The organism is Sinomicrobium sp. (genome assembly GCA_029266035.1).
GTDB lineage: Bacteria > Bacteroidota > Bacteroidia > Flavobacteriales > Flavobacteriaceae > Sinomicrobium.
Window position 1 is genome coordinate 1 of sequence record JAJUFH010000016.1, and the last position, 57,671, is coordinate 57,671.

Annotated in this window: 48 protein-coding genes and 1 pseudogene (1 of these 49 running past the window's edge); 19 read left to right on the forward strand and 30 right to left on the reverse strand. The window is 42.8% G+C overall.

The genetic code is table 11. The features are described 5' to 3' along the window. Positions 1–131, forward strand: a pseudogene (locus ACYZZR_RS08695) (IS1595 family transposase); the annotation flags it as partial. Positions 132–140: 9 nt separating this feature from the next. Here the strand turns inward: ACYZZR_RS08695 and ACYZZR_RS08700 are convergent. Together ACYZZR_RS08700 and ACYZZR_RS08705 are read right to left on the reverse strand one after the other, a co-directional pair. Continuing rightward, the gene (locus tag ACYZZR_RS08700) at positions 141–446 is read right to left on the reverse strand and encodes an MFS transporter (protein WP_461533616.1); all 306 of its coding nucleotides are present in this window, start codon (positions 444–446) and stop codon (positions 141–143) included. 345 nt (positions 447–791) lie between these two features. After that, positions 792–968 (reverse strand): hypothetical protein, encoded by a 177-nt coding sequence (locus ACYZZR_RS08705; RefSeq protein WP_461533617.1) that lies wholly within the window; start codon positions 966–968, stop codon positions 792–794. A 157-nt stretch (positions 969–1,125) separates the two neighbouring features. Between ACYZZR_RS08705 and fumC the strand changes: the two genes are divergently transcribed. Continuing rightward, positions 1,126–2,523: a class II fumarate hydratase gene (gene fumC, locus ACYZZR_RS08710; RefSeq protein ID WP_461533618.1), complete on the forward strand. Its 1,398-nt coding sequence runs from the start codon at positions 1,126–1,128 to the stop codon at positions 2,521–2,523. A gap of 7 nt (positions 2,524–2,530) precedes the next feature. Then, entirely contained in the window at positions 2,531–3,778 is a 1,248-nt protein-coding gene (gene hutI, locus ACYZZR_RS08715; RefSeq protein ID WP_461533619.1) for an imidazolonepropionase, read from the forward strand. A gap of 93 nt (positions 3,779–3,871) precedes the next feature. On the opposite strand, the gene ACYZZR_RS08720 is transcribed toward hutI, so the two are convergent. Further along, the gene (locus tag ACYZZR_RS08720) at positions 3,872–4,873 is read right to left on the reverse strand and encodes a hypothetical protein (RefSeq protein ID WP_461533620.1); all 1,002 of its coding nucleotides are present in this window, start codon (positions 4,871–4,873) and stop codon (positions 3,872–3,874) included. Positions 4,874–5,002: 129 nt separating this feature from the next. On the opposite strand from ACYZZR_RS08720, the gene ACYZZR_RS08725 reads away from it, so the two are divergent. Next, positions 5,003–6,022, forward strand: coding sequence for a formimidoylglutamase (locus ACYZZR_RS08725; RefSeq protein ID WP_461533621.1), 1,020 nt, complete (start codon positions 5,003–5,005; stop codon positions 6,020–6,022). A gap of 59 nt (positions 6,023–6,081) precedes the next feature. Here ACYZZR_RS08725 and carB read toward each other — a convergent pair whose 3' ends face one another. Next, the gene (gene carB, locus ACYZZR_RS08730; RefSeq protein ID WP_461533622.1) at positions 6,082–8,934 is read right to left on the reverse strand and encodes a carbamoyl-phosphate synthase large subunit; all 2,853 of its coding nucleotides are present in this window, start codon (positions 8,932–8,934) and stop codon (positions 6,082–6,084) included. A 102-nt stretch (positions 8,935–9,036) separates the two neighbouring features. After that, on the reverse strand, positions 9,037–9,195 hold the full coding sequence (gene rpmH, locus ACYZZR_RS08735) for a 50S ribosomal protein L34 (RefSeq protein ID WP_088342410.1): 159 nt from the start codon (positions 9,193–9,195) through the stop codon (positions 9,037–9,039). A 225-nt stretch (positions 9,196–9,420) separates the two neighbouring features. Between rpmH and ACYZZR_RS08740 the strand changes: the two genes are divergently transcribed. After that, positions 9,421–9,936 carry a DUF2892 domain-containing protein gene (locus tag ACYZZR_RS08740; protein WP_461533623.1) on the forward strand — a complete coding sequence of 172 codons (516 nt, stop codon included), beginning with the start codon at positions 9,421–9,423 and terminating at the stop codon, positions 9,934–9,936. A gap of 27 nt (positions 9,937–9,963) precedes the next feature. Here the strand turns inward: ACYZZR_RS08740 and ACYZZR_RS08745 are convergent, their stop codons facing one another. Both ACYZZR_RS08745 and ACYZZR_RS08750 read right to left on the reverse strand, forming a co-directional pair. Beyond that, complete coding sequence (locus ACYZZR_RS08745) at positions 9,964–10,908, reverse strand: lytic transglycosylase domain-containing protein (RefSeq protein WP_461533624.1); 945 nt, start codon at positions 10,906–10,908, stop codon at positions 9,964–9,966. Positions 10,909–11,051: 143 nt separating this feature from the next. Beyond that, on the reverse strand, positions 11,052–11,714 hold the full coding sequence (locus tag ACYZZR_RS08750) for an alpha/beta hydrolase (protein ID WP_461533625.1): 663 nt from the start codon (positions 11,712–11,714) through the stop codon (positions 11,052–11,054). A gap of 328 nt (positions 11,715–12,042) precedes the next feature. Here ACYZZR_RS08750 and ACYZZR_RS08755 point away from each other — a divergent pair, with 328 nt between their 5' ends. Then, the gene (locus ACYZZR_RS08755; RefSeq protein ID WP_461533626.1) at positions 12,043–12,336 is read left to right on the forward strand and encodes a GNAT family N-acetyltransferase; all 294 of its coding nucleotides are present in this window, start codon (positions 12,043–12,045) and stop codon (positions 12,334–12,336) included. Between the two features lies 1 nt (position 12,337). Here ACYZZR_RS08755 and mtaB read toward each other — a convergent pair whose 3' ends face one another. The 3 genes from mtaB to ACYZZR_RS08770 form a co-directional block, all read right to left on the reverse strand. Beyond that, positions 12,338–13,675 carry a tRNA (N(6)-L-threonylcarbamoyladenosine(37)-C(2))-methylthiotransferase MtaB gene (gene mtaB, locus ACYZZR_RS08760; RefSeq protein WP_461533627.1) on the reverse strand — a complete coding sequence of 446 codons (1,338 nt, stop codon included), beginning with the start codon at positions 13,673–13,675 and terminating at the stop codon, positions 12,338–12,340. A gap of 125 nt (positions 13,676–13,800) precedes the next feature. Continuing rightward, a complete protein-coding gene (locus ACYZZR_RS08765) occupies positions 13,801–14,973 on the reverse strand; it encodes a GlmU family protein (RefSeq protein ID WP_461533628.1) in 1,173 nt (390 codons plus the stop codon). 80 nt (positions 14,974–15,053) lie between these two features. Further along, positions 15,054–15,305 (reverse strand): type B 50S ribosomal protein L31, encoded by a 252-nt coding sequence (locus ACYZZR_RS08770; protein WP_461533629.1) that lies wholly within the window; start codon positions 15,303–15,305, stop codon positions 15,054–15,056. A 176-nt stretch (positions 15,306–15,481) separates the two neighbouring features. Here ACYZZR_RS08770 and ACYZZR_RS08775 point away from each other — a divergent pair, with 176 nt between their 5' ends. The 7 genes from ACYZZR_RS08775 to ACYZZR_RS08805 all read left to right on the forward strand — a co-directional run bounded on the left by ACYZZR_RS08775 (position 15,482) and on the right by ACYZZR_RS08805 (position 22,584). Further along, positions 15,482–16,006 (forward strand): DUF4199 domain-containing protein, encoded by a 525-nt coding sequence (locus ACYZZR_RS08775; RefSeq protein ID WP_461533630.1) that lies wholly within the window; start codon positions 15,482–15,484, stop codon positions 16,004–16,006. 88 nt (positions 16,007–16,094) lie between these two features. Further along, positions 16,095–17,102, forward strand: a complete 1,008-nt coding sequence (locus ACYZZR_RS08780; RefSeq protein WP_461533631.1) for a glycosyltransferase family 2 protein — start codon at positions 16,095–16,097, stop codon at positions 17,100–17,102. A 29-nt stretch (positions 17,103–17,131) separates the two neighbouring features. After that, positions 17,132–18,856 (forward strand): phospho-sugar mutase, encoded by a 1,725-nt coding sequence (locus tag ACYZZR_RS08785; RefSeq protein WP_461533632.1) that lies wholly within the window; start codon positions 17,132–17,134, stop codon positions 18,854–18,856. Between the two features lie 71 nt (positions 18,857–18,927). Next, positions 18,928–20,754 carry an ABC transporter ATP-binding protein gene (locus tag ACYZZR_RS08790; RefSeq protein ID WP_461533633.1) on the forward strand — a complete coding sequence of 609 codons (1,827 nt, stop codon included), beginning with the start codon at positions 18,928–18,930 and terminating at the stop codon, positions 20,752–20,754. A 247-nt stretch (positions 20,755–21,001) separates the two neighbouring features. Beyond that, positions 21,002–21,541, forward strand: coding sequence for an RNA polymerase sigma factor (locus ACYZZR_RS08795; RefSeq protein ID WP_461533634.1), 540 nt, complete (start codon positions 21,002–21,004; stop codon positions 21,539–21,541). Positions 21,542–21,571: 30 nt separating this feature from the next. Then, entirely contained in the window at positions 21,572–22,090 is a 519-nt protein-coding gene (locus ACYZZR_RS08800; protein WP_461533635.1) for a hypothetical protein, read from the forward strand. Positions 22,091–22,134: 44 nt separating this feature from the next. Then, a complete protein-coding gene (locus tag ACYZZR_RS08805; RefSeq protein ID WP_461533636.1) occupies positions 22,135–22,584 on the forward strand; it encodes a hypothetical protein in 450 nt (149 codons plus the stop codon). A gap of 105 nt (positions 22,585–22,689) precedes the next feature. On the opposite strand, the gene ACYZZR_RS08810 is transcribed toward ACYZZR_RS08805, so the two are convergent. From ACYZZR_RS08810 to ACYZZR_RS08820, 3 genes are read right to left on the reverse strand one after another with little or no spacing between them, the layout of a single operon-like run. Next, positions 22,690–24,270: a PepSY-associated TM helix domain-containing protein gene (locus tag ACYZZR_RS08810; RefSeq protein ID WP_461533637.1), complete on the reverse strand. Its 1,581-nt coding sequence runs from the start codon at positions 24,268–24,270 to the stop codon at positions 22,690–22,692. Positions 24,271–24,316: 46 nt separating this feature from the next. After that, entirely contained in the window at positions 24,317–24,616 is a 300-nt protein-coding gene (locus ACYZZR_RS08815) for a hypothetical protein (RefSeq protein WP_461533638.1), read from the reverse strand. Then, positions 24,603–24,947 carry a hypothetical protein gene (locus tag ACYZZR_RS08820; protein ID WP_461533639.1) on the reverse strand — a complete coding sequence of 115 codons (345 nt, stop codon included), beginning with the start codon at positions 24,945–24,947 and terminating at the stop codon, positions 24,603–24,605. Before ACYZZR_RS08820 ends, ACYZZR_RS08815 begins: the two co-directional genes overlap by 14 nt. A gap of 158 nt (positions 24,948–25,105) precedes the next feature. On the opposite strand from ACYZZR_RS08820, the gene ACYZZR_RS08825 reads away from it, so the two are divergent. From ACYZZR_RS08825 to ACYZZR_RS08840, 4 genes are read left to right on the forward strand one after another with little or no spacing between them, the layout of a single operon-like run. Then, positions 25,106–25,669, forward strand: a complete 564-nt coding sequence (locus ACYZZR_RS08825; protein WP_461533640.1) for an RNA polymerase sigma factor — start codon at positions 25,106–25,108, stop codon at positions 25,667–25,669. Positions 25,670–25,679: 10 nt separating this feature from the next. After that, a complete protein-coding gene (locus ACYZZR_RS08830; protein WP_461533641.1) occupies positions 25,680–26,267 on the forward strand; it encodes a hypothetical protein in 588 nt (195 codons plus the stop codon). Then, complete coding sequence (locus ACYZZR_RS08835; RefSeq protein ID WP_461533642.1) at positions 26,248–27,333, forward strand: DUF4097 family beta strand repeat-containing protein; 1,086 nt, start codon at positions 26,248–26,250, stop codon at positions 27,331–27,333. The genes ACYZZR_RS08830 and ACYZZR_RS08835 overlap by 20 nt, the downstream gene beginning before the upstream one ends. Positions 27,334–27,364: 31 nt before the next feature. Then, positions 27,365–28,087 (forward strand): head GIN domain-containing protein, encoded by a 723-nt coding sequence (locus ACYZZR_RS08840; RefSeq protein ID WP_461533643.1) that lies wholly within the window; start codon positions 27,365–27,367, stop codon positions 28,085–28,087. Positions 28,088–28,090: 3 nt separating this feature from the next. Here ACYZZR_RS08840 and ACYZZR_RS08845 read toward each other — a convergent pair whose 3' ends face one another. From ACYZZR_RS08845 to ACYZZR_RS08910, 14 genes are all read right to left on the reverse strand, one after another. Then, positions 28,091–29,773, reverse strand: coding sequence for a sodium:solute symporter family protein (locus tag ACYZZR_RS08845; RefSeq protein ID WP_461533644.1), 1,683 nt, complete (start codon positions 29,771–29,773; stop codon positions 28,091–28,093). Positions 29,774–29,783: 10 nt separating this feature from the next. Then, complete coding sequence (locus tag ACYZZR_RS08850; RefSeq protein ID WP_461533645.1) at positions 29,784–32,186, reverse strand: FAD-dependent oxidoreductase; 2,403 nt, start codon at positions 32,184–32,186, stop codon at positions 29,784–29,786. 18 nt (positions 32,187–32,204) lie between these two features. Next, positions 32,205–33,767 (reverse strand): sulfatase family protein, encoded by a 1,563-nt coding sequence (locus ACYZZR_RS08855; RefSeq protein ID WP_461533646.1) that lies wholly within the window; start codon positions 33,765–33,767, stop codon positions 32,205–32,207. Between the two features lie 73 nt (positions 33,768–33,840). Beyond that, the gene (locus ACYZZR_RS08860) at positions 33,841–35,559 is read right to left on the reverse strand and encodes a right-handed parallel beta-helix repeat-containing protein (RefSeq protein WP_461533647.1); all 1,719 of its coding nucleotides are present in this window, start codon (positions 35,557–35,559) and stop codon (positions 33,841–33,843) included. Positions 35,560–35,622: 63 nt separating this feature from the next. Next, a complete protein-coding gene (locus tag ACYZZR_RS08865) occupies positions 35,623–37,566 on the reverse strand; it encodes a glycoside hydrolase family 97 protein (protein ID WP_461533648.1) in 1,944 nt (647 codons plus the stop codon). A gap of 12 nt (positions 37,567–37,578) precedes the next feature. Further along, a complete protein-coding gene (locus ACYZZR_RS08870) occupies positions 37,579–39,012 on the reverse strand; it encodes a sulfatase family protein (protein ID WP_461533649.1) in 1,434 nt (477 codons plus the stop codon). Positions 39,013–39,099: 87 nt separating this feature from the next. Further along, positions 39,100–39,447, reverse strand: coding sequence for a hypothetical protein (locus ACYZZR_RS08875; RefSeq protein WP_461533650.1), 348 nt, complete (start codon positions 39,445–39,447; stop codon positions 39,100–39,102). 176 nt (positions 39,448–39,623) lie between these two features. Further along, complete coding sequence (locus ACYZZR_RS08880) at positions 39,624–41,054, reverse strand: SGNH/GDSL hydrolase family protein (protein WP_461533651.1); 1,431 nt, start codon at positions 41,052–41,054, stop codon at positions 39,624–39,626. A 3-nt stretch (positions 41,055–41,057) separates the two neighbouring features. Further along, positions 41,058–42,482 carry a sulfatase-like hydrolase/transferase gene (locus tag ACYZZR_RS08885; RefSeq protein WP_461533652.1) on the reverse strand — a complete coding sequence of 475 codons (1,425 nt, stop codon included), beginning with the start codon at positions 42,480–42,482 and terminating at the stop codon, positions 41,058–41,060. A 26-nt stretch (positions 42,483–42,508) separates the two neighbouring features. After that, on the reverse strand, positions 42,509–45,085 hold the full coding sequence (locus ACYZZR_RS08890) for a glycoside hydrolase family 2 protein (protein ID WP_461533653.1): 2,577 nt from the start codon (positions 45,083–45,085) through the stop codon (positions 42,509–42,511). A gap of 18 nt (positions 45,086–45,103) precedes the next feature. Then, a complete protein-coding gene (locus ACYZZR_RS08895) occupies positions 45,104–46,627 on the reverse strand; it encodes a fibrobacter succinogenes major paralogous domain-containing protein (protein WP_461533654.1) in 1,524 nt (507 codons plus the stop codon). A 40-nt stretch (positions 46,628–46,667) separates the two neighbouring features. Beyond that, positions 46,668–48,293, reverse strand: a complete 1,626-nt coding sequence (locus tag ACYZZR_RS08900; protein ID WP_461533655.1) for a RagB/SusD family nutrient uptake outer membrane protein — start codon at positions 48,291–48,293, stop codon at positions 46,668–46,670. Between the two features lie 5 nt (positions 48,294–48,298). Continuing rightward, complete coding sequence (locus ACYZZR_RS08905; protein WP_461533656.1) at positions 48,299–51,376, reverse strand: SusC/RagA family TonB-linked outer membrane protein; 3,078 nt, start codon at positions 51,374–51,376, stop codon at positions 48,299–48,301. 66 nt (positions 51,377–51,442) lie between these two features. Further along, complete coding sequence (locus tag ACYZZR_RS08910; RefSeq protein WP_461533657.1) at positions 51,443–52,831, reverse strand: glycoside hydrolase family 16 protein; 1,389 nt, start codon at positions 52,829–52,831, stop codon at positions 51,443–51,445. A 233-nt stretch (positions 52,832–53,064) separates the two neighbouring features. Between ACYZZR_RS08910 and ACYZZR_RS08915 the strand changes: the two genes are divergently transcribed. Then, positions 53,065–54,090 carry a substrate-binding domain-containing protein gene (locus ACYZZR_RS08915; protein WP_461533658.1) on the forward strand — a complete coding sequence of 342 codons (1,026 nt, stop codon included), beginning with the start codon at positions 53,065–53,067 and terminating at the stop codon, positions 54,088–54,090. Between the two features lie 113 nt (positions 54,091–54,203). Then, positions 54,204–55,304 (forward strand): Fic family protein, encoded by a 1,101-nt coding sequence (locus ACYZZR_RS08920; RefSeq protein ID WP_461533659.1) that lies wholly within the window; start codon positions 54,204–54,206, stop codon positions 55,302–55,304. 47 nt (positions 55,305–55,351) lie between these two features. Here ACYZZR_RS08920 and ACYZZR_RS08925 read toward each other — a convergent pair whose 3' ends face one another. The 3 genes from ACYZZR_RS08925 to ACYZZR_RS08935 all read right to left on the reverse strand — a co-directional run. Continuing rightward, positions 55,352–56,128 carry an HAD-IIA family hydrolase gene (locus tag ACYZZR_RS08925; RefSeq protein WP_461533660.1) on the reverse strand — a complete coding sequence of 259 codons (777 nt, stop codon included), beginning with the start codon at positions 56,126–56,128 and terminating at the stop codon, positions 55,352–55,354. Between the two features lie 23 nt (positions 56,129–56,151). After that, complete coding sequence (locus ACYZZR_RS08930; RefSeq protein WP_461533661.1) at positions 56,152–57,468, reverse strand: MFS transporter; 1,317 nt, start codon at positions 57,466–57,468, stop codon at positions 56,152–56,154. A gap of 111 nt (positions 57,469–57,579) precedes the next feature. Then, positions 57,580–57,671: the 3' end of a M48 family metallopeptidase gene (locus tag ACYZZR_RS08935; RefSeq protein ID WP_461533662.1), read on the reverse strand. The gene runs 724 nt beyond the window's last position; 92 of the gene's 816 nt are visible here — the last part of the coding sequence; the start codon falls outside the window, past its right edge — the gene reads right to left on this strand; its stop codon occupies positions 57,580–57,582.

The window sequence follows — 57,671 nt, forward strand, 5'->3', positions numbered from 1 at the left end:
ACCTCAACGAGTTTGCTTTTAGGTTAAATCGTTCACAATCCAAACAGACCATTTTTCATAAAGCTATTGAAAGGATGGTAAAACATCAACCCATATATCAATATCAAATTACACAGAACTTAAATACATAACTCAAAATATCAAAAACAACAGCACTGCAAAAACAGTAAGAGAAAGCGTTGCCTTCCACATACCGACCAACAAGATAGCGGAGCCACTCCCATTACAAGAAGAATAGATGAAAATGCTTTGGCCACATCATCACCCGAAAAATAATCTCGAATAATAGCACTGTAGGCCACCATACCAACACACCCACCCAAGGCGAGTACGAGTCGCGTCCCTATAAGCCACCAGATATTGGGAGACCATGCGCAGCCTAAAGCCGCTCCGACATAAATGGCAAGTCCTACCAGTAATGGCTTCTTGCGGCCGTAGCGATCCAACAGGGGTCCGTAGATAAGTTGCCTAAATATATCCCTAGTGTAAGGGCTACGTGAGCATCATCGGTGTCGAGATCTTCTCTATTGCTGGAAAACCCGGGAGATACATATCTATAGAAAACGGTCCTATAGCGGCAATAAAGCCCAATATAACAATCAGAACGCGATGCTGTCGTTTTGTCATGCTTGTCGAAAAAATAAAGGTAAATAAAAAGAAAACGGCAAAAACAATGATAATCTCCAGCACGAGATAGTACAAAAATCGTTTTAACACGATTGCTACACAAATACAAAAAAAGGGGATTTATAAAAAAGAAAGAGGCCCCTTAAGGCCTCTCATGCGTTTTGTTACGCTGACGTCTGTTTAGCTTTTCTCGCCTCTCGCTTTTCTTTGATCATTTCCACAATAGCTCCGGTAACCCAATAAGGAATTGCAAAAGCAGTCAGGAAAACCATCAACCAGAATCCCATAAGAGCGATTCCCGCGAATGCTAAAAAGCCTAAATACTGGTCAAATTCAAACATAATTTCCGGAAATTTTCGAATTCAACACAAAAGTATCGTTTTTAATCGAAACGGCGAAAGTTTTTTTGCGAAACAATACATAATTCGGTAAAATAATTACCCGTTCCCCGGCAAAATATTAACTTTGTACACAGTGTAAAACATATAATTTATTTCCATGAACTACAGAATAGAAAAAGATACGATGGGCGAGGTAAAAGTACCTGCCGATAAATTGTGGGGTGCCCAAACTGAGCGCTCTAGAAACAACTTCAAAATAGGGCCTTCTGCCTCTATGCCACTGGAAATTATATACGGTTTTGCCTATCTTAAAAAGGCCGCAGCATACACCAACTGTGAGCTCGGGGTGCTTCCGGAAGAAAAAAGAGACCTCATAGCCCGCGTATGCGATGAGATTTTGGAAGGCAAACACGACGATCAATTCCCCTTGGTGATCTGGCAAACCGGCTCGGGAACTCAAAGCAATATGAATGTCAATGAAGTTGTCGCCAATCGCGCACACCAACTGGCTGGAAAAACTATAGGCGAAGGTGAAAAAACCCTGCAACCAAACGATGATGTAAACAAATCGCAGTCGTCTAACGACACCTTCCCTACCGGAATGCACATCGCTATTTACAAAAGGATAGTAGAAACAACCATTCCCGGAGTCACTCGCCTGAGAGATACCCTAAAACAAAAATCTGAAGCCTTTCGAAATGTGGTGAAGATTGGACGTACACACCTTATGGATGCCACCCCACTAACGCTTGGGCAGGAATTTTCCGGATATGTATCACAACTCGATCACGGACTTAAAGCACTAAACAACACACTCGACCACCTGTCTGAACTCGCTTTGGGGGGAACTGCAGTAGGTACGGGAATCAACACCCCACAAGGTTATGCCGAAAAGGTAGCCGCTTATATTGCAAAATTTACCGAACTCCCCTTTAAATCGGCTGATAATAAGTTTGAAGCTCTCGCAGCACACGATGCACTGGTAGAGACTCACGGCGCACTTAAACAACTGGCTGTATCTCTCAACAAAATAGCCAACGATATCCGACTTATGGCTTCCGGCCCCCGCTCGGGTATAGGAGAAATTATTATCCCTGCCAATGAACCGGGAAGCTCCATCATGCCTGGAAAGGTAAACCCTACTCAGTGCGAAGCGCTCACTATGGTATGTGCACAGGTAATTGGGAATGACGTTGCCATCGCTGTAGGAGGAACACAAGGGCATTACGAACTCAATGTCTTTAAACCAGTTATGGCGGCCAATCTGCTGCAATCGGCTCAACTCATAGGTGATGCCTGTGTGAGTTTTGAAGAGCACTGTGCCGTGGGTATAGAACCCAATCACAGCAGAATTACAGAATTGCTAAACAACTCTCTGATGCTGGTTACTGCCCTCAATACCAAAATAGGGTATTACAAGGCAGCCGAAATCGCCAATACCGCCCATAAAAACGGGACTACGCTCAAGGAAGAAGCTGTCAATCTCGGCTATCTCACCGCAGAGGAATTTGACGAATGGGTAAAACCAGAAGATATGGTGGGAGCTATGAAATAATGCACTCTTGAAAACGCTGATTACAAACATAAGGCAATTAGTACAGGTAAGAGACAAGCCTCCTTCCACCATCGCAGGGAAGGCTATGAAAATACTGCCTGTAATCGCCGATGCTTTTCTTCATATCGAAGATGATTACATCGCCGGTTACGGCAGTATGAGTGATCTTACTGACTATCGGGCAGACCGCCTTATCGATGCTTCGGGAAGGGTGGTGCTCCCGGCCTGGTGCGACAGCCATACACATATCGTATATGCCGGAAACAGAGAACAGGAGTTTGTCGACCGCATCAACGGACTCTCCTACGAAGAGATCGCCGCACGAGGAGGCGGAATATTGAATTCTGCTAAAAAATTGCAGGAAACCTCAGAAGACGAACTGTACCGGCAGTCGGCCGCAAGGTTGGAAGAAGTAATCGCTATGGGTACCGGGGCTGTGGAAATCAAAAGTGGTTATGGACTGGATACGGATGCGGAGCTGAAAATGTTACGGGTTATCCGCCGCTTACAACAAGCTTACGAGCTTCCGGTAAAGGCGACATTTCTCGGAGCTCACGCCATTCCCTATGCCTATAAAAACGACCGCAAAGCATATCTCGATATCATCATGGAGGAAATGATTCCGGCCGTGGGAGAACAGCAACTCGCTTCCTATATCGATGTGTTTTGTGAACAGGAATACTTTACTGTAGAGGAGGCCGACAGCATACTCAAAGCCGGACGAGCCTTCGGACTGATTCCCAAAATCCACGTCAACCAATTCCATGCCATCGGCGGGGTTCAGCTAGGGGTAAAACACCACGCACGCTCTGTTGATCATCTGGAAGTCATGAGAGACGAAGACATAGAGGTATTGAAGAATACGGTTACTATGCCTGTAGCCCTCCCCTCTTGTTCGTTCTTTCTCGGAATCCCCTACTCTCCGGCTCGAAAAATGATAGATAGCGGACTCCCTTTAGCGCTAGCAACAGATTACAATCCAGGATCTACTCCCAGCGGAAATATGAATTTTGTAGTGGCTACCGCTTGTATCAAAATGGGAATGACTCCGGAAGAAGCCATCAATGCCGCTACTGTAAACGGAGCCTATGCGATGGGGGTATCGGATACACACGGAAGTATTTCAGTAGGAAAAAAGGCAAATATCACTATCACAAAAAAGATTCCAGCCTATACTTATATTCCCTATGCCTTCGGAAGCCAACTGATCGATTCGGTACTGATAAACGGAAAGAAATTTGTCGGACAACAGTAGCCTGAGCACAGTTTCTGTGAAACCAAAAAACAAAACCGCCGGAAACATATATTCAATTTCCGACGGTTTTTTATTGTTGAGTTATCGAAAGTATTATTTAAGCGTAAAGCTAGACGAACCCAACTCTCTGAGTTTGCTGTCAAACACTTTTACCTCATAATTTCCGGGTTCAAAACTTTCACCTTCCTTCTCTACGTAATCACAGACGTCTAAGTCAGCATTCTCGTAGTAAAAAGTAGAGACTTTGCTGTAAGTTACACGCTGTGTGGCAGGTGCCTCTTCAGTCACCTCTTCTACAGCATTGTCGACCAAATCTCCAACTTCAGAAGAATCCTGGTTTGTGAGCTTGTCTTTGACCTCGGTAATCTTCTTAGCTACGGGCGGACTATAACTGGCCACTTGTCGGTCTCCAATAATACTGCCATTGGGTCCCGTTACCTGCACGTAAAACATAGTATCTCCAGAAGGAGCAATTCTGTTGGACGCTACGGTATAACAAACCTTGAGTTTATCCGCTCTTCTGTGACGATTTACAGAAACCAACTTTCCACTGTTACGCTCTCTAACAGCTTCCACTGAAAATTTAGACAAGCTCAAAGCCGAACCAGCATCTACCACCTTTGCGAGTTGAATATTCTGATTGAATATGGAGTCGGCGTATTGAGACTGGCGCTGCAGCGATAGCTGAGTACTGTCTCGTTGCATGGTCAATTCGGCATTGGAGCGACGTAAGGAGTCGTTCTGGGCGAGTAAAAATTCCCTCTCTTTTGTGAGCACATTTACTTGCCTTCTATAACGGTAGAGCGCAGCGATATCTGCCTTCATACTCTCCACAGAATCTATGTACTGTGCTATGCGATCACGAGCCGAAACAAGCTCCTGATTGGTCGAGTCACTTTCAGCTATGGCTCGATCGTAATCGGCTTTCAGATTGTTTAAATCCTCGACCACCATATTCTTTTGATTAGTGAGGTCTTCCGTAGTCTTTTTCTTATCGCTATACAGACTAGAAGTATAGATCAAAGTTCCTATCAGTGCTACTCCGAGTAGCGCTGCGAGAACCTTTAAACCGTTATTACTCTTTGATTCAGTCATAATAATTCGTTTTTAACTGTTAACGCCAAATTTTGGGTTTTGTTATATCTTAACATAAATATATATACGAATAAATTTAACAATTAGATTTTTATTTTCATATTTGTTTTAGCTTTTTAAACCTTATCCATGCGCAATTTTTTAAACTTGTACACCCTTGCAGACCTCGAAAAAATAATATCGAGAAGAAAAGGAGAAACTAAGTTTGGCGAACGTATCAGCTTGCTCAATAAGGGACAAGACTTGGAAGAACAGTTAGACGAATCCGACGCAAAATACGTTCTTTTTGGTATCCCTGAAGACATTGGAATCATCGGTAATTACGGCAGGCAAGGTGCACGTCACGCTTGGCAGGCCACTCTTACTCAACTGCTGAATACTCAGCACAATAAAAACAACAAAGCTAAAAAGGTTTTACTGTTGGGGGAGCTCGACTTTTCTGAAGAAATGCAGATACTGGCTTCTACTGCCGAAAGCGATCGTATCAAAAAGGCGCGTGAACTCACAGTACTCATCGACATCGAACTCACTGACCTGGTTAGAAAAATAGTCAAATCAGGTAAAAAACCGATTGTTGTAGGTGGCGGACACAACAATTGCTACGGCATTATCAAAGGTTGTGCTCTAGCCTTGGGCAAAGCGATAAACTGTATCAATGTAGATGCACATACCGATCTTCGCAAGCAAGAAGGCAGGCACAGTGGCAATGGTTTTTCATATGCATACCGCGAAGGATTTCTCCAGAAGTACTTCATTTTCGGACTGCACTTGAACTACACCCCAAAAAGTATTTTTAAAGGTTTTTTACAACAGGAAGAAAACATAAAACACCTGAGCTTCGAAGAATTGCTTCTAGCTCCCGAAAGCTCATTTGAATACTATATGGAACAAGCTCATCAATTTGTGCGAAAGGCAGCTTATGGGATCGAAATAGACTGCGATTCCATTCGCAATGTCCCGAGTAGTGCCGCATCCCCAACCGGTTTTAGTCCAGAGCAACTGAGAAAACTCATTTACTCCTGGAAAAACCACAAAAATGCCTTGTACCTACATATTTGTGAAGCTGCTCCCGATCCTGAAAATGAATGGGAAACCCGACTCACAGGCAAACTGATCTCATACCTTATCACAGACTTCACAAGAAAATAATTCCAGAAAAAAATCCACCTCTCTAAAAGAAGTGGGTTTTTTGTCTGATACAACTCTTATTATTTACTCAGATACATCTTTCTACGCGTATACAGGTCGTAGAACTGATCGTCTTTGAGACTGTCTATAAACAATATACCCTCTCCAGTACTCTTCATTTCCGGTCCTAGGTTTTTGTTTACATTCGGAAACTTGTTGAAAGAGAATACAGGCTGTTTAATAGCAAAGCCATTCAGCTTGGGATTAAAGTTAAAATCGCTTACTTTTTTCTCTCCCAACATAACCTTGGTCGCGTAATTTACATAAGGCTCTCCGTATGCTTTAGCGATAAAAGGCACTGTTCTCGACGCTCGTGGGTTTGCTTCTATGATGTAGACCACATCGTCTTTAACCGCAAATTGTATATTGATAAGCCCAACGGTATTGAGCGCTAGAGCAATCTTTTTAGTGTGGTCTTTAATCTGTTGCAACACAAACTCTCCCAGGTTAAATGGCGGCAGGGTTGCATTAGAATCCCCTGAATGTATTCCACAGGGTTCTATATGTTCCATTATACCGATAATATACACATTCTCTCCGTCGCATATCGCATCGGCTTCAGCTTCGATTGCTCCGTCGAGATAATGATCGAGCAACAGCTTGTTATTGGGTATCTTTCGCAACAGGTCGACTACGTGTTCTTCCAGCTCCTCTTTGTTGATTACAATTTTCATCCCCTGACCTCCCAACACATACGAAGGTCTTACTAAAATAGGGAAATCCAGTTCATCGGAAAGTTTTAACGCCTGTTCGGCAGTTTCGGCTACTCCAAATTCGGGATAGGGAATATTGTTTTCTTTCAGCAATGTGGAAAAGCTACCTCTATCCTCGGCCAAGTCGAGCGCTTCGTAGCTGGTTCCGATAATCTTAATGCGGTATTTTTCGAGTTTTTCCGCCAGTTTCAAGGCAGTTTGCCCACCTAGCTGTACGATTACACCTTCCGGTTTTTCGTGCTGTATGATATCGTAGATATGTTCCCAAAACACCGGTTCGAAATACAGTTTATCTGCAGTGTCAAAATCGGTCGATACGGTTTCTGGATTACAGTTTATCATAATGGTCTCATAACCGCATTCGGCTGCTGCCAACACTCCGTGTACACAGCAGTAATCAAATTCTATCCCCTGGCCAATTCGGTTAGGTCCGGAACCGAGTACCACTATTTTTTTCTTGTCGGTCACTACGCTTTCGTTATCCATATAACGCGTGCCATCTGGCATTTCTATCTCATCTTCGAAGGTAGAGTAATAATAGGGGGTTTGCGCTTTGAATTCAGCTGCACAGGTATCTACCAGTTTGTACACCCTTTTTACCCCCAACTCTTCGCGTTTCTTATGCACTTCGCTCTCCCAACAGTTCAACATATGAGCTATCTGCCTGTCGGCAAAGCCTTTCTGTTTGGCTTCGAGAAGCAAATCTTTAGGAAGCGATTCTACAGTATGGGTAGAGATCTCCTTTTCGAGCAAATGCAGTTCTTCGTACTGCTTTAGGAACCACATATCGATCTTGGTGATTTCGTGTATCCTACTCAAGGGAATCCCCATCTGTATAGCATCGTAAATTACAAATACCCTGTCCCAACTCGCATTGGTCAGTTTTTCGATGATTTGGTCGTAATTGGTATATCCTTTTCCATCAGCTCCCAAACCGTTTCGCTTTATTTCAAGCGATTGCGTAGCCTTGTGAAGCGCCTCTTGGAATGAGCGTCCTATTCCCATTACCTCTCCTACAGATTTCATCTGAAGTCCCAAAGTTCTGTCGGCGCCCTCAAACTTGTCGAAGTTCCACCTCGGTACTTTTACAATGACGTAATCGAGTGTAGGTTCAAAGAGTGCAGAGGTAGACTTGGTAATCTGATTGTCCAGTTCGTCCAAAGTATATCCAATGGCCAGCTTAGTAGCTATTTTCGCTATCGGATATCCAGTCGCCTTAGACGCAAGAGCCGACGAACGCGATACTCTTGGGTTTATTTCGATGGCTATAATATCTTCATTTTCATCAGGACTTACAGCAAACTGAACATTACATCCACCGGCAAAGTCTCCTATACTTCGCATCATATGGATGGCCATATCCCGCATTTTCTGGTATGTCTTATCCGATAGAGTCATCGCCGGAGCCACCGTGATAGAATCGCCTGTATGTATCCCCATAGGATCCATATTTTCTATGGTACAGATAATAACCACATTGTCGTTCTTGTCGCGCAACAGCTCCAACTCGTATTCTTTCCAGCCCAGCAGTGCCTTGTCGATCATCACTTCGTGAATCGGGGAGATCTCTAGTCCCCTAGTAAGCAACTCATCAAACTCCTCCTTGTGGTGTACAAAAGAAGCTCCTGCACCTCCCAGTGTAAAAGAAGCCCTGATAACCAAAGGAAAACCGAACTCCTGAGCAATTTCTTTTCCTTTTAAATATGAAGTAGCGGTAGCCTGGGGCGCCATTGGAACACCTATATTCAGCATCAATTCACGAAATTTCTCACGATCCTCAGTGATGTTGATAGCCTCTATATCTACACCGATGATTTCAACACCAAAATCTTTCCATATTCCTTTCTCATCGGCCTCTATACAAAGGTTTAGTGCCGTTTGCCCCCCCATAGTAGGCAATACGGCGTCAATATTTGGGTGCGCCTGTAGTATTTCTACCAACGACTTGGTGGTTAGTGGCTTCAGATATACGTGATCTGCCATAGAAGGGTCGGTCATGATCGTGGCGGGGTTACTGTTGATAAGCACGGTTTCTATCCCGTCTTCTCTCAACGACCTAAGCGATTGAGATCCGGAGTAATCAAATTCACAGGCCTGACCGATTACAATAGGACCGGAACCGATAATGAGGATGCAATTGAGATCTTTTCTTTTGGGCATTTCTTTGGTATTGTGTTACTTAAACGAATAAATTCTATCAGATATAAAAAAAGGTGTTACTTCTAAAAGCAACACCTTTATATGAATAGCATTTCAATAGCATTATTTCTTATGTCTTGGTTCGGAAGAGACCGATAATTTCTTTCTTCCTTTTGCCCTTCTTCGGGCAAGCACTTTCCTGCCATTGGCACTCGCCATTCGCTCTCTAAAACCGTGCTTGTTCCTTCTCTTTCTCTTTGAGGGTTGAAATGTTCTTTTCATTGTCTAATATCTTAAAATCTGCTTAAAAATACCTAATTGAATACGCACGAGATTCCTTTACAAAAGTGCGGCGCAAATATACAAAGACTTTTTATTTAGACAAACCATTTGAAAAATATTTTCACAGCATCGCTTATATTGATTTTCCAACAGCTGCCATAGGTGCAACACAAGATTTTTGCTAACTTTGCAGCCTTGTTTATCAGTGTACTAAAATAATACTATATGTTCAATAAAAACCTAAAATTAGTTATTGCTGCACTTATCATCGCTTATGCTGTATACCAGTTTGTCGATGGAAATATCGGAAACGGCATTTTCCTCATCCTGCTATCCGCTATTTTTATCTTCCTGTATTTCAGAAATGAGATGATACTCTTGGCCTTTTTACGCATGCGTAAACAAGATTTTGAAGGGACTACCAAATGGCTGAGTCGAATTAAAAACCCCGAAGCTGCTCTTATCAAAAAACAGCAAGGATACTACAATTACCTACAAGGTATTATCGCTTCTCAAAGCAATCTTACCCAAGCAGAAAAATACTTTAAAAAAGCGCTTAAACTAGGGCTTTCCATGAGCTACGACACCGCAATGGCAAAATTGAGCCTAGCAGGTATCGCCATGCAGAAACGTAGAAAGCGAGAAGCTACTATGCTGCTCAACGAAGCTAAAAAATTAGACAAACAGAATATGCTGGGCGAACAGATCAAGATGATGCAGCAGCAGATGAAACGAATCTAAAGTGGTGGGGTATTACTCCCACCCTAATCACTTCACCGAATAATATCCTTTTTTCGGGATTTCTATATAGTATTTCTTTTTGGATTTATTGTTCAGTTTTGTCTCTCGAAGCCAGGGATTGTGAATTTTAAGGATTTTGTAATTTATCCCGTGTTCTCTGGCAAAAGCAGCAAGGTTTTCTATCTCATAATCTACCATCACCTTTTTTGTAGGCACCTGTGTATACATGTGCTTCTGCTCTATATTAAAACCGTATTTAGCCGGATCGGACAAGATTTCTTTTAAGGCGAGTATTCTAAACACGTATCGACCGGTTTCGCTTCCGAGTAGCATATCGTAATAATCCTCAATCTCCTGTCTCTCCTGTTGCCTAGCTATTCCGTTTTGCCCGGCATTGTAAGCAGCCGCGGCAAGCGTCCAGCTACCAAATCTCTCTTTCGCTTTTTTGAGATACTCACAAGCCACCTCAGTCGATTTTTCCAGATGATAACGCTCGTCTACATTCTGATTGATCTCCATGCCATACTCCTTCCCCGTAGCACTCATAATCTGCCAAAACCCCGTAGCCCTTGCAGGAGACACCACATTTTGAAGTCCGCTCTCTATAACCGCCAAATACTTAAAGTCGTCCGGAATTCCGTGTTTCTTCAATATGGGTTCTATCACCGGAAAATATTTATGTGCTCTTTTGATTAGAAGAAGCCCATTAGACTGCCAATAGGTATTTACCAGAAGTTCTCTGTCCATTCGCTCTTTGATATCAGGCTCATCGAGAGGCACAGGTTCTCCTGCAAAACTCAAATTTTCTATAAAATCGATGGCGTATACATTGTAATCGTGTACTGCCTTATCGGCTATTTCTCTGTTTTTACCAGCTAGGTTATCCTTTTCATTACCTTGTACCGAACCCAAGAAAAATCCGGCTACGGCCACTATTCCAATTCCCATTAAACCTTTTTTTATCCACTCCATAAACTGCGATTTAATATTTTTAATACCCTTTGTATCTGTAACGTATATCTGAGTAATTTCTTGTCTCGACCGATACAGAAAAAAGAAAATCTCCTTGTAAAATCAGGGGCTCCAAAAGTACAAAATAAGAGCAAAACCAAGCTTTAATTTTCGATGAGATCGGGGAGCTGCTCATTAAACCATTTAAAACGGTTGATAATCATAATATGCGTCCCCCCTTTCACCTCAATACAATCTTTTATATACTTGATAGGAAATACGGCATCCTTATCACCGTGTATGTGAACAACTCCTGAAATTGGAACCTTTCGCCTCCAACTCACAATCTCATTAATCGCCCAGTCTACATAATTCTTATCGCTTATGGTGAGGTATTTTTTATAGAGTTCCAACCTTTTGACTACAGCTTTACCAAAAGCGTATTTAGCGAGAAGTTCTACATTGGTAGCCAAGGAAGTTGGCAACAGTTTATGAGCTCCGGTACGACTGGCAAATTTCATTCTACGGGGGAGTTCGCCGCGGGTCTTTACACTCGATATGACAATGAGTTTTCTCGGTTTTACAAATGCTTCCATTTCCTGAATCAGTATTCCTCCAAACGAAACTCCGATCAAAACCGGATTTTTGTGGTGGATGTTTTCACTCATCCTCCGGGCGTAGTTTACAAGACTCTCCCCTTTTAGTGGAGACATCCATTCCAATTTGAACACCTCAAAACGGTTGGGAGGAAGATGGATGTGTTCGAAGATAAGTGAACTCGCAGCCATTCCAGGCATTAAATAGACCGGTATTTTAACATTATTCATCAAAAAGCCTATGTAATTGGGTAATAGAATTTTATATATTTTTTGTATCTTTGTAAACACATTCCGACTCGTAGTTTTTCACTTCTGTAAAAATGCATCGAGCCGCGATGTTTCCCAAATCTGAAACCTGACCGGCTCGTACAAATTTAGAACGGTTTTCAGGCTTTGCAAAAGAAATCAGCAGTATTCTTCCTCTGACATAGGTGAAGAATATCAGTAAAAATGGCTGAAATTAGATTTTCATTTATTCGCCAGTAGGTATACGGCATGAAAAGTGTAAAATTTTGCCGTGTATTCCGGTTTGCGTAAAAACTAAAAAAATAAAAAGATGAGTAGTGAGGTAGCTGTCAAGGACAATGATTTTTTGCGCCAGTTTGAAACCCGTATCGACGGCAAATTGGCAAAAATTGAATACTCTTCGCAGGAAAAAAAGATTTTCCTGACCAAACTGGTAATTCCCGAAAATTTAGGTGACGATTTTAAAGACGACTTTATCATCTCTGTATTGCAACTCGTAGAACAAAGAAACCTAAGGGTTGTACCGACGAGTCCGGAAATAGCCCGCTTCCTCAGAAAACACAAGGAATACAAAAATTTACTACCTGTAGGAATACGTATATAAATCAGGACGCAAAGGCCTCTTCCCCTACAAAATCGAATTGCACCATTCCGTCTTCATCTATATTTTTGAGGGTCACGGTATGTAGAGTGTTCACCAATTCCGGATTCCAAGGCGCTTTTACCTTTACGTAGTTTTCAGTAAACCCGTGAATATATCCAGACTTGTTTTCCCCTTCAAACAACACGGTTCGGGTAGTTCCGATCTGGCTTTCGTAAAAAGCTCGTCGTTTTTTTACCGAAAGTCCGCGCAGCATTTTACTGCGTTTGGCCCTTATATTTTTGGGTACTACGCCATCCATTTCCGCAGCGAGGGTGTTATCTCGTTCCGAATAGGTAAATACGTGAAGATACGATATATCCAGATCGTTCAAAAAGTGGTAAGTCTCCAAAAAGTGCTCGTCTGTTTCTCCGGGAAATCCGACAATAACGTCCACTCCAATACAAGCATGTGGCATCATCTCTTTGATCTTCCTCACTCGGTCTACATAAAGCTCGCGTAGATACCTGCGTCGCATCCGCTTCAATACATCATTACTCCCCGATTGTAGCGGAATGTGAAAATGAGGTACAAAAGTCCTGCTTTCCGCTACAAATTCTATGGTTTCATTCTTTAACAAATTGGGCTCTATTGAAGAAATACGCAAGCGTTCTATCCCCTCTACTTCATCAAGCGCCTGTACCAGGTCGAGAAAAGTGTGTTCGTGTGTCTTGTTCCCGAATTCCCCTTTCCCATAATCTCCTATATTCACTCCGGTAAGAACAATTTCCTTAATATTCTTACGAGATATTTCCCTTGCATTGTGCAATACGTTTTCTAAGGTATCACTACGCGATATTCCTCGCGCAAGCGGAATAGTACAATAGGTACATTTATAATCACAACCGTCTTGAACTTTCAGAAAGGCTCGAGTGCGATCACCTATAGAATAACTACCCACATAAAAATCGGCCTCCTCTATTTCACAAGAGTGTACTTCGCCAAAATCATTTTTGGAAAGGTCGTTGATATAATCGGTAATTTTAAACTTTTCGGTAGCACCCAAAACCAAATCTACCCCATCTACCGCTGCGAGTTCTTCCGGTTTTAATTGAGCGTAACAGCCCACGGCAGCTACAAAGGCTTTTTCGTTGGACTTCAACGCCTTTCTCACCACCTGTTTAAACTGTCGGTCGGCATTGTCTGTTACCGAACAGGTATTGATCACATAAATATCTGCCTCATCTTCAAAGTCTACACGATCAAATCCTCTATTTTGAAAATTCCTGGCAATGGTAGAAGTTTCTGAAAAATTCAGTTTGCATCCCAATGTGTAAAAAGCCACCTTTTTTCTCTGCTCCATAGTTCTTACCGATTACAATGGCTTCATTTTACAAAGAAGCCTACAATTAATTTTCCGGCGTAATTTCGGGGTGCAAAGTTACTAAAGTATTTGAACTAACCCACTAATCCTTAATTCCAAACACCCTATTGCTCCCGCCATTTTTTGGTAGCTTCGTATACGTATCCCAAAATACGGGCATCTTCTTCTGTAAAATCGACATCGCGCCTTAGTGAAGCTCTTTGTGCCGTAACAAGGGCTTTGGGCAACCGATATTCCGTAAAGCCATCGTCACCGCCCCAAGAAAAATCGGGTACAAAATTGGGAGGAAGCCAACTGCCGTAAATATTGACATTTACTCCCACCACCGTTCCGGTGTTAAACATGGTATTGATCCCACATTTGCTGTAATCGCCCATCATAAGTCCGCAAAACTGTAATCCCGTGTTTTCAAGCTCTCCCGTAGCGTAATTCCACAACTTTACTTCGTCGTAATTATTTTTCATATTAGAGCTATTGGTGTCAGCTCCCACATTACACCACTCTCCCAAAACAGAATTACCGAGAAAACCGTCGTGTCCTTTGTTGGAATACGCAAACAATACCGAATTGTTAATCTCCCCTCCTACCTTGCAGTGCGGACCAATAGTGGTTGCTCCGTAAATTCTCGCTCCCATCTTAACAACACTGTGCTCACCAAGTGCAAAACCTCCGCGAATATGACATCCTTCCATCACTAGCGAATCTTTACCGATATAAATAGGTCCGTCTGAAGCATTAAGCGTAGAAAAATACAGCTGTGCCCCTTCTTCTATAAAAATATTTTCGGGAGCTATAGTCTGCACTCCTTCAGGAATGGGACAGCTTTTTCTACCTTTCGTAAGCAATTCAAAATCCTTGCGCAACTCCTCTGCATTCTTTGCAAATATATCATAGGTATTTTCTAAACGCTGTAGTGTACCGGGATACTCCTTTTTCCGATACCTAGACAAGTCCTTATCTGATATGTCGTCAGTACAATAAGCTATCTCTAATCCGTTGTAAATAATCACCTCCCCGGGTTTCAGGTTTTGCACGGCATCTGCCAATGCGCTATCCGGCAAAAAAGAAGCGTCGATATACACGTTCTCCTCTTGGATGACTTCCGGAAATTTTGCAGAAAGGTATTTTTCGGTACGCACCGAAACAGTATTGTTCAACAGTCTGTCCCACTTTTCTCGTACAGTGAGTATCCCTATTCTTATCCCCGCTACCGGCCTGGTGTACGTAAAAGGCAGCAGTGCATTGCGAACAGAACCGTCAAACAAGATATAATTCATCGTAATAATGTGTAAGTTTTGGGTAAAAATAAAAAAACCTCTGATTTCTCAGAGGTCTTATAAGTTATTAATTTGCAAAATTACTTTTTGAACTTCGCATATTTGTTTTTAAACTTGTCGATACGTCCGGCAGTATCTACCAATTTAGATTTACCGGTATAGTAAGGGTGAGATGTTCTTGAAATCTCCAGTTTAATCAGAGGATATTCAACACCTTCTACCTCTATGGTCTCTTTTGTGTTTGCAGTAGATTTGGTGATAAAAACATCGTCGTTAGACATATCTTTAAACGCAACCAATCTATAGTTTTCCGGATGTGTACCTTTTTTCATCGCCGTGATATTTATTTCTTTCTCCTAAAATTCGAGCTGCAAATTTAGTTATTTTTTGTATATATGCAATACCATTACAAAAAATTGTAGTACAAAAAGATTATAGTCTTAGAAGGGTATAACAAAAACCTTCCCTATTACGACAAACTGATTACTTTTAACCAAAAATACAACTAATGATAGAAAACACAACACCCACCGGGAAATTTGCACTGAATTACGGACTCCTCCTCGGAGGTATCAGCGTAGTATTCTCATTGATTCTTTTCAGCATGGATCTCCACTATCAGGGAGGATCTAGCGTATTTATTGTATCTGTACTCAGTATGCTGGGATGTATTATTGCGGGACTCATACAATACAGAAAGGTCAACGGAGGATATATGACTTTTTCACAGGGACTGAAAATTGGGGTAGGAATATGTCTTATCGGCGGAGTAATTACTATGCTCTTCCAGTTTGTGCTCTCTAATGTCTTAGACCCTGAGATGACGGCTAAACAATTGGATATAGCACGGGCACAAATGCAAGAACAAGGTCTCGGAGCCGATGAAATAGAAGCCCGGATAGAAATGGCTAAAAAATTCACCGGACCCTTTATCCAAGCCGCATTTGGTCTAATAGGCAGTGTATTTTTTGGCTTTGTACTTTCTATCATCCCTGTACTAGTCCTCAAAAAAAGTAATCCGGAATACTCGTAGGATCAAAAAATTACGCAGGGGTACCGACTGTCGGCTTACCTATGGAAACATTTTTACGTAAATTTGGGGAGTATTTTAAATGTCATTCATGGATATATCCATCGTAATACCTTTATTAAACGAACAGGAATCCTTACGGGAGTTACACGATTGGATTGCAGAGATTATGCAGTCCAATCGTCTTTCCTATGAAATACTGTTTATAGACGATGGCAGTACCGACGGCTCTTGGAACATCATCGCTGAGCTCTCTGCCGAAAACAGTACTGTAAAAGGAATCCGTTTTTTCCGCAACTACGGCAAATCGCAGGCTCTACACGCCGGATTTCGGATTGCCCGCGGAAAGGTGGTTATCACTATGGATGCCGATTTGCAAGACAATCCCGAAGAAATTCCCGAGTTGTACCGTATGATTACCAAAGAGGGATACGACCTTGTTTCGGGCTGGAAAAAAAAGAGGTACGATGCCGTCCTTACCAAAAACATCCCTTCAAAATTGTTTAACTGGGCCGCCCGGAAGACCTCCGGACTCAAGCTTCACGATTTCAATTGCGGACTCAAAGCATACAAGAATGCCGTAATCAAAAATATCGAAGTGTATGGCGAAATGCACCGTTATATCCCTGTACTTGCCAAAAATGCAGGCTTCGCTAAGATAGAAGAGAAAGTGGTACAGCACCAGGCCAGGAAATACGGTAAAACCAAATTTGGCGCTGAGCGCTTTATCAACGGTTTTCTCGACCTCATCACCATCTGGTTCCTCTCCCGTTTCGGCAAGCGTCCTATGCATCTCTTTGGAGCTCTTGGCGTACTGATGTTCCTCATCGGTTTTTTAGCTGCAGGATTCATAGGGGCAGAAAAACTCTACAAACTGTACAATGGGCAACCTACTATACTGATTACCCAAAACCCCTGGTTCTTTATTGCACTGTCTACCATGATTATAGGTTCGCAACTATTTCTCGCCGGTTTTTTAGGTGAGATTGTACTGCGCACCAAAACAAAAAACGACAGATATAAAGTATCAGACACCATCAATCTTAACCAGGGAGAAGAAGCTGACAAAAAAACAACATCGCAAGTTCGACCTAATTAATTGATACAAACGATTATACCATATTAAAAATGCAGATAGAAGAACGTATCCTCAACATAGCCCGCCAATGGCTTACCCCCACTTTTGACAAGGCAACCCAAGAACGGGTACAAGATATGATAGACCACAATCCGGAAGAACTGACTGATTCTTTTTACCGCGATTTGGAGTTTGGCACCGGGGGAATGCGGGGCGTAATGGGAGTAGGTAGCAACCGCATCAATCGCTATACCCTTGGAAAAAACACTCAGGGATTGAGCAATTACCTCAAAAAATCATATCCCGGGCAAGAACTCAAAGTAGCTATTGCCTACGATTGCCGACACAACAGCGATACCCTTGCCAGAGTGGTAGCCGAGGTTTTTTCGGCTAACGGCATACAGGTATACCTGTTTTCTGCCCTTCGACCTACTCCGGAACTCTCTTTTGCTGTACGCCACCTGCAATGCCATTGTGGCATAGTACTGACGGCCTCCCACAATCCGCCCGAATACAACGGATATAAGGTGTATTGGACCGATGGAGGGCAGATAGTTCCCCCACAAGACGAAGCCATTATCAATGAAATCGAAAGCTTGTCGTTTGGCGATATTCGATTTGATGCAGACGACAAACTCATCTCCTATATCGACGAGGAAGTAGACGAAGCCTTTATTACAGCATCCGTAAAAAACGGCAATTTTAACGCTAAGGGGAAAGACAATTTGAATATCGTCTTTACTTCACTGCACGGCACTTCTATCACCATACTGCCCGAAGTGCTCAAAAGAGCGGGCTACAACAAGGTACATATCGTTGAAGAGCAAGCCAAACCAGATGGAAATTTCTCTACGGTTAAATCGCCCAATCCTGAAGAGCCAGAAGCCCTTGCCATGGCACTGCAAAAAGCGGAAGAAATAGGAGCCGACATCGTAATCGGTACCGATCCCGACTGCGACCGCCTGGGAATAGCAGTAAGAGATACCGAAGGTAAACTCGTATTGCTCAACGGCAATCAGGCTATGGTGCTTATGACCCGTTTTTTATTGGAACAATGGAAAAAAGCAGGCAAGCTCACCGACAATTCATTTATAGCCTCAACCATAGTTTCCACTCCGATGATGGAATCTATAGCTGAAGCATACGGAGTAGAATACAAGATAGGACTCACCGGTTTCAAATGGATAGCCAAAATGATTAAAGACTACCCGCATCAGCCTTTTATAGGGGGAGGTGAGGAGAGTTTCGGATTTATGGTGGGCGACTTTGTAAGGGATAAAGACGCTGTAACCGCTTCCCTCCTAGCTTGTGAAATTGCAGCTACCGCCAAGGCCGAAGGTAGTTCGCTCTACGAACAACTCATACAGATGTACGTAGAATACGGTTTTTACAAAGAACACTTAATCGCACTGGTCAAAAAAGGAATGAAAGGAGCCGAAGAAATCAAACAGATTATGGCCGGACTCCGCAATACTCCCTTGAAGGAAATCAACGGTGCTAAAGTTGTCCGTATTGAGGATTACCAAAACTCCGTAGCCAAAAATATGCTGAACGGCGAAGAAGAGTCGATCAATATTCCCAAATCCAACGTGCTGATTTACTACACCGAAGACGGGAGTAAAATAGCAGCGAGACCCAGCGGTACGGAACCGAAAATCAAATTTTATATCAGCGTACACACCTCACTGTCAACTGCCGACTTGCTCGACGAGACGGCACAGAAATTGCAACAAAAGATAGACGCTGTGGTAGATGAGCTTGGCATCGACAACTAATAGCTCGTATTACCTGATATTTCCCAACACTCCTGAGGTGTTGGACTACTGTAATTAATATTCGAAATCGGATGAATTATTTTAATAAGATCTTTCGCTTTGCCCGGCCATATCGCAAATACGCCGTACTCAATATAATCTGTAATATACTGTATGCCCTGTTTGCCACGCTGTCTATGGTATCCTTGATTCCCATGCTTACGGTACTGTTTGGCGAAGAAGAAAAAGTGACCACCCCTCCGACTTACGAGGGGATAGGTCATCTAAAATCGTTTTTAGAAGACTACCTCAACTACTATATCACAACCACGCAACAATCTCACGGACCAGAATATACACTGGGGGTCATGGTGGTCATCATCATTTCCCTTTTCCTCCTCAAAAACCTGTTCAATTACCTGGCCATGTTTTTTATTACTTTTCTCCGAAATGGTGTTTTAAAAGACATTCGCAACGCCATGTATAAAAAGGTGGTAGATTTACCTATAGCCTATTTTTCGGAAAAGAGAAAAGGGGATGTCATCGCTCGTATTTCTTCCGACGTGCTCGAAATACAACACTCGTTTCTGTCTATACTAGAACTCATAGTGCGTGAACCTCTCACTATACTTTTTACCATTATCACCATGTTCTCCCTGAGTGCCAAACTCACCCTGTTCGTATTTATCTTTATTCCAATTTCCGGATTTATCATTTCCATGATAGGGAAACGGCTGAAAAAACAATCGGACAAAGCCCAAATTGAACAGGGATACTTCCTCTCTATCATCGAAGAAACTTTAGGAGGACTCAAAGTAATCAAAGGTTTTAACTCCGAAAATTATTTCAACCGACGCTTCCGGGCTTCTACCGACAGGTTTTACGACCTGTCCAACAAAATCCTCAACCGGCAAAACCTTGCCTCTCCGGCCAGTGAATTTCTCGGAATTATCGTCATCGCTGTACTGTTGTGGTATGGCGGGCATATGGTGCTGGTAGAAAAGAGCTTAAACGGACCTGTCTTTATCGCCTATATGGCGCTGGCTTACAACATCCTCACTCCGGCAAAAGCGATTTCTAAAGCTTCCTACGGCGTAAAAAAAGGTAATGCCGCAGCCGAAAGAGTGCTCACCGTACTCGAAGAAAACAATCCTATAGCCGACCGACAGGGCGCACTGGAAAAAAACAGCTTTGATCAGGAGATACACATCGATCATATCGATTTTCAATACGAAGAAGAAAAGGTACTCTGCGATTTCTCACTTCATATCCCCAAAGGTAAAACCGTTGCTCTGGTAGGGCAATCGGGAAGTGGAAAGAGTACCATTGCCAATCTGATTACCCGCTTTTACGATGTGCAAAAAGGCAGTATTACCATAGACGGAACAGATATCAGAGACCTCAAACTGCATTCGTTAAGGGGATTGATGGGACTGGTTACTCAAGATTCCATACTGTTCAACGACACCGTAAGAGCCAATGTAGCTATGGGCAAGGAAGACGCCACCGATACCGAAGTAGAAGAAGCGCTGAGAATAGCCAATGCTCTCGAATTTGTTTCACAGCTCCCAAATGGCATCCACACCAATATAGGAGATGGCGGAAACAAACTGTCGGGCGGACAAAAACAGCGGTTGAGTATTGCTCGCGCAGTGTTAAAAAACCCGCCTATTATGATACTCGATGAGGCTACTTCTGCGCTTGATACGGAAAGTGAAAAATTGGTACAAAAAGCACTGGAGAATATGATGAAAAACAGGACTTCAGTGGTTATTGCGCACCGCCTTTCTACCATACAGAACTCAGATCATATCGTGGTGATGCAACAGGGAAAAATTGTAGAACAAGGTACGCATACCGATTTGATGTCTAAAAACGGTACCTACCGAAAGCTAGTAGATATGCAATCGTTCGAATGATTGTCAAAAAAACATCCGCCCCTTTCCGAGACGGATGCAGTTTCATAGTAAGACCCAGACCTTTTTACTATATATAAGCAAAAAAAGAATTGGTTGGTATAAAAGGTCACCCCGAAGATAAAAATATTTTTTTATCATTTGCTAATTAGGGCGGCAAAAAAATAACACAAAGTTAATATCCTGTACTTTTTTTATTAACATTGCGCTTTAAAAATATAATTTCACCATTTTTATTTTATCAACCGGAATGTCTGAACCAGAATTATTACTACAACTCAAGGACCAAAATACCCGTGATCGGGCATTCGGGACACTGGTATCTCAATATTCAGAACGCTTGTACTGGAATATCAGGCGTACCGTAATCGACCACGACGACACCGACGATGTATTACAAAATACTTTTATAAAAATATATCGAAATATAGAGGCATTTAAGGGAGAGAGCAGTCTGTTTTCGTGGATGTATCGCATCGCCATCAACGAATCGATTTCCTTTCTGAACAGCAAGGCTAAACGGCAGGGATTGAACAATGCAGAGTTACAGGAATCGCTGGTAGCCAACCTCCACGCCGATCCCTATTTTGACGGAGACGAAGCCAGTTTAAAACTGCAACGCGCTATTGCCACGCTTCCCGAAAAACAGAAAACAGTGTTTAATATGAAGTATTTTGAAGCCCTCTCCTATCAGGAAATGTCCGAGATTCTAGACACCTCAATCGGAGCACTAAAAGCGTCGTATCATCACGCAGTAAAAAAAATTGAACAGTTTTTAAGTGAAGATTAAACCTTCTACAGAAAAACCAGTCAAATAGTTATGAATAAGAGAAACACAGATAGAAACAATGATTTTAAGGTACCAGAAGGCTACTTCGGGCAACTAAAAGATCGGTTACAGGAATCGGTGTCTCAAATTGACCGTATTCCTGAGAGAGATGGTTTCTCGGTTCCTGATTACTATCTGGAAACCCTCCAAGAGCGTATTCTGAACCGCACTGTACAATCCGCTCCTTCCAGTAAGAAATCGATTGTGCGACGACTCTATCCCATCGCCTCAGCAGCGGCACTCGTGGCCGTATTGCTCTCCGCTATATTCGGCATAATATCTCGAAATAATAGCGATTCGGCTAAGGCATTTGCAGATATACTTTCGGAAGATATAGAATACTATGTTCAAAACGGCTTTCTAACAGTCGACATTCAGGATATAGAAGACCTCTTCGACAGCAGTGAGCTGGATGTCTTGAGTTTTTCATCTCTCGACGACTCCTCTGTAATAGAATATCTGGAAGAAAATACAGATGTGGGTTTCTATATAAATATGGAAGATGAGTAATTAATTGTATTTTTAAATCGTTACACTATCCTAATTAAATAGCTATGAATACATTTAGAAACTTGGCACTTACTGTCCTTCTTCTCTTTTGTGTTGCAGGTATGGCTCAGGAAAAAAGTAAGAGAGAACAGTTTAAGGCACTCAAAGTGGCCTATATCACAGAAAAATTATCACTGAGTTCAGAAGAAGCTGAAAAATTCTGGCCTGTATACAACAGTTATTACGACAAAATATCTGCCCTTAGACGTAGAGAGTACAAGGGTGTTCGCAAAAAGATAAGACAGAATGGCATAGATAATATTTCTGAACAAGAAGCCGAAAAACTGCTCTCCGAGCTGGAGGCCATAGAATACGAGAATTATCAGGAAGATATAAAACTTACCAAAAAACTCAAGGGTATTATACCCACCACCAAGATACTTCTTCTCAAAAAAGCGGAAAAAGACTTTAACAGGGCATTACTTCACAAACTCAAACGAGACAAATCAAAGTAATACCTCCTATCAGAATCACAAAGCCCTCTCCAAAACGAAAGGGCTTTTTGATTTCCATATCTCACTTACCATTACGCTACAGCTGCACAGATTTTACTTCCTTAGCTACGCCAAATCTGTTTGGGACTTCTGTCTTTTTAATTTCATCCCTATTACAAGTGTTGTTATCGAAAGTAATATCCAGAACACATCTACAAACAATATGTCGTAATGCCCTTCACTCAGGCTTACCCATATCCAGTTTCCCGATACCAATCCGTTGGCAATTGGCACCAGAAGTCCTATCAAAGCTCCACTGATAAGAGCGTATTTATTGGTAAAATAATTATCTCTCTTAAGCGCAAAAAGCACTGTCAATACCAGCCAACTATAGAAAAATATACTATAAATCTGTGTTATTCTACTCGGATCAAAGTCGTGTACTAATGTTTTTACAGCAACAAAGGTAAAAGCCGTTGCCGGATACATACTCAAACATATAGCGAGGTATATCCAAACTAACCAGGCATTAAAACGTCGCTTTCTTTCGGAAACGCTCTTTCTATCACGAGCTACCAGCCAGATCATAACTCCAGAGATAATCACGAAACAAGACACTATGCCCAAAACGAAATAGACGACGCGCAATCCACGTCCGCCAAAATCTCCGAAATGCAGCTTGTTGAGCACATTGGTCGCTGCATCTACATAGTTAAAATCTTTAAACGGATCCTTTGTGTACACCAGCTCTCCATTATCTGCCCTGAAGACCATTTTTCCCTTTCCCGTAAAATTACGAGTATTATGGGCCAACCCCTCTATCGCAATATGCATATTGGCATCGCCGTAATTCATTACAGTCACCCACCTGATATCAAAATCTGGCCAGCTTTCCAAGACCTTATCCATATAAGCATCTATATCAGGTACTCCACCGTCGACCCTGCCCTGCAATTCGTAGCCGGAGTCTCCTATGCCAAAATCAGCATACATACTAACCACATCGTTGTCGTACACCAACGAAGCCACCGGAGGAGCCATTACACTAGCACCGATCATAAGATAAGTCCCCGTAAGCGCAAAGATAAACTGATAGGGCAACCCCAGCACTCCTAACGCAGTATGCGCATCGGTCCAAATCGCTTTTAGCTTAGCTTTAGGCCTGAACAGATAAAAGTTGGAAACTATTTTATTCCAGTGTACCAACACCCCTGTGATTACGGCAAACAGAAAGAAAAAAGCGATCAATCCCGCCAATAGATAACCCGAAGTACCGTAAAAGTTGAGCTGGGCAAAAAAGTGAAGCCGGTATAGTAATTCGCCTATAGAATAAGCGCTGTAATAGTCATAACTATCCGTATTTTCCTTATCCATATAGAAGTACTCCGCAGTACTTGCTTCTTCTGGAGCCAAAGTATCCTTGCTCGCCGTGATACTAACCGCTACCTTATTCTCTTCGTAATACTGCGTAAAACCTATATCTCTTCCATACAAAGGCTCTCTATCGCTTATACTGTCTAACAACACATTCAGCTTCGCCTGATTCAATGCAATACCACTCAGCGGTTCGCTGCGCTCCCAACTGATAATCTCATCTCGAAAAAAGGAAAAAGAACCCGCAAAAAAAATGACATACAGAGCAGCACTTATCACAATACCACTAACGGTATGTGTATTGAAGAGAATATTGTAGATTCTGTTGTTCATCTAGCTGAAATTAACTGTTTTTGGTTCAGAGTTGCTATAGGTTTTGTTACACTACGGGGTTATAGATTTTTCCGAGATAGATAAACAGTCTGAAAAGGAGTGTCAGTAAAAGATACAACCCCCATATCTTCCATCCATTCTTAGCCAGGAATGCCACTATTAAAAGTACAGCCCATAACAGGAAACCCGCATAGCGCAAAGTCATAATAACATTTACGTGATCCAGCCAGAATGCCAGTGCTATATGCAAAGTGGTAGTTACGATATACCCTCCTATAAAACCAGCGGTAATTTTGGCAAAACGCTGCCAGGGCGAGCGAGTAAGATATTTTTTATTGGCCGGCATAGGGAAGTATTAATTCGATTGCAAAAGAGAGTATTGCGATAAGCACTACCGCTCTGTAGCTGATAAATTTCAGTGGTGATACTATAACAATAAGGCTTCCTACCGTCATCAGCACAACGACAAAGGCACATATCCCCGCCCCGAAACCGTAGTGCATAACAGAGAGCAATATTCCCACCAAAACCATACACCATCCGAGTGCAAGACTCGTAGGGCGATGCGACTGTAACCATTGCGCTATCCACCACGACTGGCTCAATACTGCCCTCTTCGAGGCATTGTAAAAAGCGTAAAATCCCATAAAAGCAATGATGACAATTAGGGTAGTCATATTCTCCAGCTATTTATTTTGATTGATTCTAAACAAGAGCAAATATAACAACGTAATACAGATCGACCAATTAATCTTCTCAAAAAAAATAAAAAAATCAGCTAAAGTGTAACAATCATTCCCGACCTTCATCTTTATATTGAAAAGCGAATCCTTTTTTGAGTCAACAGCACAGACATACAGAGCAATTAATCGAACAGTGTAAACGCGGAGATACTAGAGCGCAGCTTGAAATTTACGATCGCTATTACAAGGCTATGTTCAACACTGCCCTGAGGATAGTAAAGGATAAAGTTGAAGCTGAAGATGTTATGCAGGAGTCTTTTCTTAAAGCGTTTACCAAACTGCATAGCTTTAGAGGTGAAGTGAGCTTCGGAGCCTGGTTGAAACGGATTGTAATCAACGACAGCATATACAGTTTTCGGAAACAACAGCAAAATCAAAATATTCCTATAGATGAAGTGCTGTATAAAATTGAAGACGATAACGGCGTTGCGGCAGACTATGAGTTTACAGACCTCAAGGCACAGAAAGTTCTGGATACCGTAAAGACATTAAAGGACAATTACAGGATTTCTCTGACCTTACACCTGATCGAAGGATACGATTACGACGAAATAAGCGACATCATGCAGATCAGCTATGCCAATTGCAGGACTACGATAAGCAGAGCCAAGGAAAGCCTGAGAAAAAAACTGGTTTCTATGATGGAAACAGAGTAAAACAAATGCGATGAAAAAAGATGCGATAGACGAATTATTCGACAAACTCAAGGGGCAATTTGACACCAAAACTCCGAGTGCAGACCACCGAGATCGTTTCTTAGAGAAACTCTCGCAGCCCGTCGAGCAAACCAAATCTGTAGCTCCCGGAAAATTGCTGAGCTTACTGCCCATTGCAGCTTCTCTGCTCGTATTGCTCAGTGTAGGATGGATGCTGTTCCAATCATTGCCCGGTTCCCCTGAGCATACCCTGCCCGAAACAGAAGAAGTACAACCCAATCCGGAACTGCAAAAAACACAATATTACTTTTCTTCTCTTATTCGGGAAGAGTTACAAAAAATAAGAGAAACTGCAACTACCGCAGAAACCCGTATAATTATGGAAGATGCGCTGGATAGATTAGCTCTCATAGAAAGTGATTACGACAAGCTGGAAAAAGAATTACAGCGCAACGGATACAGCAAAAAGTTGCTCCATGCTATGATTACCAATTTTCAAACGAGAATTACCCTGTTGCAAAACGTCATGGAGCAAATTGAACAGACAAAAGCACTACAACAAATAACACCGGAAAGTCATGAAGAAAGCAGGATATAAAATAGCAGCTCTACTACTCGCTATTGCTCTCCCGGTAATGGTGTTCGCCCACGAACCGGGAACACCGTTGAACAGGCGTTACAGCAAGGAAAAGAAAATCGAGAAATCGTTTGACGTAAATACCAATGCACTACTTAAGGTAGATAACTCTTATGGAAATATTTACATCACTACCTGGAATCAAAACCGCATAGAGATCGAAGTGCATATCAAGACCAGTGGGAACAACGAAGAAAAAGTACAGCAAAAACTCGACGAGATCAATGTAGAGTTTGAAGCGGGTAAAAGTGCAGTTTCCGCCAAAACCGTATTTGAGAGAAAAAAATGGACATGGAACTCAGGCAGCAATGTGAGCATGGAGATAAACTACACCATAAAACTTCCTATTACCAACAATGTAGATCTGAGCAACGACTACGGGAGCATTAGTATAGACCGCCTGAACGGAAGAGCTGTAATAAGTTGTGACTACGGAAAGCTAAATCTGGGCGAGTTGCACGCCGATAACAATGAATTGTCCTTCGATTATACGACCAAATCTACTATCACTTATATGAAAGGGGGAATTATCAAAGCCGATTATTCCGGTTTTATCCTCGAAAAAGCAGGGCATCTCAACCTGAGCGCCGACTATACAGCATCTAAAATAGACGAGATCGACAAACTCGAATACTCTTGCGACTACGGTAGCCTGAATGTGGAAAAAGCCAAAAATATTCAAGGGAGCGGTGATTATCTCTCTACCAATATCGGTACAGTACACGGCAACCTCGGGATCACTTCCGACTACGGTTCGATACAAATATTTGAACTTGCCGCAGATGCCGGCAATGTAAATATCCAATCCGATTACTCGGGGATCAAGGTAGGTTTTCACCCAAACTACAATTTTAACTTCGAGATAAAACTGGAATACGCCGGGTTTAAGGGAGAAGACAGTTTTGAATACGACATAAAACGGACGACACTAACAGAGAAGTACTACAAGGGTTCTCACGGTAGTGCTCCCACTAAAAATTTAACCATATCCTCAGATTTCGGAAGCGTTTCCATACGCCGAAACTAAACTGTAATCTGTAACAAAATCACATATAAAAATGAAAAAGATTATCACCCTTTGCTTTGCCTTATCGCTGTTTACAACCACAAATGCACAGTGGTTCGGAAACAAGAAAATAACCGGCAATGGAAATGTGGTCAAAACCGACCGCAAGACGAAAGATTACGATGAAATAGGTGTCTCCGGAATATTTGACGTAGTACTTGTTCCCGGTACGGAGGGAAACCTCATCATAGAAGCCGAAGAGAACCTCATACCCTATATCGAAACCGAAATAAAGGGTAACACCCTAAAAATTAAAACGACTAAAGGTGTAAGCCTCCGTCCAAAAAGAGATATCCGAATTACCGTGCCATTTGAAGCGCTTTCGGCTGTATCGCTTGCAGGCTCTGGAAATATTTCTTCCAATGCTGCTATCAAGGCTTCTACCTTCAAAACCAATCTCGCCGGATCGGGAGATATCTCCTTAGAAGTTGAAGCCCCAAATGTACAGAGCAATATTGCCGGATCGGGAGACATCATACTGAAAGGCACCGCCGACAACTACAAAGCAAACGTAGCCGGATCGGGAGACATCAAGGCAGACGAACTGATCACCGGCAAAACAGAGGTGTCTGTATCGGGTTCCGGCGATATCAGGGTATACTGCAACGAAAAAATCATTGCAAAAATTATAGGTTCCGGAAACGTGCTTTACAAAGGCAACGCCAAAGAAGACTCAAAAATCCTTGGATCTGGTGAAATAAGAAAGGAGAGGTAAAAACTACACCCTCTTATAAGGTGGTAACCTTCTATAGATCGCGTAAGAGATCAATCCTACCACACCCCCTATGGAAAGCGTTATCCACAATGCCTTACGGTCGGCCATCAGCGCCAGGATTATAAATATAAATGCCGTTACAGCCATTGTCCTGGCCAGTACCAGTAACCCAAAGTTGTTCTGGGTCTCGCTGCTCTCTTCCCCCTCGGAAGTATCTGCCTGATCTACATCTACAGCGCTGCGGTGAACGGATTGATAATGGAGATAATCGCCCGGCATCCTTTTCCCTCTTCTGGCCTGTACTTCATAGATACCAAGAAGCGCAAACGGGATAAGAGCCCCTGCCAGCATTTCTTCCGTCCTGTTCAGTGAAATACCGGTTAGAAGCGGATGTAAAAACTTAAAGTAGATATTCAGTGACAGTCCCAAAATAGTACACCACAAAATAGACTTCCCGGTATGATACTTTGAAAACAAGGCCCAAACAGGCGGACCGTAGAGCGAACATCCCGTTACAGCACCTACACTCAGTACAATTTCTACGATTCCGCCGGCAGAAGGTACCAACAAAGCCACGCCAATCGTCATAAGTCCAAATACAATAACAGCCAGTTTCGCAACCAACATCAAACGGGCAGGACGGGTATCCGGGTGTACCGTCCGATAAAGATCGTTGGTAAATACGGCTGCTGCCAGGTTAAGGGTAGTATTGACAGAACTGGCCGTTGCAAAAACCATCCCGCCCAACATCAGTCCTATCAACCCTTCCGGCAGCACCTCCTTACACATCAGCAAATATGCCCCTTCACTCTCTAACCCAGACAAACCGGGGTTTACCAATCGGTATATCATGGGAGGCAGCATCCAGATTAGAGGACTGACTAAATATAGCGCGGCAAAGAGATAGCCTACTTTTTTTGCCGATGTAGGACTATTTACACTGGTATACCGCTGTACATAAGCCCAGTTTCCGCCTATAAAAACACCGTTATATACCCCGAATGCCAATAAGAACAACCAGGAATATTCTTCATTTATCGGCATAAAAAAATCCTCCGGTGCATTGCGGAACAGGGCCTCTACCCCTCCTATACTGTCAAAAGCCAGTGGAACCACAATAATCACGGCACCCGTAAGTACGATAAACTGTAACACATCCGTAACCATAACCCCCCAAAGTCCGCCTACCACCGTATAGATAATAATAAGGATCCCTAATACCAAAATACAGGCTTCTATGGGAAATCCTGTCGATACGTTGATGATCTTGGCTACGGGATAGAGAAAGGCTCCGGTATACATCAGCGATATCAGCAGAATAAGGTAACTGTAAAATTTCTGTATTGTTATTCCAAGTCGCTGAGATACAAACTCTGCAGCTGTCAGTGCCCGCGATCGCTGCCAGGCGGGTGCGATAAACATTCCGACAAAAAAACCGCCCAGACACATCGTGAGCTGAATAGCCACTGATACAAAACCGTACTCATAGGCTATGGAACCCCATACTACAAAGGTTCCCGCAGAAAAAAAACTCATAAACAGAGACAGCGAACTGATTTGCCATGGTACTGCGCCTCCCGCAGCGAAATAAGACTTCATCGAATTGCCCGTTTTTCCAAAAGAAAGCCCCGCCATTACTATAATGCCTGCAAAGACAAACATTACGATATAATCCAAAATTCCCATAGTAATTTTTTTAACGGTAACAACGAAGTCCGAACAATGCAGCTGGGACATTTGCTGACGGATGATCGAGTTCAATTGTCAGTTCGCCGGTTGTTATCGGATATTCCAAAAACACATTATTAATCGTCTGATAATTTCCCTTTTTCTCATATACCACATTCCCACTGTCGTCTAAAATACGATAATTCCTTACACAAAAAGGCATTACATCTTCCGGATGTCCCATCAATACGCTTTCCATGGGATGATCGTAATCGGTGTCGAAAAACAGATCTATCCGGCTTATCTTTTGAGGGTGTTCCCAACGGATACGAGCAGTTGGTTTCTCGTCCGCTAAGTCTGCTACCCAAGCATTTGGGGTCGTAGTAGGCCTGTACACTCCCTTGCGGATATTCTCCTTGCCAAAAGGATTTAACGGTGGATTGATCTGAATGGCTATATTGTGTCCTTCCGGTCGTCGTTGAGGACACCAAAACTCGAAGGTATCCATACCTATGTTGTCAGGAGGGGATTGCTTTCCGAAATTTGACACCGCTTTATTTCCCAAGTTAAATGTCGATAATATCCCAGTGAGGCGAAGCGATGAACGAAACAGTTCTACATTCGGGTTTTTATGTAGAATGAGAAAGACATAAGCCTCGTCTTCCATGCTTGTGGAAAATTCAAACTTGACCTTCCTATGCCCTTGTTCTATATCCACCGATTGTGTTTCCAGAATAACATCCGGGGTAAAATTACCCTTTCTTGAACTGGTTCTCAACTCAATATTCAAGGTGGTGTTGTTTAGTGCGATCAGATCTATAGTCATTGAAGGTACCTCTCCCGATTTCAGAGGAATCATCTGAGCTACAGCTATATCCATCGGAAGTACAAAATCGGCATTGAGATTGTCTATATAAAAAGTACTCGATACTTCTATGCTAGCCTGCTGTACGAGGTCGGACTCATCGCAAAGGACAAGCCCGGGAATATACTGCCCACTTTTGAGTAATTCCCGCTGCAAATCGCCGATAAAACCTTTATCTATTATATCTCTGGGTTCTAAATAGGCTTGTGCAGAATAAATTTCGCTTCTTTCCTCATTGCAAGCTGTTGTTTTCACAAGGTTCTGCCCTGAGACTTTTTGGTATTGACACTGTTGCTCTGTCACCGCAAAAATCTCTTCTTTCGATGCGTTTTCTCTGGCAATATAAGCTGCCATTCCCACAACCTGTCCGATATAGGCCGAAGTAGCCATAACCCGGGTAGAAGCAAAAGCCACATGAGTAGTACTGATAATACGCCCCGCAAGGAAAAGATTTTTGATGTTTCTGCTGTACAAACAGCGGTATGGTATCTGGTATATTCCCTTGGAGTGCCATTGGTTGCAGCCCGGTTTTTCGCTAAACACCCCATCTGCTGGGTGAAGATCGATAGACCACCCTCCATAAGCCACAGCGTCGTCGTAGGTCTTTTGATTGACAATATCCTGTTGCCGCAATATATAATCTCCTTCAAACCTTCTGCTCTCTCGCTTGCCCGGAATCATTCCTACCCATTCGAGGGTCATGGTCTCTGCCTCCGGATATTCTCCTGAATTCTTGATATAATCCCACGCTCCATACACGATTTTCCACAGTTCCCATTTAATCTTTTCGGTATCGTGTATCGTATCCATCCGTCCCCCGTATTCCAACCACCAGAGTTTACACCCGTATTCCTTGGCATTAAAGCTCCTGAATCTGGGGATCTCCTTGCGTACATCCATTGCAAAATCCGGGGCCTTATACTTTACTGGTCTTCCGGTATCTTTGGTGTAAAAGTAGAGACTGTGCCCCAACAGTTCTCCGTATTCCTCGGCAGGTGCAAACTTCTCTCCGAATTCCTCCTGTCGTTCTGCTCCCATCCTGAATGCCGCTCCCGAAAGAAAACCTACGATACCATCGCCCGAAGCATCGCAAAACAAAGGGGCATGAATCATATATTCGGTAGAATTCTGGCTACAGAATCCCTTTACTGCTTTTATCCTCTCTGCTCCCGATTTGTACACCTCATAGACTGCTGTGTTTAACAACAGTGTTATATTGGGCTCTTTCTTTACTTTATCGAGCAATATCATATCGAGGATCAGAGGATTCCCTTCCTTATTTTGGTGCATATTTTCCACCAGAATCTCATCGATAACCCCTCCCTCACGGCTCCACCTGTTGTTGTTGCCGAGGTGGGAAGTAGCGCCCAGGATCCACAGGCGAATTTCACTGGATGAATTTCCCCCCAATACCGGCCTGTCTTGAACCAATACCACTTTAACACCCTTCCGCGCCGCCGTAATGGCCGCACACAGCCCGGAAAGTCCACCGCCTATAACAGCGAGCTCCGTGTGATGAACCTCAGATTTTAATGCCCTTTTTAATTCATGACCTTTCTTTATCATAACATAATTTTATTTATCTCAATGTAATTTAAGTTCCTGTATTTTACTATCGGATTTTCCTCTGAGCTCCCTATACTTTTCCTGCATTGCTTTTAGTTTATCTGGATGTTTTTCTGCAAGGTTATGCTGTTCACCCGGATCTTCTGCAAGATTATACAACTGATAGGATTTCGAGATTCCCATTTCAATATTCACCTGTTTTTGAACTGCTTCCCCTGGATACGGAGGAATCATCACCCAATCTCCGTTCCTGAGGATAGTTCGTGATGTCCCTTCCAGGATAAGGCTTTCCCGGCCTTTATTGCTTTTACCGAGAAATACATCCATGATATCCTTGCTATCAGTTTCAGTAACATTCTGACCCGTAAATTTTGCCAATGAAGCCAGTAAATCTACCTGGCAGACTATAGCATCGGACACCTGAGGTTTAATTTTCCCTTTCCAATAAACGGCGAATGGAATCCGGAACCCAGCTTCATATATACTGTATTTTCCACCTCTCAACGGACCTCCCGGACGATGATCACCTGCCTTTTCCACAGCCTCATCATAGTACCCATCATTTAGCACAGGACCATTGTCACTTGTAAAAATGATTAATGTACTTTCCAATAAACCTTCTTCTTCCAGTGTTTTAACAAGTGTACCTATACAGGCATCTGCTTCCACAATGACATCTCCCCGGGAACCCATATCCGTTTCCCCTACAAATCTGGGATGTGGTGTTCGAGGCACATGAGGCTGTTGCATCGCGTAATAGAGAAAAAAGGGTGATTTTTTTTCCCGTACAAAGGACTGCGCCTGGGCAAGAAAAGTGTCTGCCATCTCCTCGTCTACCCATTTTGCAGACTCACCGCCTTTCATATAACCTATTCTGGGAATACCGTTTACGATACTCTGATTATGTCCGTGATGCCACTTCATTTTCAGTAATTCCGGATTGTCGAGCCCAGTAGGTTCACCCTCAAAATTATGTTCGTAACTCACCTGAATAGGATCATCCGATTCCAGCCCTACCACCTTGCCATTCTCTATGTATACCGTGGGTACACGATCCTGAGTTGCGGCCATTATAAAAGCTTCGTCAAACCCAACTTCATTAGGTCCGGGACTTATATGTTCATTCCAATCTACCTGTCCTGTTCCCAGCCCCAAATGCCATTTCCCTATAATTCCTGTATAGTATCCTGCCTTTTTAAGCATCTTGGGCAAAGTTTGCTGGTTGGTATCAATAATAAGCGGAGCTGTTCCAGGCAGGATCTTTGCATCACTGTTTCTCCAGGGATATACTCCTGTAAGCAAGGCATACCTACTCGGAGTACAGGTTGAAGAGGTGGCATACCCATTGGTAAAACGAATGCCGTTTTCTATAAGGTAATCCATATTCGGGGTTGGTATTCCTTCCGCTCCGTAAGCTCCAAGATCGCCATATCCTAAGTCATCCATATTTATAATTACAATATTCGGAAGTGTGGAATCAGAGTTAGGTGTTTCTCTCAACTTTGAATTACAACTTCCAAGAAAGAGTAGTACAATCCCCACATTTAATACTGCTACAATCTGACATATTTGTTTTTTCATTTTTTGGATATATTAATTCATTTCACGGTGATTATCTGGACTTCGATTACTTCCTTATGGGTGTGATCCTGTTTTACTCATTATCTATTACAAGTACTCCAGAATTGCTCTCCTGGTCGGCAACAATGGTCTCCTTTACCTGTCGGAATACATTTTCCTTGATAAGGAGATTGAGTGTCCCACTGGCTACGATACCTTTTTCTCCATGTGTTATTGTATTTCCTATGACCTGAATATTTGTTATCGGGGGAGATGTCTTGTTCAATTTCTCCAACGCCTTTTCCCTATCAAAAAAGATCAGCCCCTCCCCTTCTTCCTGATTGCGTATTCCAATCGCACCAGTAATCCCGTGCCGAGACATCCAGCCCGAATGAGATATTTTATTGTGTTCTATCCTCACATTTTTAGGTACCGTCCCTTCTCCTTCATTTATGGCTGCTCCTATCATGATCGCGGGATACATAATATGATCAAAAGTGTTATTTACAATGGTAACATTGGTATTCCTGATCAAACTGGCACATCCCGCAATATTCCTGAATACAGAGTTGCTCAGGGTATAATCGTCAATATTCCACCCGTATATCTGGCAGAGAGTTTCGTCGTTAATGAAGTCTGGTATTTTCTCCTCAAAAGTCACAAGAAAACCTCGATCTCCACTTTCCGTAGGCTTCATAACGGCTTTACGCACGGTACACAAGACTTCCTCCGAACCATTCCAGAAACCGATTCGGGAACCTTCCGGTATGGGAAAAGCCGCTCCCTTTTTCTTCTTCAACCATACCGTATGCCCATCCATAACCCGGTGTGGCCAGAGAAAAGAGCCGTGAACATTCTGTCCGTCCCAACGTACTCCTTCCATATATAGCCCATCCATCACGATCTTACCTCGACAGGCATATAGTTTCCATCCGTCTCTGGATCCTACGGTCAACTGATTATCCGGAGCTATCACCTTAACTTTCCTGGCGGTAATATTTTCACAAGCCTCGGCCCTCATACAGAACCCGATCGCATTGTAAGTCCATACATTTTCTACCGAAAGGTCATCGCACATATAGAAATTTACCTGTATTCCCTTATACGAAAAGTTCCAGCTCAGTCCGTCACCGACCTCCACCATAGCAGCAACCCGCGGAGAATTCAACGTCATAATACGCTGTTCCGGATTCCCCTGTACATGCCAGGTATATTCTTTTTTTCTCTTATTCACATCACCGCCATAAGTCGGGCTTTCCACCTTTTTCAGGGTTTTCGAAGCGAGGTCCCAGATATTGCTCGTATAAAACAATGTTCCGTCTATGACGGGGTTTCCTTCAAACACCTTTAACGTAACCGTATTCCCGTCCGTAGCGATAACTTCCCCTGCCGTGGAATATCTCGGGCTATTGTCGAAAATAACGTTCTGCAGACCAAAATGTTTACTCCGTCGTACAGATAGGATAGGTTTGCCGTACATATCATTTTTAAAATCGTAATGGCGTAGAAAAGTGGTCGCGGGATCTCCCTTGTCATCTATACCACCTTTCAGGGTAAAATCGTTCATCCCGGTGATATCGATAGCCATTTTCCCGGAGGCATCGCCTACAAATAAATCATACGTTCCTGCTTCCAGCAGCAACGCTCCTGCTTTTACCGTTTTGGCATGATCCAGTGCTTTTTTTATAGCTACCATATCGCATTTCCCGTCGTCAGGTATTGCACCGAAATCGGCAGCCTTGACAATTTTGTCCTGTGCCTGGACTGCATGAAGCCCTATCATACCGCCCATAACGGCGAATATTAATCCCATCAGTAATCTTTTGTGATGTATTTCTTTATGTTCAGTTTTATGCCTGGTTTCCATATCTGTAAATTATCTGCGAACGAGCAATACCGCTCCTCCGTTTTTTTCAATATTTATCGTTATTTTGTTGCCGGATATTTGTTTTTTCTCCATTACAAATGGCGTAATGACCGCACTGTAATGCCTGTCTTTGGCATTGTATTCCCTGCTTATGGGATTGGCTATACGTTCCGTAGCATCCCTGTATAAAACAGCCTCTCCAACCGCAGTGTTGAGAAGAGTAAGATCGATTTCCACCGTCTTCTTTTCTCCTCCGTTCAATACGCCGATATACCAGTCATGGTCTTTTCTTCTCGCTATGACTGCCAATTCCCCTATTTTGCTTCCCGGTAAAACAACAGTCTCATCCCATACCGTCGGTATCTGTTTGATCAATGGCAGAGCATCTTTTACTGCAGGGTGTTTCAACAGGATTTCAGGATTTTCTGCAATGATCTGGACAGGCGATGTAAACAGGACCAATGTAGCCAACTGATGTGCCCAGGTGGTTTCTCCAGTAGCTGTAAATGTCAGCGGTGTATAATCACCATGTCCCAGTATAAATCGCGTGAAAGGCAATGCCGCATTATGTGAAGCTGTGATCGGGCCTTCGGGATGTGTATTTAACTCCAAGCCCCGGATCCCTTCACGGGTAAGCTCATTCGGGTATCTTTTAATTTCTCCAGTTGCGGTTTGTACACCGTGAAAGTTAACCATCAGCTTTCGTTCCGCAGCATGACGAAGTACCGCTTCATCAAAATCGATCAGACTTTTACGCTCCCCATCCATAAAATCCACCTTTATTCCTCCCACGCCGGAAACTTTCAAGCTATCCATAAAAGCCTGCATCATCTGGTAGTCGTTTTCGGAAAAATTTAATTCATCAGAATGCTTCCACACCCATGTAATTACTTCGTTTTCTTTCCCATAGCGACAGACCTCTTTCAAAGCAGTCCATTTGTCCGGCCACTTTTCCCAATTCGCATCGATAAGATTATGTTCAAAACCTAATTCCTTGGCATAATCGACCATCTGCTTTTGCAGTTCGGGGGTACCTGTAAAATTTGACCACCAGCTCCAAACAGAGCGTCCTGGCTTGATCCAGCTTCTGTCCGCAAACAACGCTGCATCCGGCTCCGGATTTAAGGAAGTAATAATCGTTTGCTGATGGATCAGTTGGTTGAGACCATCCGCAACAAATGCAACCCTCCAGGGCGAGAGAACAGTGCCTTTAACAATAAACCCTTTATCCCCCTCAGAGAAATTAGCTTTTATCCTGTTTCCCGGTAAAGCCTCGAAACGCATCCCACTGTAATTAAACAATCCAGCTTCTGCCAGAAGGCCATACGTTCCATTTTGGTATTCAAAAACCAATGGCTTTCCTTGTATGTTACCTGTTTCTGAAACCGTTCGCAATTGTTCTATTGTTGTCCACTGCCATTCGCCAGCATAAGATTTCAGTTTCCAATCGTTGTCTCTCTCAAAGAACCATACTTTTGTCTGTGCCGGAATACCCCAAGAAGATTCCTCTCCCAACACGTGGCTTGTAGCTTGTCCACTATCAAATACATACCGATAGGCTATCCCTTCATCAAAAACACGTAACGTTATTTGCTCACCTTGGCTAAATTCCAGTATATATTCATTCCAATGCCGTTCCACCGGACCGCTTATCCCCATTTCATCAACTACTTCTGCTTTGTCAAAAGGCCCTTTTGTTTCTACCAAGGAAGTAAAAAGGCTATCTTGCCCTTGAAGCGATAAGCCCAACTTGCCATTTTCTACAAAAGCAAAATCCTTTTTAGATACATTCAGCCTGTAATATCCTGTACTATCAAGTGCTATTTCAACACGAACTGTAGCGTCAGGGCTGATGAAAAGCAGATTTTCTGTCTTCGTACCACAGGCGTAAAAAAGCAGGCTGGTACCTCCAAGACATAACAGAACCTTTATTTGACTACGCAATTGAAACATGTGATTATTCTTTTACTTATTCAATAATTCCTTTTCCCAATACTTTACCATCTGGCTGGGATTAGCTTCTTTGGGCAAACCCATTTTCTCCAGTTTCAACTGCCCGTAACTCCTTCCGGACTTCACCCCTTTTTCGGCGGTCTCGGGTGATTCCGTTTCTTTTCCATGCTCTAACGCCGTTATCTTGTTTTTTAGGGTTTGAAAGAGTTGTTTACCAATAATTTGAAACAGATCGGTATTCGCGAGATTTTTTAACTCGTAGGGATCATCCTTCAAATCATATAACTCGATTTCGGGTTTATACTCAGCCATGAATAAGTTGAACGGAATCCCCAATTCTCCTTTTTCATAAAGGTATTGATAAAGTGAAAATGCCGGATACGATGTCTTTTTATAGCTGCTGAGCTGCATCCAGGGAACTTCCGGCATCCGGTTCCAAATCAACTTATACCTCCCGTCAGTAATACTCCTTGAATCGTCTACGGCATCTCCCATACGCTGCCGAAACCCGTAAACATATTTCCGTATCTCCTTGTCATCTCCAAAAAAAGGTTTTCCTTGAAGGTGAGGTGGCAGCACTACACCTGCCAAAGCCAGGGATGTGGCAGATACGTCAATCAAACTCACTAGGTTTTCCACTACTCCCTTTTCTGCCATTCCGGGAGGAAAACGGGCAATCAACGGTGTCCGGAGCCCCCCTTCGTACAAAAATTGTTTATCCCGCAAGTGGGGCCTTCCGTGGTCCCCAAAAAAGAAAATAACCGTCTCGTCTATCAGTCCCTCTTCCTCTAACCAGTCCAATACAGCACCTACTTTTTTGTCGAGTACCTGAATACTTTCGAGGTACATCGCCCAATCTTTCCGGATCAGAGGATGATCGGGGTAATACGGTGGAACTTGTACCATATCCGGATCTACCGGATGTTCGGTATCAGAAACGAATGGCCGGTGCGGTTCAAAGATCTGAATCTGGGCAAAGAAAGGTTGATCAGGCTGCCTTTCATCCCAGTCGATCCCGTCATAAATGTATTCCGTATCAAAATTATAATCTTCCTTACCTTTTTCCCGGTATTCGTCAGCATTAGTACAGAAGTAACCTTCCTTCCTGAAATAAGCAGTTATAGGTGCTATTCCTCTTGGTAACGGTTTTTTATCCAAGGTGCGATGATTCAGGCTGTTAATACTAACGGGGTACATCCCTGTTATCAGCGACGACCGGCTCGGAGAGCATACCGGGGCTGTCGCATACGCATTCGTAAAACGTATGCCTTCGGCAGCCAACCTGTCCAGATTGGGCGTATACACATCCATATTGCCGTAACAACCTAAGTCATTTCCCAAGTCATCGGCTATTATCCATAGGATATTGGGATTTTTTTGCAGAGCAAATACATTAAAAGCTGTAAACTGTAACAGAGCAAAAAGAAACAATATCTTGTAATACATTTTATCCATAATATAACCTCATTCCGTTCAGGAATACCACTGAGCGCCATCTCCTGTATTTATTGCAAACAAACTAGAAGCCATCTCCTATTTCTTTTTCCTTGATTCCTTGAGCTTTTGCTGTTGTTCCGGTGTCAATACCTCATTGACCATTTTAAGCCGTTCCTTATTGTTTTGCCATATTGCTTTCTTCTGTGTATCTCCAGTTTTCGTTTCCTTGATCTCTTCCGCTTTCTTGGCCGTGGCCAATAAGATTTTATGTACTTTTCCGGCCTGTTCCTCTGTCAAGCCCAGATCCTGAACATAGCGATCTGTTTCATTTTTTGCCCATTTGTCTGCATAGGTTTTTTCCTGTGCCTGAGCTGTAAACCCGATAGTACATAAAACCATTACCAATCCAGTGAATACCATTTTTTTCAGTTTGATTGTTTTCATAATATTATTGTTTTGAAGTTTTTACTAATTAGTTTACTTTCTTCATTACCCCGTATCTTCAAAGATGCCGTTTTAGATCAAGATATTATGGTCGGTAATTCCATTTCCTTATTCATTCCTTTTACACCTAAAAAGTTACATCCAAAAATTGCCCAAATTGACAGCCTTATATGTCCTTACCAATCCTTTTCACTGAGGGGCCTTCCGCGAAGCAAGATCTTGCCGAGATAGATTACAGACCGATCGTATTTTTCCGGATTTTCGGTGATGTCTTCCAACCGACCGAAACCTAATATTTCCCTCTTATTTGCCTGTGCAGGTGAGATTTTCAAGCTAACCTTATGTCTTCCGGGCTGTAACTGAATAACATCATATTGACCCCTGTATCTATTATTGCAATACCGGTTGAACCGGTTCAGTACAGTATCGGTTTCCGTGCTACTAACCTCCCACAATCGGTATCCTCGTTCTGCTATTTTCTTTACACCTATAGGTCTATCATTTATCCACACGGAAAGCTGCCCTACTTCGGGGCCACCGATGTCGAAAAAACCAAACCGGTCACCCTCGAAGAAAAAAGTAAAGGATGCTCCCGGTTTGCCAGCAGTTACTACCTCATCAAACCATCCCTGAAACTGTTTGAGAGCTGATTCTTTGGTCTCCAACGATTTCCAATCCGTATCGAATACCGCAATTTGCTTCGGATCGTACATCCTGGCATCTTCCCATGCATCGGTAATTAACGGAGCTGGTAAATCGTGAGGCATCGCAGTTCCTGCATTGTACATCTTTTCTATTGCCCGCGCTATGGCAGCAGCATACAGATCACCACCAGCTTTGGTCGGATGAATACCGTCTCTTGAAAACCGTATTCGATCCCCAACCTCCGGCTTCTGACTTTTCCAGACGAGCTTATCCTGTGCTTCCAATGCGGCAGGTTCCATTCCAAGATGTATTGAAGGTAGGCCATAATGTTCGGCAATATGTTCTAAACCCTGAATGTTATCGGGAACTCCACCTCCCTGATATACCGCAGTCTGACCGTTTTGAATGGTATAGATGAGAATAATATCAGTATGAGGATTTGCCCTGATAATCTGGCGTACCATACCTTCCATTCCGGGCTTATAGGCACCATTGACGGCAAACTCAATAAAGATCAGGTCAGGCTGATAGCAAAGCACCTGCTCCCCGATACGAAACGCTCCCAAATCTGTTCCCGTGCCTGATACTCCGGCATTCACCCAGTTGCAAGTAGCTTTTGGAAAACGGTTTTGCATATACCGGGCTGTCTGCATCCGATAGCTATCCCTGCTTTGGGTAATGCTTCCGCCAATAAAGGCTACGGTGATCTCTTCTCCACTTTTGGCCTTATAAAGCAAGTTCGGGATGCCCAATCTCACCTTGCATTCATTATCATCAAAAAAACTTCCGGGAACCACAGGTGGAACTTTGTCGTCGGGCACAGTAAACAACAAGGGAGAACTACCCGCCTGAGATGCAGCTATTTTATCTATATCACTATTGTCTTGTGCCTGGGCAATGGTTCCAACAAACAAGACCAGTCCAGACAAAAAAAACAAGATGTATTGTCGTTTACTCATCATCACTTATTTATTTTCCTTTTCTCCTCTTTTCCACTTCCAATATTCTTTTACCTGTCCCAAGCCCAAAAATGCCGGTTTCCGCATTTCTTTTTTCCAGGTTTCCAATTCGTTTATAAGGCTTTCATATACTTTTTTATCCTTATTATCTTTCAGTAAGTTGTTTTTTTCTGAAATATCCTTATCCAGATTGTAAAGTTCATTCCCATTGGGCTTGGTCAAGATCTTGAAGGCACCGTTCCCGTTACGGGCTACATAGAGATTTCTGTCGTACATACTCCAAAACAATGTCCTTTCAGGAACTGATTCCTTCTGCCCAGTAATTACAGGTATTAAATCTATACCATCCAGTTTATTTCGCACCTCTACCGATTGGCCGATATTGGCAACAAGCGTAGCAAAAATATCCAGTGAAATAACCGGTAGGTCGCATACTTGTCCCGGCTTTACCTTTCGGGGCCATCGCATGGCAAAGGGTACCCGGATCCCTCCTTCATACCAGGAAGACTTCCCTCCTCTCAGGACACCGTTGTCAGAACCGTTCACCGGCTGCGGCCCTCCGTTGTCTGACAGGAAAAACACCACGGTGTTTTCGGCCATGCCCGATGCTTCCAGTTGATCCAGTACACGGCCGATTCCATCATCCATGGCACTGACCATTGCCGCATAAATACGTCTTTTTTCGTCTGCTATATACCTGAAACGATCGAGATACTTATCGGTAGCTTGCAAAGGGGTATGAGGTGCATTGTACGCCAGATAAAGGAAAAACGGTTGTTCTTTATTTTTTTTTACAAAGTTTACGGCTTCACGTGAAAGCGCGTCGGTGAGGTACTCCTTCTCGTTTTCTACTATCCGGCCGTTATGCTGTAATATGGTCCTGTACCCATGCTCCTCGTTCCCCTCTGCCTCATATGCCGTAGGTATGGTCCAATCTTCCGGAAAATAGCGATGTCCTCCGGCCAGAAAACCAAAAAACTCGTCAAATCCCCGTTTATTGGGATGATGTACCTCGGCATGCGCCCCTACATGCCACTTACCCGCCAGCATCGTCCGGTATCCGGCTGTTTTCAGCATCTCTGCCATGGTCTGCTCAGACCGCGGCAACCCCATTTCCGGGTCACTTGGTGCAAAAACAGGAGTACGGGCAAAACCAAACCTGTCCTGATACCTGCCCGTAATTAATCCGGCCCGGCTCGGCCCGCAAACGGCAAAAGTGACATAACCTTGCGAAAATCTAACTCCCTCACTTGCAATACGGTCTATATTTGGGGTCGGTATGTCTTTACACCCGTTAAACCCAACATCATTATTTCCCAGGTCATCTGCCAGAATGACAATGATATTCGGTTTATTTTCCTCAGTCCCTTTTTGGCTATAACCGGCATTGCATATCATCACCACGGCCGATAATACTATCGTATATTTCATGCTTTTAACAATCATATTTACCTGTTTCAGATCGTATTTTTTGCTTCCACGGTTTTCCAGGGTGACCATTGGCTTTTCATATCTTGGTTTTCTTCCCTGATCCTCACCTCATAACCGGCCGGATCTGTCATCTTTATCTTAGTGGATCCCTCCAGGCTTGTCCCGATCTCAAAAATATTTTCAGGAGCTTTTACCGACCGATATTGTATACGGTAATGGCTGTCTTTTTGCCGTACTTCATATCCCACGACAATTCCATCTGCCACCTGCATCACCTTGCGGATCACCGGAGGCAGTGCCAAACCCGAAAATTTCAGCTCATATATTAGTGCTTTACTTTTTCCTTTATGATTGGCGGCATACAGCCGTACTTCTCCGTTTCCAGACCATTGCTTTCTGGAAATATCCGTATAAGGGGCTATGGTCCTGATGGTATCTCCACCAGGCAATGCCACTACAATTTCATTATCTGGAAGAACAGGTTTAAAATACAACCTCGCCACCGAATCGGACGCCAATACCCGTTCAATCCCGGGGCGATCAGGAACATCTTTATAAACGATACGTTTGTAAACTTCGTGATTAGTAGGGGTGGTCAAACTCAATTTTATATGCGAAGCATTTCCCGACTTCCTGAACCGGGAAAAGGTATGAGACACACCGGCATCACCCGGATGGATATCCTTCAATACCGTAACCTCTTTGCTTTGCTCCATGCCATTTTTATCATAAACCTGCAATTGCAGTTTATAACCCCGTAACACATAAGACGGAAGAGCTTCTTTTACCCGCGGACGGATGGTCGCCGTAACCTTGTTGCGGACTGCATCCCAATCTGCATCCAGTCCTGCAATGGGTGCAAATGCTTCACTAATCTGTTTTACCGCTCTTTTATGCCTACGCCATACGTCAACTACACCCCAAGTACGGTCACCACCAAGTGGCGTACCCTTATAATCACTACGATAATCGTTGTACGTCCAAAGGGACGCTCCGGCAACATAAGGCAAAGTTGCAACACGATCCAATCTATCAGCAAGGCGTTCATCCAACCTGCCATCAAGATGATGTCCCAGTTGCCCTTGGCCGAATTCGGTAATCAGCATGAGTTTATCAGGCCAGCGCCGGTGTATTTTTTGCGCTGCCTCCACAAAATCGCCATAGCTGTTAAAACAGAGCATATCCGCATATCTGGCAGGCTCCGTTTCTGGATCGTTGTCTCTGAAAGAGGTAAATGAAACATATGTCAGTAAACGCGTACTGTCCAGTTTTTCCCGTACGTATCTCATCATGGAGATAACGTATTGTGACTGTTCCCTACTCATAGACAACTGTGTCCGGTCTTTCCGGTCTGCTGCTAACTCGTTACCCATGCTCCACCCTATCACCGAAGGATGATTATAGTCCCGCTCTATCATTTCCCGAAGCCAGTGTTTTGTGAGCGAATTGTTCTCAAAAGCCTGCGGGTCTTCAATACCCCAAACCGGGATCTCACCGATGATCAGCATCCCTATTTTATCGGCATATGCCAGAAGCTCAGGAGATAAGGGTGCATGCATCATTCGTGTCATGTTGCACCCCAGGCTTTTCATGTGGTCCAGGTCTTTTTTAATAAGCCATAACGGCTCGGTATTTCCCACGGCACGATGATCGTGTACACGGTTGAAACCTGCCAGTTTTATCGGTTCTCCGTTCAACAGCAACTGCTGCTCTCGAATCTCTATTTTTCGAAAACCAAAAGCACTGCGTTTCCGGTGCAGTTGCTCTCCGTTTTTGTTTAAAGTGATTTCACAACCGTACAGTTCAGGATGATCAATATGCCATAACTTTACGGTACCGGGCAATGCCAGACTGAATTTCTTTTTAACAGACCGTTCATCTGCAATAGTCACCGTATAGCTGGTATCCGCGATAACCGATGTATATTGATTATCGGCAAATATTTTTACGGAAACCTCTACATCTGTTTCAAATGAAGCATTGTTCTCCAAACGATAAGATATCCCTACTTCACCTTTCTTTGACTGTAGGTCTACTACAGGCGTAACCAATAACCGGTTCACCCGGACGGGTTTATTCCTCATTAAATACACCTTCCTGCTGATACCTCCCCACGGCCACCACGCACCTCTTCTATAGCGGTTATCAGCTACTACGGCAATCACGTTGTTTTCACCTATTTTCAACAGGTCTTCCACCCGAAATTCAAATGGTGTATAGCCACCCTGATGGCTTCCTACGTATCGTCCGTTCACATATACGCGGGCCGTTTCATATACCGCCTCAAAATGAAGGCGGATAATATCTCCCTCCCACATCGCAGGAACCTTAATATCCCTGCGGTACATCCCCATCCCCCTGTATTGTGCATAAACGGGTTCGGTATCCCAGTTACCGGGAACCATCAGGGAATCACTATTTTGCCAGAGGGAATCCGGATGAGCCAAAGGAGGAGCATCCTCCAATGTTTCAATAGTTTTGAATGCCCAGTACCCGTCGAGTGGCAATTGTTCTTCACCCAGTACTCCCTGTGCTCGAACTACAATGCCCAACAGTATGAAATACGATAATAACAAGCTCCGTTTGAACCAAATACTTTTCATGAATCAGACTCTTCTAATTTATAGTTTATCTCGCACACACCGTATAGAATACCCTTCGCGATTGCTAATAATACTTCTATGGATATGTTCGGTTCGCGTATCCTCTAATATCCGTCTATAATTTTGCGTCAAAGGAGTTGTTTCATTGGGAGAGGATGTCCAGAAATAAGCTCTGTTATTGAAATTGTTGAAATTCCCATTTACATCCCTTCCGCCGGCTGGTAAGGCCTTAAAACCAAGATCATCTGTACCGGGATTTACAGGCCAGTCTGTCTCACTGCGCAGCATAAGACCTCCTACACCTCTCCAACCCGTAGCATCTGTCTGAGCCTCTGTAAAGCCTATCGCCTGTTCCAAATCCTTAAGATCCTCATCAGTAGCCACTCGCCAACCGGCAGGTGCTAGCCCCCTCTCGTCCATAACGGCAAAACCATTATACAACAGTCCATATTCAGCTATCATCTGTTCTTCCGAATCAATATTGGCTACATCTTCAAATGGATACACGGCATACGCCCCCAAACGTCCATTGCTATATGTAGCCGACCATTCGACGGCAGAGAGTCCGGTAGAAATCAGTGCACCGTTCCTGTACCGGGTTACTTTAAGGTTCTCCACCATCCATTCCTTATCTCCGATAACTACAGTGTTGTATACATTGCCATCAATATCCGTCGCTGGTTCGTCTTCATCTATAAACCACGCTTCCATAGACCAGGTAGTTTGTTCTACTCCAGCCATATTGTCTGCCTGTACTTCACCAGTCATGATTTCACTCAACGCTTTTGCCTGGTAGCCCATAGCTATATCACCATGATTCAACTCCCCGTTACCGTCAATATCAAGGTAAGTAGTGGCATAAACATAAGAGCGGTCCTCTACATTATCCAACGATAAAGTGAAGCCATTTGCGATGTCTTCTCCACTCAACACTCTTGTCACAACAGCATCGGGTTCACGTTCAAAAAAAGTGGCTTCCTCTGCATCTGCATAATACAGGTTAAATTTCAGTACCGTTTCGACCACAGGAGGAATAGGAAATTCAAATGCAGCCTGAAATGGAACCAGTGCAGTGTATACTTCACTCATTTCAACGGTAAGAAACTCGCGATGAGATACATTGCTGGCTTGGGCATTACCTTTCATCACTTCTCTCAGACTATGTTCGAAATAGCATGTTGCCACATCTCCTTCGCTCAACATCTCATTACCGTCTATATCGGCAAAGGCAGTCACATACGCAAATCTGTTCCGGTCCAGACCTTCAATAGGCAATGTAAAGCCATCTTCAATATCCGTCGCTGTCAATATCCGCTCAAACACCACGTCTGGGTTTCGTTGGTAGAAAGGCTCGTTTTCCTCTTCGGTATAATACAACTGGAAAAAAAATACAGTTTCAGGTTCAGGCTTAATCGCAAAACTCACATTGATATCCAATGTTTCTGCGATAATTTCCTCCTGATCAGTTTCTTTTTTACATGCTCCTAACAGGAATATCCCGAATAAAAGAACAAGTAATTTACATTGTTTTATCCATTCCATATTTTAAGGTGATAATCTGGTTAGTTTTGTTAATACATTTCTATTGGCCTATGGCCTTATTGGCATCCAGTTCTGCTTTCGGAATAGGCCATTGATACGATTTTGAAGCATCGAATGAACGTTGGAGTACGGTATATACCTCATACTCCATATTATTTGTTCTAGGCGAAAGTTTTCCCGGCTTGAAACCTCGCAAGTCTCCAAAGGCCTGCTCCCCGATTTCCCAACGCATAATATCGAATATCCGCAATCCCTCAAAAGCAAGTTCTACCCGTCGTTCATGACGAATTACATCAATCAGTGCTTCAGGGGACAACCCCACCCCTTCTACATCTTCAACCTTTGGCATCATTACATCGGGACGCTGACGAACCTGATTGATCAAATTATATACCTCAGCTTCATCATAGCCCCCTTGCTCTACTAGGGCTTCTGCTTCCATAAGTAACACATCGGCATAACGAATGATTACTGGATTTACCCCAGATATATTATTGATTCCATTATCGGAAAAATCCACGTATTTTCTCACCTTGAAACTGGTAAAATTGGCTGATGCTTGCTGAGAAGGATAGTAGACAATTGGTTCTCCTGTTGTCAGGTGATAATCTCTTATCGAATACGGAAAAACAAGGGAGTAATACAGACGGGGATCCCGATTCTGAAAACGATTGTCATATCCACCTTCCTTGATGTAATTGGATGGAGCCGCAAGACCGGTTGGTCTTATCGATGGGTCGTACAGTTCGTTATCCGGATTATTAATAGACAATCCGTTGGTAGAATAAAACTCTTCATACAAATTGTGATCTACCTGATACCCGCTCCACGAACGAAAGCGCGTGTACCATATATTTGACAATCCGAACTGCGCAGCATCCTTCTCGAATTGCATATCGAAAATAACTTCCTTATTATCTACCTCACCTTCAGGTAGAAAAAGGGAAGAGTAAGTAGACATAATCTCATATACCCCCAATTCTCTTACCTTCCTGCAATAATCTGCTGCCTCTCCGTAACGATGATTAAATAACAACACACGAGCTTTTATGGCAAGTGCGGCTCCCTTTGTGGCTCTCCCTCTATTGTCGGCAGAATAACTGGGAGGAAGAATTTCTGAGGCTATTTCTAAATCGTCTAATACCATTTGAACAATATCAGCGTGAGAAGTTAATGGCTTATCTGCTTCATCAAGTCCTTCGGGTTCAAGACGAAGCGGAACATCTCCGTAGAAAAAGGACAGGTCGAAATAGGCAAGTGCTCTTAAGAAAAGGGCTTCTCCCTTAAACTGATCATAGCTCTGTTGCGACATCACCACTTCATCGATATAATGCAATACTGTATTGGCTCTAAGAATAACTCTATAATTTCGTGACCATTTATCTACAACCTGTTTCGTTTCGTTGTTGAAATTACCTGTCCACAATAATTGATAATCCACATAATACCCATTATCTGTTATAAAATCTGTATAAATAGGTTCCTCTAAGTTTGATATATAAGCTTTGTAGATTCCGTTTACTGCTTCCTGTATGTCTCTTTCAGTACTAAAATTATCGGGGGACAGAAAATCTATAGGTTCCCTGTCCAGAAACTGGTCGTCACAGGCTGAGCCAAGAACCAGAAACATAACTGCAACCCAACTTTTAATAAATATCTGTTTCATAACTTCTAAAAATTAAGATTTAGACCTAAGGAAAGACTTGCTATTTGCGGGTGAAAGGCAGCAGTCATTCTGGTGTAGCTCCGCTCCGGATCAAAACCCTCAATAAACGGGCTAATCAACAACAGGTTCTCTCCATTCAGAAAAATCCTGCAACGGTTTAGATCAAAATGTTTTACCAGTTTTTCAGGTAAGTCATATCCAAGTTGAACACTTTTAAGCCTAAAAAACGATGCGTTGTAAATATTATAACTGGTCACAAGGGCATCTCTTGTCTTATCGACATACAAGCGTTGATATTGATTAGAAGGATTTTCATAAGTCCATCGTTTCTCCACAATCTCCGTGCGTAAAGGGCCATTAGTATTGAAAAAGGGAGAAATCAGTTTGCCATTCATGTAGGCATCCTGTCCCTGAACTCCATGACCTATGATATTTAGGCTAAATCGTTTATAAGACAAATCGACACTAAATCCGTATTGCAATTTAGGTAAGGGATTTCCTATAAGTACACGATCGTCAGGAGTCACTGTTCCATCTTCATTGGTATCAGCCATTTTAATATCTCCTGGTGCTGGTGTATCCATCAAATTGGACTGATCGGGATAGCCTTCCTTTAACACATATTCGCGTTCGGTATGAGGTATTGCTGGGTCACTGTCGTGTTGCCATACAAAATCTGATACCTGATAAATTCTTTCAACTTTATAACCATAAAATGATGAAAAAGGATGTCCTGTCACACTTCTTGTGTTGTCAGTATGATCTACAAATGACAATCCGCCGAGATCGGTCAGCTCGTTATTGAGAAAGGTCAAATTTCCAGAAATACTATAATTTAACTTGTCCTTACTATGGGGAGAACTATATCCTATGGTAAGTTCTATTCCTTTGTTGATCATAGTACCTATATTCTGATAAGGCAATGAACTCACCCCGAGTGACGGAGGGATGGTTACACGTGCAAGGATATCATATGTTTTTTTCTTAAAAATATCAGCCTGCAGGCTAAAGCGATTCCACAGAACCAAGTCAAGTCCGAAATTTATCTGCTCTGTAGTTTCCCACCGTGTCTCTTGGTTGGCCAGAAGTACCGTTCCCCTCCCAGGAACAATGCTGTTCCCGAAAGCGTAATATTCCTGTCCGCTCATCTGATCAGCAAAAGCGTATTGAGACCATATGTTCTGATTTCCTAAACGTCCCCACGATGCTCTGAGCTTTAAGTTTACGAAATTCCACTTATTGAAAAAATCTTCCTGGCTCACTCTCCAAGCGGCTGAAACCGAAGGAAAGTTTCCCCAGCGGTTTGGACCAGAAAATCGGGAAGAGCCATCCCTTCTGAAATTCAACTCTAGTAAATACTTGTCGTCATAACTATAATTTAATCTGCCAAAATATGAAGACGTAGCATATTCATAGGCCATACTGTTCAAATAGAGAGTAGTAGGATCTCCGTAATTAAATATCGGTGCATTACTGGATAATTCCCGTACCGATCCATCATCCCGTTTATAGCTTACTTCCTGCTTTTCGTGAGCAAGCATAATCTGAAAATTGTGCTTGCCTATATCAAGAGCATAATCAAGGGAAAGCAAAAGTGTATTCAGGTTTCGTTCAGAAAAACGTTTTTCCAAAGAGGACTGCCGCTTATTGATAGCCCCTTCCAAAAAGTCTCCGGCTGTATAGAACTCCGGCGACAGGTTTACATAATCATTGGTAGTCCTATTATTGGAAACCAGTATCTTTCCTTTCAGATTCCTAACCGGCTCCAGCTCGGCAGATGCTCTCGACATGATACCATTCGATTTTGAATCGATACCTCCTCCCAATCTGTTTGCTGCCAGGTATCTCGCATTGTACCCGTAAAGATTCGGGTTTCCCGTAATACTATCTATGGAACGTACAAATGATACCGGAGTCATCCCCGCTATTTCAGCCATCACCGTGTTTGTCGGCGAAATGAGTTCTTCTACACCTTCCCGGTATCCTACAACCCCAACCCTAAGATTTAATTTTTTATCAAAAAAAGAGCCTGAGAGATTACTGTTAAACGAAATACGTTTTGCGGAGGTTCCTATTAATATTCCTTCTTGATCTTTATATGTTATGGAATTTGAAAAACGGTAATTTTTATTTCCTCCCCGAAGGGCTACATAATGATTTTGCATCTGTCCCTGTCCGAAGTATTCATCATACCAATTAGTATTAGGATTTCTCGGATCATCCTGCAATCTGAACGACTCAACCCTTTCATCACTATACACAGGTGGCTGCCCTACATTCTGTCGAGCCTCATTAATCAAGTAGGCATATGTGTAAGAATTTACAGTTTTAGGAAGACGGGTAGCTCGACTCAGCGAAAGCGTACCACTGTATTCCACTTTCAATCCACCTCCATCATCCACACCACTTTTGGTTTCTATCACAATAACCCCAGCAGAGGCTCTTGACCCATAGATGGCTGCCGAGGCTGCATCTTTAAGTATCGACATGGAAGCAATATCATAGGGACTTACATCGTTCAGACTACCCTGTACGCCATCTATGATAACCAAAGGTTCATTGTTATTGTCTATCGAAGACACCCCTCTGATCCGTATTTCCGCCATATCATCACCGGGTCTTCCCGAATTCTGGACTACTCCCATACCGGCCACTTTCCCTTGTAATAATTGATCGACAGTAGTCAACGATCTACCTTCTGCCTCATCTACTGAAACCGATGTAACTGCTCCCGTAAGGTTTGCTTTTTTCTGTGTACCATACCCGACAACCACTACTTCATCTAAAGCAGCTACGTCCTCCTCCAATGTTATATCTATCCGATTCCTACTATTTACTTCAACCTCCTGTTTGCTGTACCCTATATAACTAAACACCAGTATCGCATCGGCAGTGACAGTAAGGGAATAATGCCCATCCAAGTTGGCCACTGTCCCATTTGTGGTACCCCGTTCTACAATATTAGCAAAAGGGATAGGCTCGCCATCCATGTTTGTAATTGTTCCGGAGACCTCAATATCCTGTCCCCAGACACCACTCACACATAGACATGCGAAAATTATCAGTAAATATTCTTTTTTCATTCCTCAAAGTTTTAGTCTGTGATTAACCGGTGTATTCTTATGCTGATCCTTTTTATTTTATTCCTTTTATGGATTGATATGCGAAACATTCTGAAAGCCTCCTATACCCTCGGGCTGAAAAGTCAGGTCGGTAGTCAACAGAAGTCTATCACATCTGGCAAAATATTGAGAACTGTCGTAAATATCTAATATATTAATTCCTTCTTCGAGGGTAAAATCTCCACCTGACTGCCATTCATACCCCACTTCCCCATGTGTACCAAATTCTGTGGGTGAAGATTCTCCATTTACAATAACCTTAAATTTTCTTACTCCCTGTTGGGTATCAAAATCTCTAGAACGCACCCATAATCTATACACTCCCGAAGTTTCCACTTCTACAGCCGTTCGAGCCGTGAGGTCAGTAGAATCCCTAGTAGCATCAAAACTCGAAAACCCCTTTACGGCTACCGTGTGATCTATGTCTCTTTCTACAGTCCAGTTATTGATATTCACAAAGTCTTCGGATTCAATCCACAAGTCAATACCCTCAGACTCCTGTGGTCCCCTCAAGGAATCTAGGTATTGTAGAAATTCCACTTTCCTGATGTCGTATTGGGCTGGACTAATATTATAGGCACGAACATAGTCTACAGCCATAGCACCACCATCTGTTGCACCTACTTCGGTTGCAATAGAGGTAATCCACAGGTATATATCATGTTGGGGAGCACTACGGATATCAATAGTTTTTAATATATCCCCGTCAAAAAAGAAATTGATATAATCGGGAGTATACTCAAAACCATAAGTATGAAATCCCTGAGACAAATCTGAAGAAACTTGGTGCACTCCGGCACCTATCGACCCTTTTGACGATGAAGTTCCTCTAAGTGTCGACCAATCTATAGCTCCATAGCGAAAAACATTATTGGCAAAATCTCCATAATGTTCAAAACAATCAATTTCTATTCGCGCTCCAGTGCTATCGGCATATATAGGATTAGGATCGTCAAAACCACTTCTTCCTACCGCCCAAAAAGACTCGTGCCAACCAAATCCGTCATCCATTTTTGCACTAATCTCGTAATATCCATAACTATCAGGTTGCTTGGTGATAATCCCTCCCCCGGTAAACGGCTTATTCTGATAGCTTTCCTCTTTTAACAGTATTTTCAGGGTATCATTATCTACCATTACATTTTCAGGGCGCTGACAACTCTGACTTTTACAGTCTGTACGATACCTCCATCTGATGCTGTCTAGTGCAGACCCATCGAAATTATCTTCCCATACCAACGTATATCCGGGTATAGGAGAAGTTAGCGTAATAGCATCTTTACCACTTAACTTTTCGTTCCTTTCAAAGGAAGGCTCTTCACACCCTATTGCGAAAACAACTATCACAATAAAGGGTAGAATCATTAATCTCCCAACAGAGAGATAAATCTGTTTGAATAAAAGTTCCGGTTTCATAAATTGATTGGTTTTCAAATGGTGTTATTAGAGTGTAGTTTAAAATTTTAGTCTGGTTTGGAGTGGTCTGTTTTGTATTGCAATGATAAATGAATAAATTGTAATCGCCAAATTTTTGTCTTAAAAATTGTGATTTTATTAATTATTCTGGTTTGGTCTGATCATTTTTTTGCTTGGAATACTCAAAAGCAATAAATTTGCAAATCATTGACTAATCCGTAAATCTTACTCATTTGAAAGAAGTTCCGCATTCCATATCAAATAATACGGTCAATCTTCACCGCCTCAAGTATATGCAACTGGTAGATTATATCATGACTCTGATCGGGGAAGAAAAATTGGACATCAACGATCGCCTGCCCTCTCTCAACCAGCTCACCCGTACTCTGAAGATCAGTAAGGAAACCGCATTGAAAGGACTTAATTACCTCTCGGAAAAGGGGATTATAGAATCGGAATATCGCAAGGGATACTATCTCAAACGAATCAAACAGCACCTGCCCTACAGGGTATGTCTAATTCTGGATAAAATGAATATTCTCCGAGACCGGGTATATCATTCTTTTCTGGAAACCATAAGAGATCATGCCGAAGTAGAAGTCTTCTTTCACCATCACAATTTCAAGGTATTCGAAAAACTTATAGAAGAAAATCTGAACAACTATACACATTTTGTCATTGTCACCTTTTTCAGGGAGAGCCCTATGGCTGTACTCAATAAAATACCGCCACAAAAAAGAATTATTATAGACCACCGTGAAAGCGGACTGGAAGGTGAATATACCAGCATATATCAGGATCACCGCTCAGACATCCAGAACGCACTCTCGGAATTATTGCCTCAACTGGAAAAATATAAACGGCTGCTGTTGGTAGCTCCCCCCGAAGCGCTGCACTCCAACGATCTTATCGAAGGATTCGAAACCTTTGCCTCCCGATACGACAAAGAACACACCGTTATCCACGGAGTAGAGGAAAAGATGGTAAAAAAAGGAGATGCCTTTATTACCTTCGATCGCTATGACAAAGACGACGTGGATATCATTAAGATTGCGAAGATAAAGAACTGGCAATTGGGAAAAGACATCGGTCTTATTTCTTATAACGATACCGCAATCAAGGAGGTACTTGAAAACGGTATTACCGTGATCAGTTCCGATTTTTGTAAAATGGGAAGGGAAGCCGCCAAGGCTATTCTCAATCACACCACTGTTACTCTTCGCGATCCGGCCAGGGTTATTATTCGCAACTCATTATAAATGTTCCCTCCAAAGGATGCGGAGATTAAACCAAATATTCTCCGCAAATTTTACGGAGAATAATTTGTGCTTGCGGAGATTACAATGTATATTTACCGCAAATCATGCGGAGAATGTATATCCATCAGCTACATCACTGGCCAACATTTACTTGGGATTCAGAAAAGTTAATCCCAATACTGACCGATGTACGTTTTAGACAAGGAAAACTCTTAGGGAAAATGGATTCGTTGGGCTTTGACTTACAGTCCGAGGCTGTTTTGCAAACGCTGACTAATGATGTTGTCAAATCCAGTGAAATTGAAGGTGAAATTCTAGACCCTGATCAGGTACGTTCCTCTATTGCCCGCAGGTTAGGAATGGATGTTGCCGGATTAATACCTTCCGACAGAAATGTGGACGGTGTGGTGGAGATGATGTTGGACGCTACCCAACATTACGACAAGCCTTTAGACGATGAACGTCTATTTGGTTGGCATGCCTCACTATTTCCAACTGAACGTAGCGGTATGTACCGTATCGCAGTTGGAGGTTGGCGTAAAAACACCAAAGATGACCCTATGCAGGTAGTGTCCGGCGGAATGGGTAGGGAAAGAGTTCACTTTCAAGCTCCGGATTCTGATCAGATACCAAAAGAAATACACCTTTTTTTAGATTGGTTCAATAACAACTTTGATTCTGATCCAATAATTAAAGCAGGCATAGCCCACCTTTGGTTTGTAACCATACACCCATTTGAAGATGGTAATGGACGCATATCAAGAGCAATAACCGATTTACAATTATCCAGAGCAGATAGTAGTCCACAGCGTTTTTATAGTATGTCTAATCAGATAAGACAAGAACGCAAACAATACTATAACATTTTAGAAAAAACACAGTCCGGAGATTTGGATATTACAGCATGGCTTAACTGGTTTTTGGAATGTTTAAAACGTGCTATTGACGCTTCAGATGTTATACTGGCTTCTGTTATGCGTAAAACAAAACTCTGGACAATGCCGGTATCACAAACCTTTAATGACAGGCAACGCCTAATGCTAAATAAACTTTTGGATGGTTTTGAGGGTAAACTCACCTCTTCCAAATGGGCCAAAATAGCAAAATGCTCTCAAGATACCGCCATCAGAGATATACGGGATTTGATAGCAAAAGGCATCTTAGTTAAAGATGAAGCAGGAGGAAGAAGCACTAATTATCTTTTGACCATATAGGAACACATAAAGTAGCAACAGGAGATGGAAGAACCTGGAAAAAACTCTCAGATATCCTTCAGTTCTTCCAGATTGAGATCCTTTACAGAATTGATAATCATATTGGGCTGAAAGGCATAGTGCATCAAATCTGCTTTTTTGGAAACTCCGGAAAGTGTGAGTACGGTATGATATCCCAATTGTATTCCTCCGAGAATATCAGTGTCCATCGTATCTCCTATAACGATGGTTTCCTCTGCGGTTAGTCCGAGTGTTTTTCTCGCAGCCCTCATCATCACAGGGCTGGGCTTACCTACAGAAAATGCTTTTTTCCCTGTAGCTTCCTCTATCATAGCTACGATTGCTTTTATCCCGAGGTTGTTCCAGCCTTCTTTTTTAGGTGAGGGATCGAGATTGGTCGCAATTAATTTTGCACCGGAAAGAATCATATCTACGGCATTGTTTACCATTTCGAGGGTAAAGTTGCGCCCCTCTCCTACTACCACGTAATCGGGGTTCTGATTTACCATCACATATCCCTGCTGGTGCAGACTGGTTATCAATCCGCCCTCACCCAGTACATAAGCCGTGCCGTTGGGTTTCATAAAAGACAAAAACCAGGCCGTTGCCATAGCGCTGGTATATACATTTTCCTCTTTGATTTTGATCCCCATCTTAGCCAATTTATTTACGGTATCTAAGGGCGATCGCTGACTGTTGTTGGTCATAAACACAAAAGGGATCTGTTCTTTCTGCAAGGCCTCGATAAAGGCATCAGCTCCTTCTATCATAGTATCTCCACTGTAGATCACACCATCCATATCTATTAAAAACCCTTTTTTCATTTTTTATCCTTTCTATTTTTTAATCAATTATAATTTTCTTTCACCTTATTCACCCGAATTAGCAGTACAATTCCGGCTATAAACAGCAAGCCGAGAAAGAGTACTGAGTTTCGCATACTGCCCGTAAGCTGGGCGATAAAACCATAGAGAAACATCCCTATAACGATTCCTATTTTTTCGGCTACATCATAAAAACTAAAAAAGGAAGCCGTATCTGTAGTTTCCGGAAGAAACTTAGAATAGGTAGACCGCGACAGGCTCTGTATACCTCCCATAACTAATCCCACAGCCGATGCGGCCACATAGAACTGGGTAGGAGAAACCACAAAATAAGCATAGATACAAATCAGACTCCACAGTATATTTACAATAGTTAGCGTCTTTATATTTCCCAGTTTAAGGGTTACTTTAGACGTGATCCAAGCTCCTGCAGCGGCTACTATCTGAATAAGAAGGATACTTACAATAAGTCCTATTGTTCTCTCATCATCTCCTCCCCAATCCAGTTCTTCTTCGCCAAAATAGGTCGCGGCCAGCATCACGGTCTGCACCGCCATACTGTATACAAAAAATGCCGAGAGGTATCGCTTTAGTCGGGGAGAATCTTCGAGATGTCGCCACACCTGTTTCAGTTCGCCAAAGCCGCTAAAAACAACAGCTTTTGTGAGTTTTCTATTAGCATTATTGCCTTTTGGAAGATAGTAAAAAGAATACTGACTAAAACCCATCCACCAAATTCCCGTGAGTATAAACGACCAACGCGTAGGAGCAGCAGCGGAATCAAATCCGAACCATTCGTGTTTCATTATCATTGCCAAACACAACAATAACAACAAAACACTACCGAGATATCCCATAGCATACCCGCGGGCACTAATCGCATCCTGCTGTTCCGGAAAAGCAATATCGGGCAGATAGGAATTGTAGAACACCAAACTGGCCCAAAACCCTATCAATGCCAAAAAGTAAAAACTTAGACCTACGTAAATATGCTCTAAAGAAAACCAGTACAAACCGATACAGGAAAAGGCTCCGAGATAGCAGAAAAATTTCAGAAATGCCTTTTTGTTTCCCGTATAATCGGCAATACCGGAAAGAAAGGGAGAAATCACAGAGACCACCAAAAAAGCAGCAGCGGTAACATAGCTGATAAGAGGTGCTCGGGCAATACTGCCCCCGAAAATATCTATTTTTTCAATATGCTGCTCTCTAAAAAGACTGCCGTAAAATATGGGAAATACCGCCGAAGTGATAACCAAACTGTACACAGAATTGGCCCAGTCGTAAAAAGCCCAGGCTCCGAGCAGTTTTTTACTCCCTTTAGTGAGTGTTCTCTTCATCTTTATGGTTGCTATAACGGAGTTCCCGAAAACAGCATACCTGTCTTATCGGGAAACGGCTCGAAGATAAAAATTAATTCCCATTCAACTGTTATTTTCACATTAACTCACCTACTGAAAACTCGTCACGCCAAATTTTTTAGCTTCTACTCTAGCCGTAGGTACCAGTTGAGTCAAGTTTTTAATCCGGCTATCGCTGGAGG

What these genes read in the sequence shown, in the direction of transcription:
- ACYZZR_RS08880 (WP_461533651.1), bottom strand. Translation starts at nt 41,054, where the DNA reads ATGATGAGTAAACGACAATACATCTTGTTTTTTTTGTCTGGACTGGTC.
- mtaB (WP_461533627.1), bottom strand. Translation starts at nt 13,675, where the DNA reads ATGGAGCAGAGAAAAAAGGTGGCTTTTTACACATTGGGATGCAAACTG.
- ACYZZR_RS08895 (WP_461533654.1), bottom strand. Translation starts at nt 46,627, where the DNA reads ATGGAATGGATAAAACAATGTAAATTACTTGTTCTTTTATTCGGGATA.
- ACYZZR_RS08890 (WP_461533653.1), bottom strand. Translation starts at nt 45,085, where the DNA reads ATGAAAAGTATTTGGTTCAAACGGAGCTTGTTATTATCGTATTTCATA.
- ACYZZR_RS08775 (WP_461533630.1), top strand. Translation starts at nt 15,482, where the DNA reads ATGATAGAAAACACAACACCCACCGGGAAATTTGCACTGAATTACGGA.
- ACYZZR_RS08840 (WP_461533643.1), top strand. Translation starts at nt 27,365, where the DNA reads ATGAAAAAGATTATCACCCTTTGCTTTGCCTTATCGCTGTTTACAACC.
- rpmH (WP_088342410.1), bottom strand. Translation starts at nt 9,195, where the DNA reads ATGAAAAGAACATTTCAACCCTCAAAGAGAAAGAGAAGGAACAAGCAC.
- ACYZZR_RS08925 (WP_461533660.1), bottom strand. Translation starts at nt 56,128, where the DNA reads ATGAAAAAAGGGTTTTTAATAGATATGGATGGTGTGATCTACAGTGGA.
- ACYZZR_RS08885 (WP_461533652.1), bottom strand. Translation starts at nt 42,482, where the DNA reads ATGAAATATACGATAGTATTATCGGCCGTGGTGATGATATGCAATGCC.
- ACYZZR_RS08725 (WP_461533621.1), top strand. Translation starts at nt 5,003, where the DNA reads ATGCGCAATTTTTTAAACTTGTACACCCTTGCAGACCTCGAAAAAATA.
- ACYZZR_RS08865 (WP_461533648.1), bottom strand. Translation starts at nt 37,566, where the DNA reads ATGTTTCAATTGCGTAGTCAAATAAAGGTTCTGTTATGTCTTGGAGGT.
- ACYZZR_RS08755 (WP_461533626.1), top strand. Translation starts at nt 12,043, where the DNA reads ATGAGTAGTGAGGTAGCTGTCAAGGACAATGATTTTTTGCGCCAGTTT.
- ACYZZR_RS08860 (WP_461533647.1), bottom strand. Translation starts at nt 35,559, where the DNA reads ATGGGATTAATATTCGCCGTTATGGGCGGTATGATAGGGCTTCATGCA.
- ACYZZR_RS08900 (WP_461533655.1), bottom strand. Translation starts at nt 48,293, where the DNA reads ATGAAACAGATATTTATTAAAAGTTGGGTTGCAGTTATGTTTCTGGTT.
- ACYZZR_RS08805 (WP_461533636.1), top strand. Translation starts at nt 22,135, where the DNA reads ATGAATACATTTAGAAACTTGGCACTTACTGTCCTTCTTCTCTTTTGT.
- ACYZZR_RS08920 (WP_461533659.1), top strand. Translation starts at nt 54,204, where the DNA reads ATGTATATCCATCAGCTACATCACTGGCCAACATTTACTTGGGATTCA.
- ACYZZR_RS08875 (WP_461533650.1), bottom strand. Translation starts at nt 39,447, where the DNA reads ATGAAAACAATCAAACTGAAAAAAATGGTATTCACTGGATTGGTAATG.
- ACYZZR_RS08800 (WP_461533635.1), top strand. Translation starts at nt 21,572, where the DNA reads ATGAATAAGAGAAACACAGATAGAAACAATGATTTTAAGGTACCAGAA.
- ACYZZR_RS08850 (WP_461533645.1), bottom strand. Translation starts at nt 32,186, where the DNA reads ATGATAAAGAAAGGTCATGAATTAAAAAGGGCATTAAAATCTGAGGTT.
- ACYZZR_RS08930 (WP_461533661.1), bottom strand. Translation starts at nt 57,468, where the DNA reads ATGAAGAGAACACTCACTAAAGGGAGTAAAAAACTGCTCGGAGCCTGG.
- carB (WP_461533622.1), bottom strand. Translation starts at nt 8,934, where the DNA reads ATGCCCAAAAGAAAAGATCTCAATTGCATCCTCATTATCGGTTCCGGT.
- ACYZZR_RS08765 (WP_461533628.1), bottom strand. Translation starts at nt 14,973, where the DNA reads ATGAATTATATCTTGTTTGACGGTTCTGTTCGCAATGCACTGCTGCCT.
- ACYZZR_RS08745 (WP_461533624.1), bottom strand. Translation starts at nt 10,908, where the DNA reads ATGGAGTGGATAAAAAAAGGTTTAATGGGAATTGGAATAGTGGCCGTA.
- ACYZZR_RS08845 (WP_461533644.1), bottom strand. Translation starts at nt 29,773, where the DNA reads ATGGGAATTTTGGATTATATCGTAATGTTTGTCTTTGCAGGCATTATA.
- ACYZZR_RS08910 (WP_461533657.1), bottom strand. Translation starts at nt 52,831, where the DNA reads ATGAAACCGGAACTTTTATTCAAACAGATTTATCTCTCTGTTGGGAGA.
- ACYZZR_RS08815 (WP_461533638.1), bottom strand. Translation starts at nt 24,616, where the DNA reads ATGCCGGCCAATAAAAAATATCTTACTCGCTCGCCCTGGCAGCGTTTT.
- ACYZZR_RS08870 (WP_461533649.1), bottom strand. Translation starts at nt 39,012, where the DNA reads ATGTATTACAAGATATTGTTTCTTTTTGCTCTGTTACAGTTTACAGCT.
- ACYZZR_RS08855 (WP_461533646.1), bottom strand. Translation starts at nt 33,767, where the DNA reads ATGAAAAAACAAATATGTCAGATTGTAGCAGTATTAAATGTGGGGATT.
- ACYZZR_RS08750 (WP_461533625.1), bottom strand. Translation starts at nt 11,714, where the DNA reads ATGAATAATGTTAAAATACCGGTCTATTTAATGCCTGGAATGGCTGCG.
- ACYZZR_RS08770 (WP_461533629.1), bottom strand. Translation starts at nt 15,305, where the DNA reads ATGAAAAAAGGTACACATCCGGAAAACTATAGATTGGTTGCGTTTAAA.
- ACYZZR_RS08810 (WP_461533637.1), bottom strand. Translation starts at nt 24,270, where the DNA reads ATGAACAACAGAATCTACAATATTCTCTTCAATACACATACCGTTAGT.
- ACYZZR_RS08740 (WP_461533623.1), top strand. Translation starts at nt 9,421, where the DNA reads ATGTTCAATAAAAACCTAAAATTAGTTATTGCTGCACTTATCATCGCT.
- ACYZZR_RS08780 (WP_461533631.1), top strand. Translation starts at nt 16,095, where the DNA reads ATGGATATATCCATCGTAATACCTTTATTAAACGAACAGGAATCCTTA.
- ACYZZR_RS08785 (WP_461533632.1), top strand. Translation starts at nt 17,132, where the DNA reads ATGCAGATAGAAGAACGTATCCTCAACATAGCCCGCCAATGGCTTACC.
- ACYZZR_RS08795 (WP_461533634.1), top strand. Translation starts at nt 21,002, where the DNA reads ATGTCTGAACCAGAATTATTACTACAACTCAAGGACCAAAATACCCGT.
- ACYZZR_RS08830 (WP_461533641.1), top strand. Translation starts at nt 25,680, where the DNA reads ATGAAAAAAGATGCGATAGACGAATTATTCGACAAACTCAAGGGGCAA.
- ACYZZR_RS08705 (WP_461533617.1), bottom strand. Translation starts at nt 968, where the DNA reads ATGTTTGAATTTGACCAGTATTTAGGCTTTTTAGCATTCGCGGGAATC.
- ACYZZR_RS08790 (WP_461533633.1), top strand. Translation starts at nt 18,928, where the DNA reads ATGAATTATTTTAATAAGATCTTTCGCTTTGCCCGGCCATATCGCAAA.
- fumC (WP_461533618.1), top strand. Translation starts at nt 1,126, where the DNA reads ATGAACTACAGAATAGAAAAAGATACGATGGGCGAGGTAAAAGTACCT.
- ACYZZR_RS08720 (WP_461533620.1), bottom strand. Translation starts at nt 4,873, where the DNA reads ATGACTGAATCAAAGAGTAATAACGGTTTAAAGGTTCTCGCAGCGCTA.
- ACYZZR_RS08905 (WP_461533656.1), bottom strand. Translation starts at nt 51,376, where the DNA reads ATGAAAAAAGAATATTTACTGATAATTTTCGCATGTCTATGTGTGAGT.
- ACYZZR_RS08820 (WP_461533639.1), bottom strand. Translation starts at nt 24,947, where the DNA reads ATGACTACCCTAATTGTCATCATTGCTTTTATGGGATTTTACGCTTTT.
- ACYZZR_RS08835 (WP_461533642.1), top strand. Translation starts at nt 26,248, where the DNA reads ATGAAGAAAGCAGGATATAAAATAGCAGCTCTACTACTCGCTATTGCT.